Origin of the sequence: Tessaracoccus sp. OH4464_COT-324, assembly GCF_003932855.1 — a bacterium.
GTDB lineage: Bacteria > Actinomycetota > Actinomycetes > Propionibacteriales > Propionibacteriaceae > Arachnia.
In genome coordinates this window covers 1-57,671 of the sequence record NZ_RQYZ01000017.1, presented here as the reverse complement: position 1 = coordinate 57,671, position 57,671 = coordinate 1, and the positions used below count along the sequence as shown (strand labels likewise).

Below are 57,671 nucleotides of genomic sequence, written 5' to 3'. Positions count from 1 at the left end.
CGGCCTGAATCATCTCCATGTTGGCCAGGTAGACGGTGTCGCCCAGCGCCGCCGCAGATTCGGCGGCCACGCTCGCTCGCTCAAGAATCTCCTTCGCGGCCAGCGAGCGCCCCTCCAAATGGAGCAACGGGGTCAGCGCCCTGACGCGCCCGAAAGGGAGCCCATGCCGGTCGGACAGCGAGACCGCCTCCAGATACTTTTGCCTGGCATCCCCGCCGTTTCCCTCGGTGCGAAGCACGTCGCCCAAGCCGATGAGCGCCTCCACCTTGCGCATCGGGTGGGCGGACTCGTCATCGGCCAGGGACCGGAGCTCCTCGAACGAGGTCCGTGCCGCCAGCAAGTCGCCCGCGCGAATAGCGGACTCGCCGTTCTCCACCAGTTTTATCTCGTGCTGCCAGATTTCCCACGGCGTGCGGAACCACCTTTGCTCCTGTCCGTCGCTGGGGTGTCGGAGAATGTGATGCCGGGCGCGCAGCACCACCGGGCGCCCCGGATCCAGCGCCGGATTGCTCAACGGGACCGGGCGGTTGACGTCGAACTCCCGCCACGCCCGCCAAATGCGGCGAGAAAACTCGTCTGACGAACTCATGTACTGCGCCTCGATCCTTGTTGGCTCCGGCTCGGGCCTGTCCTCCGACCGTTCGGAGAGTAAGCCCCGCGCACAGAACCAATTGTTGCGTGTGGCCGAGTGGTGGCACTTCGGTTCTCAGCGCATTTGCTGCGAATGCGCAATTTCAATGATTGGCAGCGACACGAGTTTTTCCGATCTGCCGACAACGAAAGCGCGGCGGATGCGCTACAAAGTCGCGCCGGCCTCGCGAGGAAAGCAGCGGGTCGTCAGGGTGAGGCCAGCTCAGCGCCCAGCAGGGTTACCCGTCGGCGCCGAGCTGCGCGGCGTGGTGCAGCTCGTGGTAGCGGCCCCGCCTGGCGAGCAGGGCCTCGTGACTGCCCTGCTCGACGATGCGGCCGGCTTCCATGACGAGGATCAGGTCGGCGTCGCGGATGGTGGACAGGCGGTGCGCGATCACGAAGGATGTACGACCGTGACGCAGCCGACCCATCGCCTGCTGCAGCAGCAGCTCGGTGCGGGTGTCCACCGAACTCGTGGCCTCGTCGAGGATCAGCAGCGCCGGATCCTTGAGGAAAGCGCGCGCGATGGTGATCAGCTGCTTCTCACCCGACGAGACATTGGAGCCCTCCTCATCGATCACGGTGTCGTAGCCGTCGGGCAGGGAGTGCACGAATCGGTCGACGAACGTCGCGCGCGCCGCGGCAATGATCTCCTCCTCGCTTGCGCCCGGTCGGCTGTAGGCGATGTTGTCACGAATCGTGCCCCCGAACAGCCATGCGTCTTGCAGCACCATGCCCACCTGGGCGCGCACCGCGTCGCGGGGCACGCTCGCGATGTCCACGCCGTCTAGCGTGATCCGCCCCCCGTCAAGCTCGTAGAAGCGCATCAGGAGGTTGACCAGCGTCGTCTTCCCGGCACCCGTCGGCCCGACGATGGCCACCGTCTGCCCGGGATCCACGGCGAGCGAGAGATCCCGGATCAACTCCACCTCCGGCGAGTAGGAGAAGTTGACGTGCTCGAAGCGCACCGCCCCCGCCACCTGCTGCGGCAACTGGCCGTCGGGCTCCTCGGACAGCTCGTCGGCGTCCAAGACCTCGAACACTCGCTCGGCTGACGCCACCCCGGACTGCAACAGGTTGGCCATCGAGGCCACCTGGGTGAGTGGCTGCGTGAACTGACGCGAGTACTGGATGAATGCCTGCACGTCGCCGATGGACATCGTGCCGCTCGCCACCCGCAGCCCGCCGATAACCGCGATGACGACGTAGTTCAGGTTGCCCACGAAGAACATGATGGGCATGATCAATCCGGAGAGGAATTGCGCCCCGAATCCCGCCTTCATCAGGCTCTCATTGCGATTCGCAAACTCCTCGGCCACCTCCCGGCGACGGCCAAAAACCTTCACTAGGGAATGCCCCGTGAAAGCCTCTTCGATGTGGGCGTTCAGCTCGCCCGTGGCCGCCCAGTTGCGCTTGAACAGCCGCTGCGCCCGCTTGCCGATCAGCCCGACGACCAGCATTCCCAGCGGCACGCTGAGCAGCGACACCAGCGCCAGCACGGGCGAAATCCAGAACATCATGCTGAGCACGCCCACCAGGATTAGCACGGAGGTGAGCAGCTGGGTAAGGGTCTGCTGCAGCGTCTGCGACACGTTGTCGATGTCGTTCGTCACCCGGCTCAACAGTTCGCCGCGCGGCTGGCGGTCAAAGTACGAAAGCGGCAGCCGCCCGACCTTGGCCTCCACCTGTGAGCGCATCCGGTAGATCGTGCGCTGAATCGCCCCGTTCAGCAGCCAGCCCTGAGTCACCATCAGCACGCCGGAGACGACGTACAGCGCCAACACCACTAGCAGGATGGCACCGATGGCCGCGAAATCGATGCCCTGACCGGGCACGAAATCCAGGCTGCGCAGCATGTCGGCCAGCCGCGGGCTCTCCTGAGCGGCCTGCGCAATCACGTCCTCGCGTGTGGCCCCGGCGGGCATCCGGCCGCCGACGGCGCCGGCCAGCAGTTTGTCGGTGGCGGCACCCAACACCTTCGGACCAAGGACGTTCAACGTCACTCCCACAGCGCACAGCAGCACCGAAAGCGCCACGGTGAACCGCTCCGAGCGCATCTGGCGCAGCAACCTCCTCCCGCTGACCCGGAAGTTAGCGGCCTTCTCGCCCGTCCCACCCCCGATCGGGCGGAAACCCGGGCCACGGCCCATATGCTGGGCGTGCTTGGGGCGCTCGTTCGCGACCACCTTCTCGCTCATGCTGCCTCCTCCACGCTGCGCTGCGACTCGACGATTTCCTGATAGGTGGCGTTGGAGGCGAGCAGCTCGTCGTGCGTGCCGCAACCAACCACTCGCCCGTCGTCAAGAACGACGATCTGGTCCGCCTCGCGGATGGTGGCCACCCGCTGGGCCACGACAATGACCGTCGCCTCCTCAGTGACCGAACCGAGCGCCGCGCGCAGCCGGGCGTCGGTGGCCACATCGAGTGCGGAGAACGAATCGTCGAAGATGTAGATGCTGGGCCGCTTCACCAGGGCGCGGGCGATCGCCAGGCGCTGCCGCTGCCCGCCCGAGACGTTGGTGCCCGACTGCGAGATCTCGGCCTCAAGGCCACCGGGCTTGGCGGACACGAAGTCACGCGCCTGGGCGATGTCCAGCGCCGCCCACATTTCCTCGACGGTGGCGTCCGGCTTGCCGTAGCGCAGATTGCTCGCCACGGTGCCCGAGAACAGGTAGGGCTGCTGAGGCACGATACCGACAAGCCCCCAGAGGTCGTCGAGGGCGAGTTCGCGCACGTCCACGCCGTCGATGCTCAGCCGACCACCGGTGACGTCGTACAGGCGCGGGATGAGATTCACCAGAGTCGACTTTCCTGAGCCGGTGGAGCCGACGATCGCAGTGGTCTGGCCGGGCAGCGCTGTGAAAGAAACCCGGTCCAGCACCGGGGCCTCCGCCCCCGGGTAGGCGAACGTGACCTGGTCGAAGCGCACCACGCCCCCCGCCGCAGGCACGCGCCGGGGGGAGGGCGGCTCGTCGACGGTAGAGCGCGTGTTCAGCACCTCCATGATCCGGTCGGCACACACGGCGGCGCGTGGGGCCATCATCATCAGCATGGAGGCCATCATCACCGCGATCAGGATCTGCATCAGGTAAGAGATGAATGCGGTCAACTGACCGATCTGCAGGTGCCCCTCTTCCAGTCGATGTCCGCCGAACCACATGACGGCCACGGTGGAGATGTTCATCACGAAACCCACAAACGGGAACACGAACACCATCAGTCGCCCGACCTTCAGCGTCACGTCGGTCAGCTCGGCGTTGGTGTTGTCGAAACGCTTGGACTCGTGCTGCTCGCGGGCGAAGGCCCGCACCACCCGAACGCCCGTGATCTGTTCGCGCAGCACCCGGTTCAGGTTGTCTATACGGGCTTGCATCAGTTGAAACAGCGGCCCCATCCGAGTGATCAGCGCGACAAACCCCGCCCCGAGCAGCGTCACAGCGGCGAGCACCAGCCAGGTCAGGCCGAAGTCCTCGCTGATCGCCAGGAATACGCCGCCGGCCATCGTGATCGGTGCGGAGATCAGCATCACACAGGTCATGTGGACGAGGGTTTGCACCTGGGTGACGTCGTTGGTGTTTCGGGTCAGGAGGCTGGGCGCACCAAACTTGTTCAGCTCCTGCGACGAGAAAGTGAGCACCCGGTCGAACAGGGCGGCACGAACGTCGCGCCCGAACCGTGCGGAGGCGTTGGCGCCCGCCCACACCGCGCCGATCTGCGCGAGCACCTGGAGAGCGGACAGGCCGATCATCTGGGCTCCGGCGCCCCAGATGTAGCCGGTGTCGCCGGTGACCACGCCCTCGTCGATGATCCGGGCGTTCATCGTGGGCAGGTACAGGCTGGTGAGAGTGGCGATGGTCTGCAGCACCAGCACGACGAGCAAGTAGCCCCACTGGGGGCGGATGAAGCGGTTGATCAACCGCGCGAGGTGCCTGATCATTCTGCTCTCCCAGCTCCGTGGAGGATGGTGGCGACGGCCAACTGCCTGGGCAGCGGCTCGACGTCGAAGTTCGGGTAGCGACGCATACCCATCGCCAGGGTGGCGACCAGCTGCGCGAAGTGTGCGGGCGACGTGGCCAGCTGGTCGGCGTGCATCGAGAACCTGTCGGTGAGGGCGGCCAATAGTTCATGGTGTCGGTGGGCCAGCTGGTCCAGAGCGCAGCCTGCGCGCTCCCCGCTGTTCTGGGCATGACCCACGGCCGCCCCAGCGCTCACGCGGTCGTAGTACTCGACCACGAGGTCGAGGGCCAGCCCGACGTCGTCGGGGAGTCTCCCGGTGAAGGGGCGTTCCGCGAGAAAGTCTGAGAGCCGTCCGGGGGAGAGCACGTCGAGGGCTACCGCCTCGAGAACATCCTGCAGCGAGTCGAAGGCCCGGAAGATGGTTCCCTCGGCCACTCCGGCCGCCTCCGCGATCTGCCGTGTGGTTATCTGGGCGCCGTGGCGCTGGATGAGGGGAAAGACAGCCGCGACGATTGCCGCTCGGCGCTCGTCACGGGTCATTCGGGCTGCGCGTATCACGACGGAAATGATAGTGAGCACTCACTCATGAGCCAAAGGGCCACTGGCCAAGAGGCCCGATCCAGCCATCACCGGCGCGCCTGGCGTCGCAGGGCAGCACGAACGAGTTTCGCCAACTCCTCGACCCACAACACCGCCGAAGCCAGCGCAGCCGTCACCGCCCACTGCCCCGGGCTGAGCGAAGCCGTGCCGAACGCGGTCTGCAGCACCGGCAGGTGCACCACAGCCACCTGCAACACCACCGCGAGCAAGATGGATGCCCACAACCAGCGGTTGGCGAACATCCCCCGGAAGGCCGAGCGCTCGTCGGAGCGCGAGTTGAGCGCGTTGAACAGCTGAGCAAAAACGAGCGTCGTGAACCCCGCAGTGCGCGCCACCTCCAGCGAGGAATCGTTCAGCGTGAACAGCCCACCCGGCAGGAACAGGTCGATGCCCACCAGGGAAACCGCGCCCATCACAGCGCCGATGAACCCGATCCGATACCACATCCGACGATCGATGATCGCCTTTCTGGGGTCGCGCGGCGGCCGCGCCATCAGGTCACCGTCATCCGGATCAACCCCCATCGCCAGCGCCGGACCCGAATCCGTCACCAGATTGATCCACAGAATCTGGGTGGCCAGCAGCGGCACCGCCAGCGTCGCCCCAGTGGCGTCGGCCAGCCCCAGCACCCCTGCCAGCAGCACACCGAAGAAGACCGTGGTCACTTCGCCCATGTTCGACGACAATAGGAAACGCAGGAACTTCTTGATGTTGTCGAAGATGCCACGCCCCTGCCTGACCGCCGAAACGATCGTCGCGTAGTTATCGTCGGCCAGTATCATCTTCCCAGCCTCCTTCGTCACCTCCGTGCCGGTAATGCCCATGGCGATACCGATATCGGCCGACTTCAACGCCGGCGCATCGTTCACCCCGTCTCCCGTCATGGCGACGATGAGCCCGTCGTCTTGCAGCGCGTCAATAATGCTCAGCTTGTGCGCGGGCGAAACCCGGGCATAAATGCTCACCTCCCGCACCGCCAAACGAAACTCGTCCTCCGACAACGCATCCAGCTCCACCCCGGTCAGCGCCCGCCCGTCCGCCCCGACGATGCCCAGGTCCGCGCCAATCCGGGCCGCCGTGCGCGGGTGGTCGCCGGTGATCATCATCGTGCGGATCTCGGCCCGCTGCGCCTCCCGGATCGCCTCAGCCGCCTCCGCCCGAGGCGGATCAACAATCGCAACCACACCCAGGAAAGTGAGCCCCTCCTCAGCGTCCTCGGCCAGCTCCTCGGCCAACTGCGGCAACTCACGGCTAGCCACGCCCAACGTCCGATACCCCGAACCGGAAAGCCGCTCCACCCCGGCCAGAATCTCCTGTCGATCCCCGTCCGACAGGGCCCGCACCTCCGCGCCAACCTGGCGGGTAACGCAGTGAGCCAGCAACACGTCGGGAGCGCCCTTAGTGTACAGCCGCAGCCCCTGCCCGTCGCGGCCGCCAACGCTCATCAGCTTCCGCTCCGACGAGAACGGGACCTCGGCCGCGCGCTCAAACCCCTGCGCCAGTTCGGTCGCGCCCTCAAGTTTCCGCGCCGCCACCAGGAACGCGGCCTCCGTTGGGTCGCCCTCGACGCGCCACCCGCCATCGAACGACAACTGCGCATTATTCGCGATAGCCCCGCCACCGACGGCGAGCGCTGCCTCCGCAAGAGCCTCCGGAACCACCGGATCCGCCGGGCCACCCGCCGGGTCGTAACCCGATCCAGTCAAGCGCACCTCACCCGATGCCGTCAGTACCCGGCTGAGCATCATCTCGTTGCGGGTCAGGGTACCCGTCTTATCCGAAGCGATCACCGACGCTGAACCCAACGTCTCCACGGAGTGCAGATCCTTCATCACCGCGTTGCGCTTGGCCATCGCCTGCACTCCGATCGCCAGCACCAGCGACAGAATCGCGGGCAGCCCCTCAGGCACCGCCGCCACGGCGAGGCTCACCCCCAGCAGCAGAATCTCGACGGCGTCCTCGAACGAGCGCACGTCGCTCACCAGCCACAGCGTGGCCATCACCACCGCCGCAATCCCCAGCACCAGCAGCCCGAGCGCCTTCGACACGCCCGCAATCTCCCGTTCCAGCGGCGACGGTTCCGACTCCGAGGCGTCCAGCATGTCCGCGATCGCGCCCATCTGGGTGCCCATGCCCGTCGCGGTCACCACCGCACGACCCACCCCATGCACAACGGCGGTGCCGCGGAACACCATGTTGCTGCGGTCGCCCAACGCCACCAGACTCGTCAGCGGCTCAGTCTGCTTTGCGGTGGCCTCCGACTCGCCCGTCAGCGACGACTCCTGCACCTTCAAGCTAGTGGCGCTCAACAGACGCGCATCCGCGCCCACCGCGTCGCCCTCGCCCAGCACCAGCAGGTCGCCCGGGACCAGTTCGCTCGCCGAAACGGTGACCAGCGCGCCGTCGCGCACCACCGTCGACGTGGCCGCCGTGAGCTTCGCCAGCGCGGCGACGGCACCCTCCGCCTTGCGCTCCTGCGCCAACCCGAGCGCGGCATTGGCCACCACGATCAGCGCAATCACCACCACGTCGATCGGTACGCCCGACGTGCCCTCCGCGAGCCAGGCCGCGAGCGAAATGCCCATCGCGGCAAACAGCAGATACACCAGCGGGTCCTGGAACTGCGCCAACACCTTGCGCCACAGCGGAACCGGCGGCTTCTGCCGAAGCTCATTGGGGCCGTGCTCGCTGAGCCGACGCCGTGCCTCGTCGGCGCTGAGCCCCGTGCTCGGATCAAGACCGTGAGCCGCGCATACCTGCGCGGTACTCAGCAAACTCGGATCACGTTCAGCAGGTTTCATCGACCAGTCCTGTACTCCCGGCTGGATGCCGTGCAACCAGTATCCCGCCGCTCCCCAAGGTCCGGGCACTTTTGCAGATAACCGCGGCCCGCGGCGTGTCGCAAACGTGAGTCAGTTGTCGCGAGCCTGCGACAACCCGGCTGCAGTGACCCCGCAGTTCGGCAAGCTGAGGACAACGAAACGAAAGGAAACGCCATGAAGGCTGCAATCGCACGCATCGGAATCGTCGCCGCGTTGACCCTGGCCACCGTCGGGTGCTCCGCGGGAGTAACCGCGGGCCCCTCCGACGGTCAACCCACCGCGCAGGCACCCAAGACCATGAACGTGGCTCCCGCCGACGGCGAGCCGCCCCGCAACGGCGAGGGCAAACTTCCCGAGCCCCGCGTCATCAGCGGCGACGTTGAGGTGAGCGCCGAGGCCAACGGCCCCAACTCGAAAGCGGACGCCTCAGCGCCCAGCCAAGGGAACGATCCGGGCGTGCGAGTGACCGGCGGTGGCGTTGACGTGCGGGTTGGCGATGGTGGCCCAGCGGAGGAGTGCGGAACCCGCGAGGTGCAGACCGCGCTCAGCGAACTCAGGTTCACCGGGCACTGCGAACTGCTGGTGATCACCGGTGCTGCGTCCAACGTCACCTTTGAGACCGCCGACGAGGTGCGCGTCGAGGCAGCCATGGTGACGCTCAAGGGCCAGAGCATTGACAAACTCACTATTGCGGGGGCCAGCAACGAGGTCGAGGTCGACAAAATCGGAGATGTCACGATCATGGGCAGCATGAACACCATCAACGCGGAGGTCACCGGCGAAGTGCGCCAGGAAGGCGTGAATAATACTGTCGGGAAGCAGTAGCCCGGAAGCGAGGAAGCGATGCCCACCGTCCTGGTCGTCGACGACGACGAGATGATCCGCTCCCAGGTGGCCGTCGTGCTGCGTGCTGCGGGCTTCGGCGTCCAGACGGCCTGCGACGGTGTAGCCGCCCTCGAAGTGATCGCAACCCACGCGCCGGACCTGATAGTGCTCGACGTGCTGATGCCGCGCGCTGACGGGCGCAGCGTGCTCGCCACCCTCCGGGGACGCGGCGACTGGACGCCCGTAATCCTGCTCACCGGCGTCGGCGCGGCAGGGCAGCGCGCGGACGCACTCGACGGCGGGGCCGACGACTACCTGAACAAACCCTTCGACCAGGCCGAGCTGCTCGCCCGCATTCGTGCGGTGCTGCGCCGCGACGCGCGAGGCCGAACCCTCGCGCATGCCCACACCATCGTCGGGGGCGGGGTGGAGATGGACCGGCAGCAGCGCACCGCATCCGTTCACTCCCGCGCGCTGGCCCTCACACCGAAGGCATGGGCGCTCCTGGAGTTCCTGATGCTCAACCATGGCCAAACATTCACCCGGGAGGAGTTGCTCGCGCGGGTGTGGGGTATCGAGTTCGCGATCACTACGCGCGCCGTCGACCACCGGGTGGCGGAGATCCGCAAGGCCTTGGCGGCGCGTGGCGTTGACGACGTGATCGACACCGTTCAGGGAGTCGGCTACCGGTTTCACCCCAAGGTGGAGGCGCGATGAGATACCTGTGGGTGGTGGCCGTGCTCGCCGTCGGAGGCGCCATCGCTTGGTGGGCCTCCGGTGAGCGCCGTGCAGCCTATGTGGAACTCCAGCTCTGGGCGCTGCCGCTCGTCGCCGCCGGGCTGATGCTGGCCGTCGCCGCGGTGGTCCTCGGTCAGCGTCGCGCCCGGCGGCAGGCCGTCGAGCAGGCGAGGCGGAGTGCGGAGTCCGAATCCAGGCGGGCACATCGAACGTTCGTCGGGCGGCTCGACCACGAGCTGAAGAACCCCGTCACCGCGCTGAAGATGGCTCTTCCCAGCGTGTCCGACCCGGTGCTGGCGCGCCAACTCATGGGCCAGGTAGACCGGCTGCAAGGCCTGGTGGGGGAGCTGCGCAAGCTGAGCGAGATCGACGAGTACCCCGTGGCGCAGGAACCCGTCGACCTCGCGGAGGTGATCGACGATGTGCTGGCCGCGCTGGACCTGTCGGATCGCGACGTTGTGGTGTCGCTGCCCCGGGCACCACGCCCGCTGCCCGCGGTGTGGGGAGACCGCGACCTGGTGTTCCTGGCGCTGTACAACGTCGTGTCCAACGCGCACAAGTACTCCGGCCCCGGGGCCACCATCGAGATCCGAGCCTCCGAGGAGCGGCACATGGTGCGGGTCGAGGTCTCGGATACCGGGTGCGGCATCCCTGCGGGCGAGGTGGATCAGGTGTGGGGCGAACTGGCCCGAGGCTCCGGGGTGCGCCACATACCCGGACACGGCCTGGGGCTGTCGATGGTGGCGGCGGTCACACGGCGGCTCGGCGGTGGCTGCGAGCTGAGTTCCATCGAGGGTCAAGGCACCACGGTGGTGCTGCGGCTGCCGCTGGGCGCTCAGTAGGGCTGCACCGAGCGCGGATCGAGGGCCACCTCGATGCCGGCCCAGAACAGGAAACCCTTCAGAATGACCGTGCCGAAGCTGCCGTCGCCCTGTGCCTCCTTCTTGACCTCCGCGCCCGCCATGATCGCGATGGTTTTGTCAATCACCCGCACACCCGGCGGCACCCGCAACTGGAAGCCGCCCATGATCGCGGAGGCGTTGACCTCCACCACGACGCCCGGGCCGAGCGCGTCCGTCACAACGACCTCGTCACCGCCCCAGAACGCGAAACCGGAGTAGCGCGTGCACCCCGGGGGCAAGCGAACTTCCCGTCCGCTCATGACCGCGACCCTTGTGCCCAGGCTTTCCGGATACGCGAGTTGCCTCATGTGCGCGGCCTGGGCCTGCGGCACCGGCTGCGGACCCAGAGCCGCCCCTTCGGGCAGGTCAGCGGTGATCGGCACCAGTTCGTCCGCGTAGCGCGCGGCCAGGGTTTGCTCCTGGCGTTCGTTCAGCTCCTCCAGCGACAGCCGCCCCATGGCGTGCGCCTCCTGCAGGATGCACAGCACGGCTTCTCGCTCACTGTCTCCGGTGCGGAGGCGTGGGGACGGATAAGGTTCGGACATGCGGCCATTATAGTGCTCGGCGTTCCCGCAGCATCGATCCGTCGCTGCGAGGGTAGCGCGGTAGTGTCGTCGCTTGAGATCGGAGGGCTATGCGCGAGTGGGTTGACAATGGGTTGCTTGCGGGCGTCATCGGGGCAGCGGCGTTCGCCGCACTATTCCTGCCTGGCCTGGCCTGGCAGTATCGCCGCTTCGGCAGGCTCAGCTTCGCTCGCCTGCTCGGGCTCGCCGCAGTCTGCCTGTACGCCACCGCGCTCTTCACCTACACGCTGCTGCCGCTTCCGGATCGGGCAACCGTGTGTAGCGCCTACTCGGGCGGGGTTAACCTGCGGCCGTTCAGCTTCATCGAAGACTTTCGCCGGCTCGCCGTGGGCCGTACCTTCACCGAGTTCGTCACCACCTTCACGGTGCTCCAGGTGGCGTTCAACGTGGTGCTCTTCATCCCGTTCGGCGTGATCCTGCGGCGCTACTTCGCGCGCTCGATTCTCTTCGCCACGCTGCTCGGTTTCGTTACGAGTTGGCTGATCGAGCTGACTCAGCTGACCGGGTTTTGGTTCATCTACCCGTGCGCGTACCGCGCAGCGGACATCGACGATGTGCTCGCCAACACGCTGGGCGCGTTCGTTGGCGCGGTGCTGGCGCCACTGCTGCTGTGGTGGATGCCGCGAGCGCAGCAACTGCAAGAGGAACGCCTGGTTCCTCGCCCCGTGACCGTCTGGCGACGGTGGGTCGGGATGGCCATAGACGGAACCCTGGTGGTGCTCACCATGTGGGGAGCCGGCGTGGGTGCGCGCGTCGTGGCCGTGCTGCTGGGTGCGCGGGACCCGGAGTGGGTGGGCTGGGTGGACCAGGCGGGCATCGTCGGAGCCACACTGATCGTTTTCGTGTGGCCCGCCTGGAATCACCTCGCGGCCTCCGTGGGACAAACCGCGGTCTGGCTGACCCCGAGATGGCGCACCCCGGATGGGGGATGGCACGACGGCTCCCGCTGGCAGCGGGTGCTGCGTTCGCTGATCGTTTCCGGCCCGTGGACGCTAGCGTTTGTCGTCGGCCATGGTCCATGGCTGTGGTTGCTGCTGGTGGTGCCGGCCGCGATCGTGCTGGTGCCCTTCACGAAGACTCACCGCAGCCTGTCCGGTCTGCTGACCCGTGCGTACATCGTCGACATCCGGGAGGCCGATGCGACGCGCGCGCTGCCAGTGCACCCGCGACGCGGTGGCGCGGGCGGCGCAGAAGCTGCGGCGGGCTCCAGCGCGGCACCCGCCAGCCTCAGCTAGGGTAGGGACAGCGGGTCGGCCTCGAAGGGGCCGATGGGGAAGGGGAAGACGTGAGTCGGGGACTACTCATCACGATAGCTTTGGCTTTAGGCAATACGCTCTGGCAGGTCGCCGGGGTGATATTCCTTGATTGGCCGATGGGCAACGTGTTTCTGCTGCTGTGGTTCGAGAATCTGCTGCTGGTCATCCTGGCGGTGGTGCGGATGGGCAGCTACCGACGAAACAAGGAATTCAGCTGGGGGACCTTCGTCATGATCGCTTTCCAGCTGCTCTTCTTCACGCTCATCCATTCCGTGTTCAGCTTCACCCTCGCTACCTTTGCTGGTTTCCGAATGACCATGGCAGAACTCTTCCTGCCCGCGGTGCTCCTCGTCGTGCGTTACAGCATCGAAGGCTGGGATCAGCGGGAGCGAAAGCCCAACAATTTCAAGGAAACCTACGGTTTCGCGTCTGCGCGGGTCGTGATGCTGCACATCGCGATCCTCCTGTGCTGGTTCGTCTTCGTCTGGTCCTTTTCGCAGCTACACGGAGGAGGGGCCGGCCTGAGGATCGACCCCAAGCTGCTCGTTCTGCTGATACTGCTCGTGGCCAAGGCCACGGTGGAGGTCTACGGGCAGCTGAAACCGGTTCGCGCGGCGCGCACGAACGGTCAGACCCGGGCGCCGAAATAGCGCCGCGCTTACCGCCCCAGTTCGGGCAATGGGAGTTGCCTGCCTCTCGACCAGCGTGTGCAATGCGGTAGGCGGCTGCAGCGGACCCGACCTGCCCGGAGTTTCCCTCGTGGCGCGGCTCAGGCCTGCGGGCGCAGCAGCGGGTAGAGAATGGTCTCGCGGATGCCGACCCCGGTCAGCAGCATGATGAGCCGGTCAATGCCCACACCCAAACCACCCATCGGCGGCACGCCATACTCCAGGGACTCGATGAAGTCGACGTCCAACTGCATCGCCTCCGGGTCGCCGGCGGCTGCGCGCAAGGACTGGGCGGTGAGCACGTCGCGCTGAATCACCGGGTCGATCAGCTCGGTGAACCCAGTGCCGCGCTCCATCCCACCGATGATGAGATCCCACGCGAGCACCTGGCCGGGAACCTCGGAGTTGATCCGGGCCAGCGGCTGAGCGACGCACGGGTAGTCGCACACGAAGGTGGGCTGCACCAGGGTTGGTTCGATCAACTCCGCGAACAGTTCCATGGCCAGCTTGCCCGCGTCCCACTTCGGGTCGTACTCGACCTCGCGCGCGTCCGCGTGCCGCTGGAGGTCGGCGAGCGCCGTATCGGCGGTGATTTCCTCCCCAAGCTCCTCGGACAGCGCGGGGAAAACCGGCAGCCAACGCCACTCGCCGTCCAGGTCGACCGTGCCCTTCGGGGTTTCCAGCTGGCGGCTGCCGACGGCGTCGGCGGCGGCCAGGAAGATGTCCCTGGTGAGATTCGCGACGGTGAACTGATCACCCCACGCCTGGTAGGCCTCCAACATCGTGAACTCGGGGGAGTGCGACGAGTCGACACCCTCGTTGCGGAACACCCTGCCCATCTCGAACACCCGATCAGCGCCACCCACCATCGTACGCTTCAGGTGCAGCTCCAGCGCAATGCGCAGGCTCATGTCGATGCCGAATGCGTTCAGGTGCGTGCCGAAGGGTCGGGCAGCGGCACCGCCGTGCATCAGTTGGAGGATCGGGGTCTCCACCTCCAGGTAGTCGCGGGCGTACAGGGTGTCGCGCACTGCTCGGGTGATGGCGGAGCGCTTGCGCACCATCTCGCGCGCCTCGTCGCGGACGATCAGGTCGACGTAGCGGCGCCGCACTCGCGCTTCCTCGGAAAGCTCCTTGTGCAAAACCGGCAGCGGGCGCAGCGCCTTTGAAGCCATCCGCCAGGAAGCGGCCATCACCGAGAGTTCGCCTCTCTTCGAGACGATCACCCGGCCTTGCACCCAGACATGGTCGCCCAGATCGACATCGGACTTCCATGCGGCGAGCGCTTCCTCGCCCACCTCGGCCAGCGACAGCATCACCTGTAGCCGCTCGCCGTTGCTGGTGGGGCCGAACCCGTCCTGCAGCGTCGCGAATGCCAGCTTCCCGGTGTTGCGGATGAACACGACGCGGCCGCCGACGGCCACCACGTCGTCGGTTTCCTGACCGGTCTCAAGATGCTGCCAGCCCGCGCGCACCTCGGCGAGCGAATGGGTGCGCTTGAGGTCCGCGGGATAGGGTTCGACGCCGGCCGCCAGCAGGCGGGCGCGCTTTTCCTTGCGGACTGCGGTCTGTTCGGAATCATTGGGGAGCATCTCGGTCACGGCGGCATTCTAGCTTCCGGCCGCGATATTAGATAAAGCCCAGCCGCTGTCGAGGTGGGTGGCAGCGGCTCCTCCGCCACCCGACGGTGGCTCCGGACGCACGAAAAAGCGCACCCGGCCGCGGGGCCGGATGCGCTGATCGTGTCCTCGGCTACTTCCAGAGGGTCATCAGGAAAAGGCTGGCGACGATGAAACCCAAGGAGATCAGGAGGTTCCAGTTGCCGAGCGCGCTCAGAAAACCAATCGACTGGCCGGCCAGGTTCCACACGATCATCCACAGCACACCCAACAGCCCGACGGGCACGAAAACCCACGGCACCCAGTCACGTCCGCCGGACGCGAGGCGAGTGGTCTCCGCCTTCTCCTCAAGCGCTTGGCGGCGCTTCTTGGCGTACTTCTTCCGCGCGGCTTCCTTGCGTACTCGTGATTCCGGCACTGTTCCTCCTTGCAAATCCCGTCTTAGGTTAGTTGAGGATGGCCAGTAATGCCACGCGGCCCCCAGAAACGCTCAATTCGACCCGCGGCGTGCGTGGCCGAGCCCAAGCGTGCCGGTGAATCCCGGCATGTCCAGTTCGCCAACCTTCTCCATTGAGAATCCCAAACCGTAAGCGTTGACGTACTGCCGGAAGATCGTCACAGCCGAGGAACCATCCAGCGCTTTCGTGAGTTTAGCCGGGTCGCCGATCGCCTCGATCACATAAGGTGGCGCATACGGCACACCGTGGAGCACCACGGTGTTTCCCACGCATTTGATGCCCGTTGTGGCGATCACCCGCTCACCCTGAATGGTGATCGCCTCGGCTCCGCCGGACCAGAGCGCGTTCACCACCTCCTGGATGTCCTGCTGGTGTACCACGAGGGCGTCCTCGCTCACGCCGGCCGGCTTGACGTCCGGTGGGGCATCCGCCAGCTGTACCCGAACGCCCGGCCCGACGACGGGCGTCGTCGAGGCGGCCAGCGCAGCCGAGGCGATCCGCGGCTGCAGATCAGCCAGCAGCTCGTCATCCTCACCTGCTTCAGCGATCTTGGCCCGCAACTGCTCAATCTGTTCCTCCAGCTGGGCATTCCGTTGACCCTGCGCGATGATCAGCTCGCGCAAGCTCAGATTACGGTCGCTGCGCAGGTCGCTGCCGCGGGCCGCGAGCGCGGAGACGGTGATCAGCAGCCCAGCGGTGGCCAACACCAGGGCGCTCGTGGCGTGCCCGAGAGCGGTCCGGGAGCTGCGCTGCGCAGGCAGTCGCAAACCCCGGACCCAGCGAAATTTTCCCGACGTCACTGATCACCGGGCGTGGCCGACGGCGAGGAGCTCGGGGAGGTCGGCTCAGACTTGTTTCGGGCTACGGAGACCGTGATCTTCTCGCTTCGGGCGAGGGTGGTTCCCTCGCGCGGGTTTTGCTCGAAGACGACGCCCTCTAGCTCGGTGTTTGTCTCCACCACCCGCACCTCGATCTCGAAGCCAGCCTTCTTCGCCTCCTCGGTGGCCTTGCCCGGAGTCATGCTGGTCAAGGCAGGCACCCGGGATTCGCCAGTCGCGATGGTGAGGATGATCGTCGCATCCGGGCCAGCCTCGGTGGAGGGATCCAGCGAGACGACGGTGCCCGGCTTGGCGGTGATCGGTTCGGATGCGGGATCGGCTTTGACGGTTTTGATGTTGCCCTTGGCGAAGCCCAGCCCGATCAGTTCTTCGCGCGCCTGGGCTTCCGTCATGCCGACGATGGTGGCCGGAATGCGGATGGTCTCGGGCGCCTTGTAGACGCGCACGGTCACCACCGCGCCCTCCACCACCTCGGTGTCTGCGCGCGGGTCGGTGCCCTCCACTTTGCCCGCCTGGTCCTTTTTGCCCTCGACGTATTCCACCTTGGGCGCGAGGCCAAGTTTGCGCAGGCTCTCCACGGCATCCTGCTCCGCGAGCCCTTCCAGCTTCGGCACTTTCACCGGCTGCACCGTCGGCGACGGCGACTCGGTGGGGCTCAGGCTGGGGCTGGGCGACGGGCTGGGCGAGGCTGGCGCGGTCGGGCCGCCACTGAACAGTGTCACCAGCGCGACGACGATGCCGATCAACACCAGCCCGCCAAGCACCCCCAGCACGATCATCGGGGTTTTCTTGCGTGGCTCCTCCACAACCTCTTCCTCTGCCGGCCACTCCTCTGCCGGCTGCAGCGGCTGCTCGCTGTGCGGGGGCACCGTCGCGATCGGGGGAGCAGCCCGTCGGGCGGTGGCGGTGATCGGATCGGAGGCGATCACCTGGGTGGGTGCCTCCGTCTGCGGGGCCATGCGATGCGGCAGGGGCTGGTGGTTGAGCACCCGGATGATGTCTTCACGCATCTCCGACGCGTCCTGGTAGCGGTCACGCGGATCCTTCGCGAGCGCCCGCAACACGATGGCGTCCATGTCTGGTGTGATCTCCGGGTCGCGCTGCGACGGCGGCACCGGCATCTCGCGCACGTGCTGGAAGACCACCGAGACCGGCGAATCGCCCTTGAACGGGGGTTCGGAGACGAGCAGCTCGTAGAGCAGGCAGCCGACCGCGTAGATGTCCGATCGGTTGTCCACCTTGTGGCCTCGGGCCTGCTCGGGGGAAAGATACTGTGCGGTGCCGATGACGGCAGCGGTCTGGGTCATCGTCGCGGATGTATCGGCCACGGCGCGGGCGATGCCAAAGTCCATCACCTTGACGGTGCCGGGCGTCGTGAACATCACGTTGGCGGGCTTGATGTCGCGGTGGATGATGCCGGCCCGGTGCGAATAGGCGAGTGCGTCCAGCACTCCGGCGGCGAACTCCAGCGCCTTCTCCGGCACGATCTTACGGCCACCGCGCAGCACCTCGCGCAGCGTCACACCCTCGACGAGTTCCATGACGATGTAGGGCACCATCACATTCGACGCGGCGTCGAGCTGCTCGCCGGTGTCGTAGACAGCGACGATGTTCGGGTGGTTTAGCCCAGCGGCGGCCTTCGCCTCTCGCCGGAACCGCTCCTGGAAGGTGGGATCGGATGCGAGGTCCAAGCGCAGCCTCTTCACCGCAACATCGCGTTGCAACCTCATGTCGCGGGCGCGCCAAACCTCTGCCATCCCGCCACGGCCGATCACCTGATCCAGCTCGTAGCGTCCACTGAGGAGGTTGGTTTGCTCAGTCATCGCTCTTTCCTTTCAACCGTCCACCATTGTGGCAAACTGTGCGCTCGAATTGCATCATTCACCGCAAAGCCTGAATAACTGATCTGAAAATTGGGGCGGCCAAACCCCCGCCCGAGATGTCGTCGCGGGCCACGCCGGCGTCCTCAATGAACACGGCGATGGCCACCTTCGGATCATCCGCGTAGCCCACGAACCAGGCGTATGGCGGGCGGTTCGGCGCTGACTGGGCCGTTCCCGTCTTGCCGCCGACGACCATGCCGTCAACCCGGGCCGGTTTGCCGGTTCCTTCTCGCACGGCGGTGACCATCATCTGCTTCAGCTGCTTCGCCGTTGCCTCCGACAGCGGCTGGCCTAGTTCGGTGGGACGGGAACTTGCCAGCACCTGAAGGTCGCGCGTCCTGACGGTCTCAACGATGTACGGCTTCATCATCACCCCGTCGTTCGCGATGGTGCCCACCACCTGAGCCATCTGGAGGGGGGACGCGGCCACCTCGAACTGCCCGATCGCGCTGAGCGCAGTTTGTGCCTCGTCGGCGTCTTTCGGGTAGCGGGAGGTGGCGGCGTCGATGTCTATGCTCTGTTCCTGGTTGAAACCGAACCGCTCGGCCATGTCTCGCATCGTCTGAGCACCCAGCTGGATGCCGAGCGAGCCGAAGGCGGTGTTGCAGGAGGTGGTGAGAGCCTGCTGAAGCGTTGTTGTTGTACCGCCACAGTTGGTGGAGTTGCCCATCGAGTGCGACGACTTGGGTAGCCTCAGGGAAGTCGGCGACGGGATCTCGGTCTCCGGTCCAATGCCCTGCTCCAGCGCCGCAGCCGCGGTCAGCAGCTTGAAGGTGGAGCCGGGCGGGTAGACCTCGCGTGTCGCGCGGTTCTTGAGCGGCTCGTCGGGATGGTTGAGCAGCGCGGACCATTGATCGTTGGCCGCCTTGCTGTCGATCACAGCGAGCAGGTTCGGGTCGTACGAGGGGGTGGAGGCCAGCGCGAGCACCTTGCCCGTCGTGTAGTCGAGCGCGACGACCGCGCCCTTCGCGTCGCCCAGCGCCGACATCGCGGCCTCCTGGGCCTTGGGGTGCAGTGTGGTGGTGACATCGGCGCCCGACGGGGTGCGGCCGGCCAGGATGTCGAACAGCCGGTTCACGGCCTGCTGCGACGCGGTGCCCGCCAGGTCTAGCGTGTAGGCGCGTTCCAGCCCGGATGCGCCTATTGTTCGCGTGAACCAGCCCGTGACGGGGGCCCACGTCGGCCCCGCCGGGTAGGTGCGCAGGAAGGGCACGGCGGGGTCGCCGGAGGGCTCGCTCATCGCGATCGGTGTGTTGCCGACGAGGATTGCCCCCCGGTCCCGGGAGAACTCGGTGTCGCGCACCCGCCGGTTTGCGGGGTGGTTGAGGACGGATTCCTGCCGGAAGATTGACGTGTAGGTGACGTTAAGCAGCAGCAGCGCCAGCATCGCCGCGACGAAGACACTCACCTTGCGCAGGGGGCCGTTCATCGTCGGATCCATTCTGTGACGGATTCGCCCTGGGCCTGCACCGGTTGTGGGGTGGCGGTAGCTGCCTGCGGCATGCGGGCGCGATGCGAAATAATCATGAGGATAGCGATCAGCAGCCAGTTAGCCACCAGCGCTGACCCGCCCTGGCTCATGAACGGGGTTGTGAGCCCGGTCAGCGGCAGCAGACGCGTGACGCCACCAATAATGGCGAAGACCTGCAGCGCGAGAATAAAGCTGAGCCCGCCCGCGAGCAGCTTGCCGAAGCCGTCGGGGCACAGCAGGGCCGCCTTCAGGCCGCGGGACACGATGAGCCCGTAGACCAGGATGATCGCCATCAGGCCGACGATGCCGAGTTCCTCGCCCACGGCAGCGGCGATGAAGTCGCTCTTGGCCAGCGGCGTGAGCCCGGGACGCCCTTCGCCCCAGCCGCGGCCGAAGAGCCCACCCCAGGCGAACCCGAACTGGGCCTGCACGATCTGCCAGTTGCGGTCGAGGTCATCGAAGGGGCGCAGCCAGGAGTCGACCCGGCGGGGCACGTGCGAGGTGAACAGGTAGGCGCCAAGCGCGGCAGCCGCAAACAGCAGCCCGGACAGGATGGGCCAAAACTTGCGCTGTGTGGCGACGTAGATCATCACGGTGAAGAGGCCGAACACGAGCATCGCCATGCCGAGATCGTTTTGACCGACCATCACCATCAGGGCGATGAGCCACATGATGGCGATGGGAATAAAGTCGCGGGCGCGCGGGATGCTGATCCCCCAAACCCGTTTGCCCGCAAGCGCCAGGACGTCGCGTTTCTCGTAGAAGTAGGCGGCGAAAGCGATGGCCAGGGCGATCTTCGCCACCTCCGCGGGCTGGAAACTGTAGCCGTGGACGCTGATCCAGATGCGGGCGTTGTTCAGCTCGATGCCGAGCGGGGTCAACGGCAATAGCAACAGCACGAGACTCGTCAAGAACAGCAGGTAGGGGAAACGCTGCAGGCGTCGATGATCCGGCAGCAGGTTCACTGCGGCGATCAGCGCGCCCACGCCCAACACCGTCCACAGCAGCTGCATGGCGGCGTCGGTTTTGGGCACGTCTGGGATCTGGTCAATGCGAGCGATCATCGCGAGTCCGATGCCGTTGAGCAGGAAGACGCTCGGCAGGATCACCGGATCAGTGTAGGGGATTCGCCACCGCACGACGAGGTGAGCCACCAGGCCGAGGCCAAACCAGATGATCGCCGCGCGCAGCCAATCCTCGGGTAGTTTGTTGTACAGGTTGAGGTGGGTGAGCAGCCAACCGAAATACCCGAAAAGCTGCGCGAAGATGAGCAGCAGCAATTCGACGTTGCGCCGTCGCCGATAAACGATGACGTCGCCGGAGAGTTCGGGCTGGACGGCTACGCTCATCAGCAGCTCTCGGGGTCTGCTTCCGCTGTGGCGGTGGGCGTGATCGGGGCCAGGAGCGTGGGATAGCCGGGGTCAACGGGGCCGGGGCGCTGCTCCCCGGGGGCCATAGGCAGACCGGGCATCGTCGGCGAAGGAGACGAGGAAGCGTCGGGCACGGGGTCAACGGGCCGAAGGCGTTGCTGCCGCACCGCGCGGCAGCGTTCGGCTATGCCGGCCAGCTCAGTCGCCGTCGCGCGGCCCGCATCGAGATCCGTCACAGCAATGGTGTTGCGCACCGCCCGCTGGTGAAAGGTCGGCAAGTCAGCCAAGCGCACCTCCGTGTCTTCGGCAAGCTCGTTCAGCCGAAGACCCAGGATGGCCCCGGGCAGCCCGTTGTAGATTGCTACAGTCTCGCCATCCGGGGCGACGAAGTAGCGGCTGCGTGCGAAGGCTCCCACACCCCAAGCCCCCACCCCGACGAGCAGGGCGACGACCAGCAGCAGGATCAGGGCTCCGGGCAGCCGACGCCGATCCGCGCTGGGCGCGTAGCGGGCGGACTCCTCGGGTTCCTGGTCCGTCGATTCCTCGGCGACGGGTGTCGACGGCTGAGGAGGTTCCGGGTATCCGCTATCCTGGCCGGCCTTCTGAGCGAGCGCGCCGATCGTCGGGACCTCCACCTCGGTGGCTGAACCAGCGAGCACCGCGTCGGCTTGGTCGAGGGCCTCGTCGTGCTCGACCACCTCGGCGAGCACGATGGAGATGTTGTCGTATCCGCCGCTGGCGTTGGCGGCGGCGGCGAGTTCCTCGACAGCCTCGTCGATCGGGAAGGACAAAATCGTCTGACAGATCACGTCCTCCGCGACGAAGCCGGAGAGCCCGTCTGAACAGAAGAGAATGCGGTCGCCGACTTGCAGGTCGAGGACGAAGTAGTCGGGCTCGAACCCCTCCTGGCCGTTCAGGACCTTGAGGATCAGGGAGCGGTGTGGGTGGGTGGCGGCCTGTTCGGGGGTGATTTTACCGTCATCAATCAGGGACTGCACCCAGGAGTGGTCGTGGGTGAACTGCGTCATCTCCTCGTCGCGCACGAGGTAGCCGCGCGAGTCGCCGATGTGGGCGACGGCGAGCTGGGTTCCGGTGAACAGGCCACCGCAGAACGTGGTGCCCATGCCGTCGAAGGTTGGTTCCTCCTCGATGAGGGACCCGATCCTGTCGTTGGCGCGGTTGACCACCCCCGCGATCGCGGCGAGAGCGTCCTCCGGGTCGGTGAGCCTACGATCTGAGCGCTTCGCCTCGGTGGCGGCCACGGCTGAGGCCAGGTCACCGGCGGCGGCACCGCCCATGCCGTCGCAGATCAGCAGCATCGTAGGGGAACCGTAGGCGGCATCCTGGTTGTTCTTGCGGATTCGCCCCACCTCGGAGTGGACCGTGAACTGGTAGGAGAACACCTAGACCTCCAGCCTCATCAGGGTGCGGCCGATGCGGATCACGTCGCCGACGGTGGCCGGCACCGGCTCATCGCCGACCCGCTTGCCGTTAACGAAAGTACCGTTGGTGGAGCGCAGGTCGGAAACCAGCCACGTTTCCTCGTCTCTTTGCACCAGCTGGGCGTGGCGCGCGGAGGCGAACTCGTCTTCCAGGATCAGGGTAGAGCCGGCCGCGCGGCCCAGGTTGATCGTCGGCTCCACGGGCACGGCGATGCCTTGCTGGGAGCCGCTCGTGATCGCAAACCTGGTGGGCACATGCTGGAGCCGGTGGCTCTCCGGCCGGCCGCGGTCGGCGGGCACCGTCGCGAGGGTGGCGGCGGGCACGCGCTTGCCGAACAGGTCGGATCGGATCACGTTGGCGGTGACCAGGATGAACAGCCACAGCAGCGCAAGGAACGCGATCTTGAGCGTTACGACGATGAGTTCAGACACGCCAGGCTACATTTCCCCCGGGGCGTGGATCAGCATCCGGGTGTTGCCCAACTCGATGCGCGCGCCTTCGCGCAGCGCCGTTTTGGACACCTTCTGGCCGTTGACGATGACACCGTTGGTGGAGCCGAGATCCTCGATGGTGACGATGGGCCGATCCGGGGTGCCGGAGACGGCGATCAGCGCGTGCCGTCGGGAGACCCCGGGGTCGTTGAGGCGGAGGTCGGCGTCGGCTCCGCGCCCGATGACGATGCCTGGTGGCATCAGCGGGTGTCGGACGCCGTGCACTTCGATGACCAGGCGCCCGCCGGGAGTGTCGGAGCGGCCCTCGACAGCCTCGCTACGCAGCGTGAACTGTCCCACCGGGAGGTCTTTCTGCAACACGTACTCGATAGAGATCGGCCCGTTGAACACGTAGTGGTTGGTGGCGGCGTGCTCGCGGATGCTCGGGAGGATCTCCGCGTTGAGTTTGCGTGCGTAGGGGTACAGCCGCTCATAGTCGTGTTGGGAGAGTCCGACGGTGAAATGATTCGGCACTAGGTGCTTGCCCTTGTCGAGCAGGCGCTTCTCGGCATCCAGTTCCCGCTGGATGCCCCCGCCGATCTCGACGGGTTCGACGTCGCCCTTGAAAGCCTTGGCGAAGACCTTACCAACTACCGAGTCGATCTTGCGCTCTGCCTTGTCGAACACGCCCATCCGTCCTCCTCTCTCCTGAATAGGCACACTTGGCTGGAAAGTCTACCGGTTGCGTGCCCGTTCAAGAATTGGCCGGCTGCGTGCCCGTCGCCCAGGGAAACTCGGGCAGGCTCTGGGCGAAGGCGCCCAGGATCAGCTCGGCCCCCTCCACCGCGCTCAACTCCTCGCTGGCGAGCTGAGCCTCGACGTCGCGCGCAACCGCCTGCACCGTGGAGGACGTGCGCAGCGCCTGAGCTAGCTCGCCTTGCACCATGTTCCACAACCAGTCGCGCTGCTGGTTGAGGCGTCGGGTGGTCAGCACGCCCTGGGCCTCCAACTCCTCCCGGTGCCGTACAACGTTGTCCCACACCTCGTCTAGGCCGGCCCCGGTGTAGCTGGAGCAGGTGAGTACCGGGGCGCGTCGCTTGTCGGAGTCACCGGTGACGAGTTTCATGGCGATGCTGAGGTCGCGGGCGGCGACGCGGGCGTCGGCCTCGTTGTCGCCGTCGGCCTTGGTGATGGCGATCACGTCGGCGAGTTCGAGGATGCCGCGCTTGATGCCCTGGAGCTGGTCCCCGGTACCGGAGACCTGCAGCATCAGAAACGTATCCACCATGCCGGCCACCGCCACCTCGGACTGGCCCACGCCGACCGTCTCCACCAGCACCACGTCGTAGCCGGCAGCTTCAAGCACCAGCATGGACTCGCGGGTGGCGCGCGCGACGCCGCCCAGGTGGCCCGCCGTCGGGGAGGGGCGCACGAAGGCGTTTTCGAGGGCGGCAAAGTCTCCCATGCGGGTGCGGTCACCGAGGATAGACCCGCCGGTGCGCGACGAGCTGGGGTCGATGGCGAGAACGGCCACCTTGTGGTTGCGCTCCCGCACCAGTTTCATCCCCATCGCGTTGATGAAGGTGGACTTTCCCGCGCCGGGAACTCCGGACACACCAACCCGGAACGCCTTGCCGGTGTCGGAGGCGATGTTGCGCAGCAACTGGTGCGCCAGATGACGGTGCTCGGGTTTCGTTGATTCCACCAGGGTGATCGCCCGTGCGATGTGTCCCCGGGAGCCTTCGCGGATTTTGTCGGCAAGCTCAGCAACATTCAGATTTCGCACGTTCCCACCCTATCCCGCCCCAGGCGGCGGCCGCTGGAGGACGCGGTTAAACCGTTCCCGATGGTGTGTCTGCCTCGACGGGATGGTGCTTGGGGCTTTCGGGGCTTGTTTCGACGGTCATGCCGTGCCATGCGCCGGGCGGTCGAAAGGGACTCTCCGCATCCTGCCGGCCCAGCCAGTGCAGAGGGCAGCTGCAGGGAACCCAACCGCTGGGGTCCGCAGCACCTTCGACCCAGCGTTGTCGGATACCGCTTCGGTGGCGGCGCGATCGCGGGGAGAAGGCGAACCGGCCCGTCGGTAGCGCTGGGAGCGGCTACCGACGGGCCGGTCGGTTTCGGGCTCGCGTTGGTTCAGGAGCCGGGGCGGGTTACTTCTTACTTCTTGGGCAGCTTGCCCAGGCCCGGGAGCTCGGCGGGCATGTCGAGGTGGATCTTCACGTCCGACTCCGGCGCCAGCTTGTGCTGCTCGAAAGCCTTGCGCAGATACTCGGCGGCATCGATGTTCATGGGGCTTTCGGTCCACAGCGCGTAAGGCAGGTTGACGAAGCGTTCCTCCGCGACAGCAGGGAAGTCTTTGGAAACGGGGTGTTCCTTGAGAATCTGCACCTTATCCTCGTAGCTCTGACCGGGGTATTCGACGAAGGCGATGATGTCGGGCTTTGCGGTGGCCAGCTTCTCCCAGCTGACGGTGGTCCACGTGTCGTCCACGTCCGCGGCGGCGTTCACCCCGCCCGCAGCCTCGATGATGGCATTGGGGGCGCCGAAGGAGCCGCTGGTGAAGATGGTGTCCTTGGCGGAGTCGAACACGAACACCACTGGCTGTTTCTCAGGCTTGGCGGCCTTCTCAAGTGCGGACAGACGCTGGTCCATGTCCTCGATGACGCCCTTGGCGGTGTCAGCGTGGCCGGTGATGGCGCCGAGGTTGTTGATGTCGATCCGCACAGCCTCCCAGGGGTCGACGATGCCTCGCTTGTTGCTGCCCTCCTGGCGGCACGACTCGGTGAGCAGATAGGAGGGGATGCCCCGCTCCTTCAGGATATCGGGGGTGAGGTTCTTGCCCTCGGAGAAGCCGTAGTTCCAGCCGGCGACGACGAGATCGGGCGCGGCGGCGAGGATGGATTCGAGGGTGGGGTAGTCCTTGGACACCTCGTTTAGCCCGTCGACGACCTCCGCGCCGTACTTCTGCTTCAGCACCGGGATGTCGCGCCCGAGGCTGCTGACCGCCGTGATCTCCTTGTGGGCGCCCGCAGCGAGTGCGAGGGCGATGATGTTGCCGTCGTTGATGTACATCTTCTTGGCGGGGCCGGGCAGGCTGAGGGTCTTGCCGCAGTTGGTGACGCTGATCTCGCCACTGGCGTTGATGTCAGCGCTCTGAGTGGCGGACGCAGCGCTGCCCGCGGAGCTGGTGGCGTCCGTGGGCTGAGTGGCTGTGGAGGAGCATGCGCTGAGCGCGATGAGCGGCGCGCAGAGCAGCGCGGCCGTGCGGAGAACGAACTTCATTTTGCTTCCTTACTGGGTTAATTAGTGGTGAGGGGTGTCGGACAATCCGTCGATTACGAGGTGGCGGACACCATCGTCGACGGGCGGTATTTGCCGGGCAACTACTTTGAAAGCGTGGTCCAGGTTTTCGACGGACATGGTCTGTGGCGGAGCCCCCAGCGCGAGGGTTTTGCCGTCCGCGAGGATGATCACGCGATCAAACCAGCCCATGGCAAGGTCGAGGTCGTGAATGGTGGCGACGATGGTGCGGCCGGTGGCGCGCATCGTTTGAAGAAGATGGATCTGGTGGTGAACGTCTAGGTGGTTGGTTGGTTCGTCGAGGAGCAAGAGTTCGGTGCCCTGGGCCAGGCCTTTGGCGAGCATCGCGCGTCGGCGCTCACCGCCGGAGAGCTGGCTGCAGCGTCGGTTGGCGAGCTTGGTTAGGCCCACCAACTCCAGGCAGTCCGAGACGATCTTTCGTTCGCGGGCGCTGCCTACGGCCCACGGCATGAGGTGGGGGAGTCGGCCCAGCATGATCATTTCGGTGAGGGTGAGATCCTCGGGGGCGGCCTCTTCCTGAGCGACGAACGCGATGCTTCGGGCTCGCTCGCGGGGTGTCAGGGCGGTCAGATCCTTGCCGTCGACGAGCACCCTCCCGTTGGCCGGAGGGTTGATGCCAGCCAGCGCCCGCATCAGGGTGGACTTTCCCACGCCGTTGACGCCAATGATCGCGGTCATGGTCTTGGGCTCGACGCTCAGGCTGACGTCGCGCACGATCACGCGGTGGCCGATCTTGCAGGTCAGGTTCTCTGCGTCCAAGCGGGTCATGCGGCACCTCCGAATCCGTAGCTGCGGCGGCCCATGACGATGAGGAACACGGGGGCGCCGATCAGGCCGGTGACGACGCCTAGTGGAACCTCGGCTGGTGCGGCCACTACCCGGGAGAGCACATCCACCCAGAGCAGGAACAGGCCACCCACGGTTGCGGCGAGGGGGAGGAGCCGTCGATGCAGGGAACCGACCACCATGCGGCACAAGTGGGGGATGACCAGGCCGACGAAGCCGATGCCACCGGAAACCGCCACCAGTACGCCCACCAGCACCGCCAGGATAAGGAAGAGGCCCTGCCGAACCCGGTTGACCGGGACGCCCAGCGCCGCGGCGGAGTCCGGTCCCCAGGCGAGCGCATCCAGCCAATTGTGGCCGAGCAGCAGCAGGAGCAGGCAGACCGCGACGACGACCGCGGGCAGCGCTAGCTTGTTCCATTGCGCGCCGGATACGCTGCCCAGCAACCAGAAGAGCACGGACTGCGCGGCACGCGGATCGGGTCCCTTGAAAACGAGGAAGCTGGCTATCGCGGAGAAAGCCGAGGAGAGCACGACGCCGGACAGGACCAGCCGGATCGGGGTCAACCCGCCCTGCGCCATCGCTACCAGGTATACAGCCAGGGCTGCGGCGAGCGAGCCGAGAAGCGCGCCCACCGAGATGGACCACAGCCCGAAGCTAGAGAGGACGCCAAAGGTGATCACGGCTGTTGCGCCCACCGAAGCGCCCGCGGAGACGCCCAGCAGGTAGGGGTCGGCGAGTGGGTTGCGCACCAGGGTCTGCATCCCGCAGCCTGCAATACCCAGGCCGGCCCCGACGATGACGGCTAGGAGCGCGCGGGGTAGGCGCAACTCCCAGACGATGGTCTCGACGGTGGGATGGCCACTCATCTCGCCTGCAAGTTTGCTGCGGATAACGTCCCAGACAGCGGAACTGTCCAGGGACTCAGAACCGATGTTGACTGAGTAGACGACACTCACCGCTGTGATTGCGACGATCACGAGTGCCAGCAGCGGGCTGAGGCGTTTCAGCCAGCTGTGCACATTCTTCCAAATTGCCACCAAGTGACTCCACGATCCACGAGCCTTACCGCGAGGCCCTCATGCGAACTCTCCGCGAAGCTGTGGTCTTCGGGCTTCGGATCATCCTCGTCAACTGCCTTCCCGGGGGCTCCCAGTGGCCGTATTCGTCGACTCGTCACCGTTACCGCTGCGCGTCAGCCCCGGAGTCTCACCGGGTTCCCGTGCCTGTGGCACATACAGCTTCTGGGTGCAGCTTAACAGTGGTTGCCTCTGAGCCCATCATCCGGTGGGCGTCTGGGGCGGGGCCGATGGCTTCCAGCCGGTTCTCCTGTCCCTGAGCCGGATCTGCTGTTAGTCTTTCTTGCGGTCCGTCCCAGAACTTCGGGCGGATCTGAAGTTACTAACGGAAGGAAAGTCTGTGAAGAAAATACTCGCAGCTTTTGCGGCGGCGGTCGTCGCCACAAGTGCTTTTGTTGTCACCCCTGCCCATGCCCTGGAGGGCGAGGACTTGGCGAAGGCCTGCCCGCCCGGTGGTCCGATCTGCTCGGTCGGCTTCACCGCCGGGACGAGCGTGCTGCGTCCGGGCGAGATGACGCGGGTTGACGTCGGCCTGCCCAAGGACGAGGAGGCGTCGTTCGCCTTCTACCAGGTGACCCGCGCTCAACCCTCGTTCGACAAGGAGCACAACGGCCAGCCCAACCCCTTCACGGTGTTCAAGCAGGTCGGCACCCCCTTCAAGCTCGGCAGTGGCATCCACGAGGTGAAGGTGCCCGCCGACCTCGAGATCGGTTCGGGTATCACCGTGCTGCAGGCAGGGCTCACCCAGAAGCAGGTCGAAGACGGTGAGTTCTTCTCGCGGCTGGGTAAGAAGGGGATCTTCAATACGGTTGAGCTGCAGACTGCCAAGGCTCATCACTACGGTTCGGCTGCGCGCATCGGATTCGCCTCCTACGAGGTGACTATCGATAAGACCAAGCCCGGCATCTCCGCTTTTCCGACGCAGTACATCGTCGGTGCCAACCCTGAGCTGTCCGACTACCGCGTCGACCTGAAGATCGGGGATCAGTGGGTCGAGGTCACCAAGGAAGGCGCCACCCAGAGCCCTGTGGCCTGGGAGGTCCCGGACAGCCTGCAAAGCGGCACCTACCAGCTGCGGCTGCGCAACGCCAAGCCCGGCTACGAGTGGGTTTCTCCGCAGATGGTGACCCTGACCTACATCGCGGGTATCCCCCAGGTGACCAACCCGGGCAAGCCCGACGACAAGCCGACCAAGCCTGGCAAACCTGCACCGACCAAGCCTGGTAAGCCTGGCAAGCCTTCTCTGCCTAGCACTGGCGTCTGATCCTGTTGCAACCACTTTGGGGTGGCATGGGCTATCGCTCGTGCCACCCCAATTTTTTGGCTCGGTGGGTTGTGTACGCCTGTTGCGGAGCCTCACGTTGTCATGGCGAAGTCCTCGGCGGGAAGGAGTCCCAAGCTTCTGAGGAACACACAACTGGGTGGTTCCTCATTCCCCGTAGTCGGATCAGTTCCACGAGAGATTGTTCCGATGCCGTCTGGGGGAGGACACTCCGGCCGATACAAGAGAGGCGTCAACATTCGCCTTCTGCGCTGAACGCTTTTACCAAGGTACTGGGCTCTTACCGCCCGATCCGACGTGCGGCAGCCCGGCACGACCTTTGGAATAGGCCTCTAGGCGCGACTCCCATAACAACACCACCGACGAAAGCGCACAGAACCATCCCCACTTGCGTGGGGAGCACCGGGTGATGCGCTTGCGGGCGGCGAGCATCGCCGAACCATCCCCACTCGCGTGGGGAGCACGGTTGAGGATCAGTTCCCCTTCTATCCTATCGACGGATCATCCTCACTTGCGTGGGGAGCGCCCACCATCGGGGCGACCGTTATATCGTGCAGCGACAGATCCCACAGGCCAAGCTGCCCGCGGAGCTTCGGACCCGGGGGCAATTCCTTCATGTCGCTCAGTACCCAGTGCCACCGAGAATCGGGATCGCCCCAAACCGCGCAGGCCGCGCCACATTCCGTCCCGGGGGCATGGCAGCTGGCCACGGTTACCAGGGCAACCGCCTGTCCTAGCCGATCCTTTGGCGGCGCAGCCATATCCCCCGGGACGGGATCTGCCCCAACCCCAGCGTGGATGGCTATCTGAGCAGGCAGAGATGCGGGGCGCCAATTGCGGTTTTCGACAGTTTTCGCTCCAGCGGCGATAAATTGTGCCCAAGGATAGCGCACTGTGAGAGCCTTCATCTCGCCAGTCTATCGGACTCTGGAGCATCCCCACTCGTGTGGGGAGCACGACGCGGGCTGCGACGGTCCATCCTGAGTCCCAGGATCATCCCCACTCGCGTGGGGAGCACCTGCCCCCCAAGAACATCCCAGTCGTCAACAACGGATCATCCCCACTCGCGTGGGGAGCACCGGTTGTTGTTGCATCGCCTCGGCGGCTACCGCGGATCATCCCCACTCGCGTGGGGAGCACCTTCCACTTTCACTCTCCCATCATGTTAATAACGGATCATCCCCACTCGCGTGGGGAGCACTCGGCGGTTTGCTTGGCAACGGAGGCGGTGATCGGATCATCCCCACTCGCGTGGGGAGCACGGCTTCTCCGGCCTGCTGCTGCCCGAGGCCGACGGATCATCCGCGTGGGGAGCACGGCTTCTCCGGCCTGCTGCTGCCCGAGGCCGACGGATCATCCCCACTCGCGTGGGGAGCACCGCATCCCATTGGGGTCCAGCCTGCGGGAGTTCGGATCATCCCCACTCGCGTGGGGAGCACACCCGCGACTACATCACCGAAGCCGAGTCTCTGGGATCATCCCCACTCGCGTGGGGAGCACCGCACCGGCGCCGCCAACTGGTCATACGTGACCGGGATCATCCCCACTCGCGTGGGGAGCACCAGGACTACCGGCAAGGGCGCGGCACCTACGAGGGATCATCCCCACTCGCGTGGGGAGCACGTCCTCGTCGGAGTCCGCGTGGCAGGCCGCACAGGATCATCCCCACTCGCGTGGGGAGCACGTCGGCAGTTGCGCGCTGATGGATCGCAAGGGCGGATCATCCCCACTCGCGTGGGGAGCACCCCTAAGGCGTGCCGGGGAGGCGCCGCTTCCGGCGGATCATCCCCACTCGCGTGGGGAGCACATGGCATCGGCGCGGACCATCCTTGCCCCCTGGCGGATCATCCCCACTCGCGTGGGGAGCACGGGGACGCCTTTTGCACCTTGGCGGATAGATCAGGATCATCCCCACTCGCGTGGGGAGCACGGCTGCCGCTGTTTCCCTTTCCGTTTGAGCAGCGGATCATCCCCACTCGCGTGGGGAGCACCCCTCGGGGTGGCGAAATGGGGCACCCATCAGCGGATCATCCCCACTCGCGTGGGGAGCACTCGCCACCTGGCGCGAGGACCTGGGGCAGGTGGGGATCATCCCCACTCGCGTGGGGAGCACGTCGCAGCCGAGCAGCTTCGTCACGCCGAGCTGGGATCATCCCCACTCGCGTGGGGAGCACAGCTTGCGGAAGGGCTGCCAGAAAATGCGGAAAGGATCATCCCCACTCGCGTGGGGAGCACGTCCGGGGACTCGATGGGCAGCACAGGGGTGGCGGATCATCCCCACTCGCGTGGGGAGCACGTCGTTGTTGACTGCTGCGACCGGCCAGGGCGTGGATCATCCCCACTCGCGTGGGGAGCACCGACAGGCCGATCGCGGAAACGGTGAGCAGTGTGGATCATCCCCACTCGCGTGGGGAGCACCAGGTGGTCGGGGTGGATCAGCCCCTTCGCGGCGGATCATCCCCACTCGCGTGGGGAGCACTCCACGCTGGCACGCCACGCCGTGGGGATTCCCGGATCATCCCCACTCGCGTGGGGAGCACTGACCGGCCTGCTCGCCAAGCCGTCCGGGCGGCGGATCATCCCCACTCGCGTGGGGAGCACGCTACAGCGGCTCTGATCTCCGCTGCGATGGCCGGATCATCCCCACTCGCGTGGGGAGCACTCGTGGCTGGCGCAAAAGCCGCCGCCAAGGCGCGGATCATCCCCACTCGCGTGGGGAGCACGTTGGGAGGTGTGATCCGTGGCACAGCACGAGAGGATCATCCCCACTCGCGTGGGGAGCACGGGTTGGCGCAGCGCCAGGCATTGACGATGGGCGGATCATCCCCACTCGCGTGGGGAGCACACCTGCCCTGGGGTCGGGGCGTGTATGGTCACAGGATCATCCCCACTCGCGTGGGGAGCACGACCGCGTAAGCAATAGCTCCGCCAAGAGCCTAGGATCATCCCCACTCGCGTGGGGAGCACTTCCTTGGCCCGCCTACTCAGCGGCACGAATAGGGATCATCCCCACTCGCGTGGGGAGCACGTCGCGGATGGAGCCCACGGATCGGGCTAGCTCGGATCATCCCCACTCGCGTGGGGAGCACCGCCACCCCTGCCACGTCGGGACGAAGTACGCGGGATCATCCCCACTCGCGTGGGGAGCACAGGTTGGCGCGGGGCAGGTCGGCGTCCGTCAGGGGATCATCCCCACTCGCGTGGGGAGCACGACACCCTCGCGCCTCGCGCGTGGCTGCAAATCGGATCATCCCCACTCGCGTGGGGAGCACGTCCGGGCAGGTCTCTATCGTCACAGAGGCTGCGGATCATCCCCACTCGCGTGGGGAGCACGCCATCGGAGCTGCCCAGCCACTCGGAATAGTCGGATCATCCCCACTCGCGTGGGGAGCACCCACGACCGCCTAACCACCATCGAACGGAAAATGGATCATCCCCACTCGCGTGGGGAGCACTCCGGTCAGGCATGCGTAGCTTTCCCAGCGATCGATTCATCCCCACTCGCGTGGGGAGCACGCTTCTGCCGCTTCGGCGGACGGGGCGACCAAGGGATCATCCCCACTCGCGTGGGGAGCACGCGTTCAGCGCCGTGTGGGCACCGGGCTGCTTCGGATCATCCCCACTCGCGTGGGGAGCACACGGCCTTGGTTGTGCGGTTCCCGCTGATAGCCGGATCATCCCCACTCGCGTGGGGAGCACCCACCCCCTCTCCGGCGGGGATCTACCGCATGCGGATCATCCCCACTCGCGTGGGGAGCACCCACGGTTGATGTTGGCGTAGGGTGCGACGTGCGGATTATCCCCACTCGCGTGGGGAGCACATGCGGTCGTCTCCGTCGCGGATGGTTCTGTATGGATCATCCCCACTCGCGTGGGGAGCACGTACATGCGTCGGCCCTGCGGACTGAGTCGGTAGGATCATCCCCACTCGCGTGGGGAGCACATCAAGGACACCCGACGCCCGCCGAGGGCGGCGGGATCATCCCCACTCGCGTGGGGAGCACGACAGGCTGGCCACCAGAGAGGCCAGCCCGGTAGGATCATCCCCACTCGCGTGGGGAGCACGACAACCTGCCTGCCCTGCAGGAAGGCCTCGGAGGATCATCCCCACTCGCGTGGGGAGCACGGGTCAGTTGATGCCCCGTCGGGGGCGAGTCACGGATCATCCCCACTCGCGTGGGGAGCACCCACCCCCTCTCCGACGGGGATCTACCGCGAGCGGATCATCCCCGCGGATCATCCCCACTCGCGTGGGGAGCACATCCCAGCCTTTCGTGCCGCGACATGCCAATGCGGATCATCCCCACTCGCGTGGGGAGCACCCACGGGGTGGGTCCAGCTCACCCGGCGCGTGAGGATCATCCCCACTCGCGTGGGGAGCACTGCTCGGTCATTCGTCGGTAGCGACTACACAAAGGATCATCCCCACTCGCGTGGGGAGCACCCATCGGGGGGCCCACCCAGATTGCGCCGGTGAGGATCATCCCCACTCGCGTGGGGAGCACGGTCTCCCCAAACTTGAGGAAGCCGGGCCCCAAGGATCATCCCCACTCGCGTGGGGAGCACGTGCCGACCGTCTGGCGCGTAACGCCGAGGTAGGGATCATCCCCACTCGCGTGGGGAGCACGCTAGATTTGGATTTGCTCCGCGCCGCAAGTCGGGATCATCCCCACTCGCGTGGGGAGCACACTCTCTTCCACCGATGCGGAGCCAACTCAAGAGGATCATCCCCACTCGCGTGGGGAGCACAGACCTGCGTCCAAATCGGAGAGAAGTCCGTCCGGATCATCCCCACTCGCGTGGGGAGCACTTCGAAGAGACCGAGAAATCGACCGGCGTGCTGGGATCATCCCCACTCGCGTGGGGAGCACCACGACGTCCTCGACGACGGGGCCGATGCCGAGGGATCATCCCCACTCGCGTGGGGAGCACTCGCCCTCGACGCGGGCATCCCGGCGCGTGACAGGATCATCCCCACTCGCGTGGGGAGCACTCGAAGTTCATCACGGAGACCCCCGGCGGGAAGGGATCATCCCCACTCGCGTGGGGAGCACCCCGCCATCCCGGCCCTGAACGAGAAAGCGCCCGGATCATCCCCACTCGCGTGGGGAGCACTCGGCTGGGCGCCGCCAGTTGGGGCGAGTGGGGGGATCATCCCCACTCGCGTGGGGAGCACTTTCGGCTGAGGCCGCATATGTGCCGGGCGACGGGATCATCCCCACTCGCGTGGGGAGCACGGACCCCCCTAGCTCCGGGGTACGGAGGAGGGCGGATCATCCCCACTCGCGTGGGGAGCACGCTGGCTGAGCGCCTGCGGCACCATGTCGAGCCGGATCATCCCCACTCGCGTGGGGAGCACGGCAACCGAGCCCGACTTGATGATCAAGTGGCGGGATCATCCCCACTCGCGTGGGGAGCACTGTGTCCCATGTCCCGGGGCCGTCTGTCCCATGGGATCATCCCCACTCGCGTGGGGAGCACTGCCCGAGATTGACGCTGAGGAGTTCCTAGAAAGGATCATCCCCACTCGCGTGGGGAGCACTGGTCAGGAGTGGCCGCGACGAAGTGTCAGAGAGGATCATCCCCACTCGCGTGGGGAGCACAACCGGCAGCTGAGACGGGGCCTCGCTAACGCCGGATCATCCCCACTCGCGTGGGGAGCACCGATCGGCGCGGCCAGGCGGTGTTGATTTCGGTGGATCATCCCCACTCGCGTGGGGAGCACGCTGATCCCCATAAACTCGGATCTTCTCGACTGGGATCATCCCCACTCGCGTGGGGAGCACCGAGTCGGCAGGCTCATCTTCTGTTGTGATCAAGGATCATCCCCACTCGCGTGGGGAGCACTCTGGGTAGCGGACGGACGGCAACACTTGCGACGGATCATCCCCACTCGCGTGGGGAGCACGCGTCCGACAGGTTGGCGCCGCGCAGGGTAGCGGGATCATCCCCACTCGCGTGGGGAGCACTCCAGTCCGAAGCGACCACAGCAAGAGGGTCTGCGGATCATCCCCACTCGCGTGGGGAGCACTGGTGGCGCGCGACGACGGTCCGCCGGTCGAGAGGATCATCCCCACTCGCGTGGGGAGCACACCTCCACCTTCTCCTGGTGGATCTCGACGACGGGATCATCCCCACTCGCGTGGGGAGCACGGGGCGCCTACGCCACCCCAATGGGGGTATGGAGGATCATCCCCACTCGCGTGGGGAGCACTTCTCAATATGCCTGGCGTACTCGGCGGGCACAGGATCATCCCCACTCGCGTGGGGAGCACCCGACCTTGAAGCGGCCGACATCGACGTTAGCGGGATCATCCCCACTCGCGTGGGGAGCACGGTCAGGCGGGAAACAAGGATGGGGGCGGGGCGGGATCATCCCCACTCGCGTGGGGAGCACCGCCAACGCCCTGCGGAACCTCCACCACCAGCACGGATCATCCCCACTCGCGTGGGGAGCACTAGACGACCTAACGGCCCCAACCCTTATCCCAAGGATCATCCCCACTCGCGTGGGGAGCACTTACTGAACCCCCCAGCCGCCAGATCGGCGGCCGGATCATCCCCACTCGCGTGGGGAGCACAGGAGAACCGACCGTGACCCACCGCCACGACCTGGATCATCCCCACTCGCGTGGGGAGCACAGGGTAGCGCGGTGCAGGTTGGCGCGGTACAGGTTGGATCATCCCCACTCGCGTGGGGAGCACTTGATGGTGTCGCGCGCGTTGCTCAGGCCAGTGGGATCATCCCCACTCGCGTGGGGAGCACCGGCTTGCAGCAGGCCCCGGAGGCGGCTGGTGCGGATCATCCCCACTCGCGTGGGGAGCACGTTTCTGTACCGTCAAGGAGCTGGATCGTGACCGGATCATCCCCACTCGCGTGGGGAGCACCGTTGGCAGGTATGCCTGTCGGGACAGATGCAGGGATCATCCCCACTCGCGTGGGGAGCACTCAGCCGAGCTCACCCCGCTGACCAAGACCGACGGATCATCCCCACTCGCGTGGGGAGCACGGGCAGATCCGCGGAGTACACGCCGAGGCGCAGGGATCATCCCCACTCGCGTGGGGAGCACTCGAAGCTGTCGATGATGGTCATGGTCAGGTCCGGATCATCCCCACTCGCGTGGGGAGCACAATGAGAGCTCATCCCAGCCTATCCCAGCCCACGGATCATCCCCACTCGCGTGGGGAGCACCTGCCGGGCCTCTTTTGCTCTTATGAGTAAAACGGATCATCCCCACTCGCGTGGGGAGCACGTCAACGACGACTGCTGACCGCTTGCCGCGCTCGGATCATCCCCACTCGCGTGGGGAGCACCGCTCGGGAGATGAGTGATGGAGCTCGCGGACAGGATCATCCCCACTCGCGTGGGGAGCACGCAGGCTGCACGAGCTCGGACATGGGTGAGAGCGGATCATCCCCACTCGCGTGGGGAGCACACCCCTGTGGTGGTGAACGGGCTCTACGCGCTGGGATCATCCCCACTCGCGTGGGGAGCACACGCCAGCGTCGGAGTTCGGGTTGAATTTGTACGGATCATCCCCACTCGCGTGGGGAGCACGCTGCCTCCCCCGCCGAGGAAACGCGCTCCCAGGGATCATCCCCACTCGCGTGGGGAGCACTGCTCGCCGTCTTTCGAGAGGGTGACCAAAGACGGATCATCCCCACTCGCGTGGGGAGCACTCGGCGATGGCGAAGGCCTCGGCAGCCTGGAGCGGATCATCCCCACTCGCGTGGGGAGCACAGGGCCGCCAGCAGGGTGCATGCGCACGTCACGGGATCATCCCCACTCGCGTGGGGAGCACCCAGTGCTCCGTGTCGCTCACTACTCACCGCCTGGATCATCCCCACTCGCGTGGGGAGCACCGCCAGGCGTTTTGCCTAGTGGGGGCCGGTTTCGGATCATCCCCACTCGCGTGGGGAGCACCGCGCCGGTGCCGACGCGGATCGTGTCGGTCACGGATCATCCCCACTCGCGTGGGGAGCACGAGTGGCGCGGCGAGGGTGATCGGATATCGATAGGATCATCCCCACTCGCGTGGGGAGCACAGACTGCCGATTTCGCGGAGAAGTGGCAACTCGGGATCATCCCCACTCGCGTGGGGAGCACTGTCAGTCTCCCTTCTCGATTTGGAGTTGCTGAGGGATCATCCCCACTCGCGTGGGGAGCACGGTCTCTGATCTGCTGTTGGATGGCGAGGACAGGGATCATCCCCACTCGCGTGGGGAGCACTCAAGCGCACGCCCCGTGGCGTGCTCGGCAGACGGATCATCCCCACTCGCGTGGGGAGCACCCGAAAACCAGCCAGGCGATCCCGGCGCGCGCCGGATCATCCCCACTCGCGTGGGGAGCACAGTCAGGTACGGACTATCTTCCATAGGAAGATAGGATCATCCCCACTCGCGTGGGGAGCACCGCTCGCTCTGTGTCGCCGATCAGGTCGGCGGAGGATCATCCCCACTCGCGTGGGGAGCACGCCCTTGCTGCGATCGGGTCGACCTTCTCGTGGGGATCATCCCCACTCGCGTGGGGAGCACGACGATGAAGCCGACTACCCGCACGAGTTCATCGGATCATCCCCACTCGCGTGGGGAGCACAAGAATACTTGGACTTCGGAAGAAGACGAAGTGGGATCATCCCCACTCGCGTGGGGAGCACTGCTTCGGTGCGGCCTGGGAGCAGCTCGAAGAGGGATCATCCCCACTCGCGTGGGGAGCACACAAGTAGGGAGGGACCAAGATCCCTCTCCCAGGGATCATCCCCACTCGCGTGGGGAGCACTTGCGGACGTGGTTGGCGGACGTGACGCGGGTCGGATCATCCCCACTCGCGTGGGGAGCACCAGTTCGATACGGCGGTGCTCTTCGACGGCGGCCGGATCATCCCCACTCGCGTGGGGAGCACGCTTCAGCAACATCCTTACCGCAGAACATGATCGGATCATCCCCACTCGCGTGGGGAGCACCGCGCAGGTCGGCGTCCATCAGATCGGCGCCCGGGATCATCCCCACTCGCGTGGGGAGCACGGCCGTGTCGGCCATAAAGGCCGCCAAGCCACAGGATCATCCCCACTCGCGTGGGGAGCACGATTAGCCCGTCTCGCCCGCGCTGCTCCAGAAAGGATCATCCCCACTCGCGTGGGGAGCACGTAGGAGATAGACAGGGTGGCCGCGGCGAGGACGGATCATCCCCACTCGCGTGGGGAGCACTGTCGCCGTCGAGGCGGAGCGGGGACGGATATTGGATCATCCCCACTCGCGTGGGGAGCACGCACTCGGGAAAGCCGCCGCGACCCGAGTCGCAGGATCATCCCCACTCGCGTGGGGAGCACGACCCGCGAATCAGCGGTACCACCACAAGCGGGGGATCATCCCCACTCGCGTGGGGAGCACCGCTCAAGAATAGTCCCGGCCGTCGCCGCCAGCGGATCATCCCCACTCGCGTGGGGAGCACTGACTCGCTTGCAGGCACCCCCGCCGTCGGCTCGGATCATCCCCACTCGTGTGGGGAGCACGACCAAGAAGGCCCTTCGTCAGGCCGAGAAGGCGGATCATCCCCACTCGCGTGGGGAGCACGTCCATGTCCTGGATCACCGCTGTGATTGGCTCGGATCATCCCCACTCGCGTGGGGAGCACGCCCAAGTTGACATGGGCGAAATGGGTGGCGTCGGATCATCCCCACTCGCGTGGGGAGCACGTGCGATATCGAATTCGAGCGTCTGGGTCACTCGGATCATCCCCACTCGCGTGGGGAGCACTCGTATGTCGACACGATGCCGCCCGACGACCAAGGATCATCCCCACTCGCGTGGGGAGCACGGCTAGGCCCATGTTTACGGCGTGGATGAGGGCGGATCATCCCCACTCGCGTGGGGAGCACGACCGCACCGTCGAGATTGACGCCAAGATCATGGGATCATCCCCACTCGCGTGGGGAGCACCGGTCGATGTTGACGGCTCGGAGCAGTGTGGACGGATCATCCCCACTCGCGTGGGGAGCACCTGGAGCAGTCCATCGGAGCCCTTGACACCGTGGGATCATCCCCACTCGCGTGGGGAGCACAGGTTGGTGTCCGACAGGTTGGCGTGGGCCAGGGGATCATCCCCACTCGCGTGGGGAGCACGGCGGGGCTAGTGACGAAGCGAGGACTCATTTGGGATCATCCCCACTCGCGTGGGGAGCACGATCCGAGAATCAGCGGCACCACCAGCAGCGGCGGATCATCCCCACTCGCGTGGGGAGCACGCTCAATAGTCGCAGCTTTAACGGTGGGAATGGGGATCATCCCCACTCGCGTGGGGAGCACGCACCTCCGAGGGGGCGGTTAGGGTCCTGAGCCGGATCATCCCCACTCGCGTGGGGAGCACTTCTTGCCAGCCCAAGAAATTTTAGTGCCGGAGGGATCATCCCCACTCGCGTGGGGAGCACCACATGAGCGAGGCAGTCGGGGCCCGCTCGACAGGATCATCCCCACTCGCGTGGGGAGCACTCACTAAGGGCGGACTCCGTGATGCCCCGCTGCGGATCATCCCCACTCGCGTGGGGAGCACGATCGACTGGGCGCCAGTCTCGGGAGCCTCCCAGGATCATCCCCACTCGCGTGGGGAGCACCTGATGCAACCATGCTCGCTACCCCGCTCGCGGGGATCATCCCCACTCGCGTGGGGAGCACCCTCGCGGGTTTCCCATCTCGGGTCGGCGCTCGGGATCATCCCCACTCGCGTGGGGAGCACCAGGTCGGCGAGGGTGCCGGCCCAGCAGCCGACTGGATCATCCCCACTCGCGTGGGGAGCACATCTCGGCCTCCTTTTCTCTCCTGCCCCCGGCCGGATCATCCCCACTCGCGTGGGGAGCACAGTGTAGTTGCTGAGCTTGAGGGGGGCGGTTTGGGATCATCCCCACTCGCGTGGGGAGCACCTGACCGACCACGGCACGCGCACCATCTGGATGGGATCATCCCCACTCGCGTGGGGAGCACTCCGACGCTAGAGATGACGTTCATTTTTTAGCCGGATCATCCCCACTCGCGTGGGGAGCACGTCCAGGCGTTCCAGTTCGATACGGCGGTGCTCGGATCATCCCCACTCGCGTGGGGAGCACGCCTGGAGCTGCTTGGTGTCGGTCTTGGCGTTCGGATCATCCCCACTCGCGTGGGGAGCACGAGGAGGGCCCCCTGGACGCCCCATTTGCCTACGGATCATCCCCACTCGCGTGGGGAGCACGTGGCGGGGGACAGCTGGATGGCGCGCCACATAGGATCATCCCCACTCGCGTGGGGAGCACTCACCATCTCGGGGTATGACCCCCATCCTGCAAGGATCATCCCCACTCGCGTGGGGAGCACCTCGGCCTTGACCTCAGCTGCCCGCAAGCGCAGGGATCATCCCCACTCGCGTGGGGAGCACCTTGCAATGCAGTACAAATGTGGCTATGCAAGAGGATCATCCCCACTCGCGTGGGGAGCACGCTGAATCCGTCGGCGGACTCCTTGCCCTCCCGGGATCATCCCCACTCGCGTGGGGAGCACCTGACGCCGTAGAGGGCGTCGGCCGCTGGCTCCGGATCATCCCCACTCGCGTGGGGAGCACAGGTCGAGAGCGCCGTTCACTACTTCGAGTCGCGGATCATCCCCACTCGCGTGGGGAGCACCCGGAAGCTCAGAGCGGCTCCCTCTTCGGCGTGGGATCATCCCCACTCGCGTGGGGAGCACCGGCCACGAATACCCGTGCGCCACCCTGACACAGGATCATCCCCACTCGCGTGGGGAGCACGTTCGGACTCCCATACGGAGGCCGGGATTCCAGGGATCATCCCCACTCGCGTGGGGAGCACGAAGTCTTGGAACATCTCGCCACGGAGCACGCCGGATCATCCCCACTCGCGTGGGGAGCACGCACCGGTGAGGGAGGCTAGCGCTTCGAAGATAGGATCATCCCCACTCGCGTGGGGAGCACTGGGTCGGTCTTTTCTGGCATGGGGGCGTGCGGGGATCATCCCCACTCGCGTGGGGAGCACTGGAGGGCGCATGGTGTACAGGGGGCTCTTCTGGGATCATCCCCACTCGCGTGGGGAGCACGCCGCGCGCGGCCGTGATGTCGGCGGTGCACGGGGATCATCCCCACTCGCGTGGGGAGCACCCAGCAGGCGTCGATGACACGCCGTACGTCCTCGGGATCATCCCCACTCGCGTGGGGAGCACGTCCGTCCCGCCCTCACCGTTGCGGGCCGTGCCGGATCATCCCCACTCGCGTGGGGAGCACCCGCGACGATCATGCCACAAATCGTGTCCGCCAGGATCATCCCCACTCGCGTGGGGAGCACCCTCGACCTGCCGCAGCACTTCGGAGGCGCTCAGGATCATCCCCACTCGCGTGGGGAGCACAGGTTGGCGCCGCGCAGGTTGGCGCTGGTCAGGGGATCATCCCCACTCGCGTGGGGAGCACACGCCCGCGTCGACCAGCCCGTCAACCAAGGCCGGATCATCCCCACTCGCGTGGGGAGCACGCTAGGTCGTCCAGGCTTCGGCAGCGCTCAACCGGATCATCCCCACTCGCGTGGGGAGCACGATCCATATACAGTGCGCAACCCCCGAGGGGGGGGATCATCCCCACTCGCGTGGGGAGCACTGCCCTCAGAAGCCGCCTCGACCCCCGTGACTAGGATCATCCCCACTCGCGTGGGGAGCACTGGGCCTCGACGGCCCGGCCACATGGAATGACCGGATCATCCCCACTCGCGTGGGGAGCACGGCCCGAGCGTGCGCGGACCCTCGCCGGCAGAGGGATCATCCCCACTCGCGTGGGGAGCACGCCAAGCAGATGTGCCCCGTGGACACCGGCTGGGGATCATCCCCACTCGCGTGGGGAGCACGATACGAGGCCATGGCCCGCCGTGACGCGATCAGGATCATCCCCACTCGCGTGGGGAGCACGGCTCGTCTGCCGTTTTGCTGAGACGCCCCCCAGGATCATCCCCACTCGCGTGGGGAGCACCGCCGGCCTCGACGCCGACACCCAAACCCGAGTGGATCATCCCCACTCGCGTGGGGAGCACGAGTGGGGGTGGTTTCCGGTCAGGGCGCTCTGGGGATCATCCCCACTCGCGTGGGGAGCACCGGTTTGACAGGTCACCAGTCGATGCTTGGCGAGGATCATCCCCACTCGCGTGGGGAGCACGAACACACAGATTACGACCATGTTTGAACCCACGGATCATCCCCACTCGCGTGGGGAGCACTAGATCTTGAGCGCGGCCATCGGGTCTCGGGGGGGATCATCCCCACTCGCGTGGGGAGCACACCCCGGCCCCCGCACCGGCTGCGGCTGCGCCGGGATCATCCCCACTCGCGTGGGGAGCACGGCGGCGGGGAGTGCGGCTAGCACCTCTACTCCGGATCATCCCCACTCGCGTGGGGAGCACTGGTCGGCTTCACGGGGCTGCCAGGCGGATGTGGGATCATCCCCACTCGCGTGGGGAGCACACTGCAATAGGCTGACACAAAGTGGCTCTTTGCGGGATCATCCCCACTCGCGTGGGGAGCACTGGCCGGCAAAACCGCCATCCTAGCCGTGCGTAGGATCATCCCCACTCGCGTGGGGAGCACCTGGCATTAAGGCTTTCTTTCTATGAGATGGTGGGATCATCCCCACTCGCGTGGGGAGCACGGCCTGAACAGCGCACGCGACACCATCGACGGAGGATCATCCCCACTCGCGTGGGGAGCACCAGATCATCTTGCGGCTGGCAGCGGAGGCTGGCGGATCATCCCCACTCGCGTGGGGAGCACCGGCTAAACGGCGACGCAACGTAGGTCTGGGTAGGATCATCCCCACTCGCGTGGGGAGCACTCGTCCTTCACCTTCAAGCTGACCGACGTCACCGGATCATCCCCACTCGCGTGGGGAGCACGTCAGCGACCGTCACCTCGACCACGTGCACGTTGGATCATCCCCACTCGCGTGGGGAGCACGGCCTCGAGGACCTGCTTGGACACGGTCTCCAGGGATCATCCCCACTCGCGTGGGGAGCACAGTTATTGACTAGCCATGATGCTAGCGCATCTTGGCGTCTTCGTTCAGTTTGTTTCGCGGGTTTCGTGTTTTGGGTTTCGTTTGAGGCTCTGCGCGTGGAGCCAGCCGAGTCTCGCGGCTCTCGGCATGGGCAGTCTCTCTTCCGGGCGGCTGGTGTCGTTGGCGGCTGGTCTGCGGAGGACGACTAGCCCATCGAGGTCGATGGGTTGCCAGGCGTGTCCAGCGTTACGCACTGCGAAGCCTTGCTCGTTTCGTGCGCTGTAGACCAGAAGCGCGGTTCCTCCCTCCAAGCCGTCCTGAACTATGTCCCAGAGCTCGTCCCGAACCCGTGCAGGGAGCGATCCGACGAAAACGTTTGGGGCCGCCTCCATGAGCCACTTGGTCAGGTGTCCGCGTAACCCGCGAGGAACTTTGCTCAGTACGAGAGTGATCATTAGAAGTCGACCTCGGTGTAGTCGACCCCGCCGGAAACGGCCCCGACTTCCTCATCCCAGAGGTAGACCACGTTGAAGTCGTATGAGGGTTCTTCCTCGGGCAGAAGCAGGCGCTTCACATCCCGGACACACTGCTCTACGACTCGACCCTCACGCATGGAGTCCCTTACCGCACGTCGGGTGTCTGCTCCTACATCGGTCGTTCCAGAAGCCACTACGTCGAAGGCTATCGGTATTGTGAACTCCGCCTTGTAGAGGTCGGCGATGTCATACACAAAGGCTCGTGAATGGCCAGTGTGGATGAACCCGAGGCCAGGGGAGCAGCCCAACCCAACCACCGTCGCATGAACCACGCCGTACAGGCATGCATGGGCTGCTGACAGGGCCTGGTTGATTGCGTCAGAATCGTCGAAGTGCTCCGGATCATACGAGCGCTTACCCCAGGCTACGCCTGTTCGTGCTGATTCCGAGCGATAGATTGAGCGAACTCTTGCGCCCTCGCGGCCACGCAACTGTTGCATGGTCAGCCCCTCGACGACTTCATCCGGGAAGCGCTGCTCATACATTTTTCTGGCCACCGCGAGACGGGCGCGCGTGTTGCTCACCGCCTTGGCCTGCGCCTCAAGGAGGGCAGTTTTCTTGGCCAGCGGCTCTCCGTGTGCGTAGTATCGAACACCCTTCTCGCCCACCCACACTACAGTTACGCCGCACTGGGCGAGCAACATCATCGCATGGTGGGTTATCCGAGTTCCCGGCCCCAAGAGCACGGTACACAATGTTGCCGCGGGGATGTGAACTACACCATTTTTATCTGTTGCGGTGATCGCGTTGGAGTCGCGATTGACCAAGCACCGCTCAAGGTGGAGGAAGGTGGCCCTGTCCTCCACCCTGAGCAGTTGTTTTGACTTTGGCGGAGCAGCACCAGGAATCATGGTTTTGCCAAAGTCAAGAGGCCGCAACCGTAGCCCTTGGCACGCCCGATCCCTTCAAGCAGAGATGAGCGAAACTTTCCCGGGTCGCGAATCTCAAGAAGCCCATCGAAGAGCGCAGTCCCGAGCGTAACCTGCATCCCTCCCCGGCGGAATCGGATGGTCTCCCGCCGACTGAGCCGAAAACTCGGCTCGCTTTCCGAGCCCAAGGAAACCCCGAGAGCTTCTTGCCGTTCGAGCAGCCAGCGCATCTGATGCTGTGCGGTCTTGTGAGCAAGAATTTTCGACTTGCCATCCAGTTTCACCCGGTGGGTGGGGTTTACCTTTACGCGGAAAGCCCAGACCTGCCCAGGCTTCAGCGAGTCGAGTAGCGGAGAGTAGGGGAGAGAATCCGTCGTGGGCTGAGATGGCCATCCCGCCTGTTCCTCTATGTGCGTGAAGTCAGGCGACGTGGGGCTGAGCACGTACAGGGTTGGGCGCACCGGGTCGTCTAGGTCGACACGCCAGAGCGATCGCCCGGTGGTCGGAGAAGTGGGGAAACCGGCTTCCACCGCTGCGTGCATGGCTTGTGGGGACCCGAGCAGTTTCCTGGCTCCGGGGCGTCGAATATTCAGTAGCGTCCGGGTGAGAATCACTTTTGAACTCCGATCAAGGTTGCCAAGGGGTCATGCCCGACAGATTTCTGTGCGGCAGGGTCTTCATTACCTGTGGGCAGAGTGGCGTAGGTTTCGACGACAGGCCTGCTCCTGTATTGGCGATGTTTTCCATCCCAAGAGATGGGCACATCGTTCAACTCGCGATTGGCGATCAATTCCGGGTACACCACCGAATCCGCTTGGACTGGTAGCGAGACGGTACCGGACCAGCGGGCTCGACGTCGCCCGGAGTAACCGGGGCACCACGGGTAGCTGAGCGCCGTTTCGGCGACGTTCCCTTCGACGACATCCTGGACAATTCGACCCGTCGGGACGCACGATCGTCGGCCGAAGAACAGCGGGAAAGCAGGGTTCTCCAGGGCACCCGCAAGGGAATCGACCAGTACGTCATTTCCGCCGATGTAGGCAGTGAACACAGCGTCGCTCAAGTAGAAACGATCCGTCAGGGGCATCGCGGTCCCCTTGATCTGGTGATGAGCTGTGTGAAAATCACGCAGCAGCACGCCGCTTTGCTCGGTGCGCACCGCAAGCTGGAGGCCGAGCATGTCCTCGATGGGATCCGAACGCCGCCTCCCATCTGCCGCAGCGAGGAGCCCGAGGATGCCGCTTTTGGTGGGCATGTTCTCCGTCTCCCGCCGGGTGAAGCGGCTGGCGGCGCCCCAGCTCTGCAGGGGCGCGGCAAGCCTCAGCACGAGGACGCTCATGCTGACTCCGAGATCTCCGCCAGAACGGCGGACACAACGTCATCGAATGAGACGGTCTCGCCCACCGCAGCGAGCGGGCCCACCACCGAGGGGAGGCCGGAGACGAGCGCCCTCTTCGGGGTGCGCCAAACCCCGAACACCTCTTGCGCGTGCTGGGCGAGCTTGGACACGGCCGGCTCAAGGTGACCCTTCCGTGAGGCCACTGGTGCCTCGAAAGCTCCGACCAGGTTGGTGGGCTGGCCCTCGGCCACGGTGACCAGAACGGCTGCGGGGCGTGTGCCGTGTGCCATGGAGTTCTGCTTTCCGCTCGGAATGGCGGCGACGAAACTGCGCAGGAAAGCCTCGACAGCCTTCTGGACAGCAGCGTTGTTGCCGAGGTTCTCGGTGAGTTGATCCACGTTGACTGCCGCGTAGCGATAGAGCGTCGATGACGTGAAACCGATCGTGCCCATCATGCCTGCGCCTGCGTCCTCGGCATCCTCGTCGCGCTTGCGCGTGTCGTCAACAGCTGTGTAGAAGTCGTACTCCGGGGTGGCCTCATGGACGCTGAGCGCGTGCGCGACCTGGCAGGCCGCCTCGACGTTCAGGTCGGCGGAGTCGGCCACCATCCGGCCGAAGAGCGCGATATCGACGGAGTGGTCGGCGTCAACGAGGTCCTTCACCTTTGCGTTCTTCAAGGCCTGAAGTGGGTTCGGCTCGCTGCTGGCCTCCACGGCCGCTTCCGCGAGGGAATCGAGTTGGCGCTGGGACAAGAACACCAAGTACCCGGTCTCAGGGGTGCCCGCTTCTTCCTTCTTTTTGGCTTTGGGGACAGGTTTCTTGAACCCTGCTGCCTCCATCGCCGCGACCGCCAGCTCCTCCGCGCGCTCGCCCAGGTCGGGGTTGCGCTGCTCGATCAGTTTGGCGATCTCCGCGACGAGCAGCCGGCTGCGCGTACCGATGTCCTTGGGGTCGAGTGTGCGGTTAAAATCCTCTCGGATTGCCCGCTTCCACGACTGGCTGGAGACCCTGGAACGTACGACTCCCCCGTACACCGCGGTCTTTGGGGTGCCGGTGTCGTCCCGGTTGATGTTCGAGGGTGGAACAGTCTGTAGGGCATGGATTTCGATAAAGGTGGTCATTCTGAATCTCCTTCGGTGATGTTCTCGTTATCTGATTTAGTGACTCGGCTGAAGTCTCGACCCCAGCGTCGAATTACGGCGCGGGTCTTGTTAGCTTGCTGGAAATCAAGAAGATCCTGCGCAAACTGCGCATAGTCGAACGGAATCTTTTCGGATCTCAGCTGAGAGATGATGCCTCGGGCATGGGCGGCCAGGCCGGGGATGGAAGTAGACAGGCACATGGCGGTGAAACGCTTGTAGATGGGGGTTTCCATCATGCGTTCCTTGTCCATGCGGTAGGCAAGCTGACGGACTGCTTGTCCGAAGGGAATCCCCTCTTTGTGCATCGCTTCGCTTCGTGATTGTTGATGCATCGCAAATTGGGTGAGCACCATGTGGACGGCTCGCTCCACCCGCAGCCGGTAGCTTTCGCCCTCGAAGTCGGGCAACCCCTCCAGCGTTGCGGACCACACCGCGGGAACGGTGCCCGGCTCGGCGGAGATCGATTGCCTCAGTTGAGCGAGGAGCGCTCGGTTGGTGGGCGAGATGTTGCTTGGGTCGCTGCCGCCGAGACCTCTGATCTTGCTGTTGACGAAGCGTTTGATTGAGAAATCATTACTCATTCTTGTTTTCCTCCTCTCCCGTGGGGGGATAGGCTAGGGTCAGTTCTTTCCGTATTGCTGCCCAGAACCGGGCCTCGGCAATACCTGCAGAGACGTATCCTCGTTTGGTTTTCCTGCCGACGACGGATTGGGGTGGGCAGTTTTCCAGCAGCAGGGCGGCTTGTTCGGACAGGATTCGCCCGAGCTCTTTCTGCCATTCGCGCAGCGCGTCGACGATCACTGATTCCGCGTGGAGCCGGCTGAGCCATGCGCGGGCAGCAGGGTCGATGGCGGCCCACGCATTCAACGTGGCGCGGTCTCGTGCGCCGTCTAGGCCGTCGAAGTCGCCCGCGGCCTCAGCCAGCGAGCTGGCCAGCCGACCTAGCGCCCAGATGCAGTTGTCCGCCATGTCTGTGGCGTCCTGCACCGCAGCTCTAACGTGAACAGCCTGTTTACCAAGGAGCGACGCCCGCACGTCGAGCTCGTCGTGAACCAGCTCGGCGACGGTGGCCTCCTGCGGGCCGTAATCCATTCCGACCAGCTCAATGCCGACGCTGTACTCCAGGTCTTCGTCGCCGAAAGAGGAGATGTCGCCGATGCTGTCTACGATCCTGGGCCTCCGGGTCAGTTCCTTGCCGTCCTCGACCTTCGGAGTAGACAGGATTGCCGGGAGCCCTCGCCAACCAGAGCGGGCGGGGTCGTGCTTCAGCGGCATGTAGACGTCGATCCCGAACTTCTTGCTCTGCGGCTTGGAGTACCGCCAAGCGGTCATGTATTCCACGTCGTGGCGGTTCTGCGGGGTCATTTTGTCGCCCTGCGCCAGCACCAGCCCGGTGACTCCGTCGCGGTCGCCAACCAGGCGGATCCGTCGGGACTGCCAAGTGAGCAGGCTCACTGGGCCGGGAACTGTCGGCTCTATCTTGCGCTGCTCGGTCTGTGGATCAAGAACCCAGACTGGGCGGTCGCTCGGCTTTCCTTCGGTGGGAACTAGATTGAGCACCAAGGTCCGGGCGAGCGAGTCGCCGTGCAGCACCACGCCGCCAATCTGGCCGCACCAGCCGGGACCGATTGGGTAGCCCCTTCCGCCCTTCACCTCGGGGTCGCCGACTGCCCCAGAGCGGATGCCGCTTGGGTCGAAGGCGTGGCAATGCACCAGCCACTGCGCCGCCTCCGCTGCCGATATCCTCTCCACCGCCTCGCCGGATCGCACGGTAAGGAACTGCGTGCCGTTGGGCACGTCGCTGATAAGCTTCTCCAAGCCTGAATGCTCGTCTTTGGCGGTGCGCAGCGTCGCCACCTGGTAAAAGGGGGTCTGCGGGTCGAAGAGATCGAATCTGCCGCGGTGCTGCTCCAGATAATCGACGATGCGCTCGACATCCAGCCCATTTTCCAGGGCCTCGGCAATATCATCCTCATCGTGGAAGCCGACGGCATCGTGGCAGATGGCCAGCAGCAGCCGCAGGATCGCGAAGCTCTGCGTCGGCAGCTCCGCGCAAATCCGCCGCACCAGTGGGCTTTGCCGAAATACGTCCAGCAGGGATAGCTGGGCTGCGGCTCTATCCTTCAGTAGCACGGGAATCCACGCCTCGTCCAGCAAGTTGTAGCTCATGACTCGGTCACCTCCAATCCGTTGTCAGGGGAGTAACGAAGCCGGTAATGCTTCGTCCTCACGGTCAGTTCTGTTTGCAACGTGTTGCCTCCTTCCTGTAGCTGGGGCATGGGTAGGAACAGTTCTCCTCGCAGCAGGGGGTGCTGGCGGATTTTCCAGCGCCTGCTCAGCGGCAAGTCATTGATCGCGTTGATTGATTCTTCGAGACGACCTCGGGTGATCCTTGCCGGCAGCCGCACGGTCCAACCGGCGATCTCTCGGGCCAGGTCGTCGTCGGGCAGGGTGGAGACGTCGAGCACTTGGACTCTCCCGTCGGGGTAGGCCCAAGGCGGGAGGATGGCCGCGGACTGGTCGGGCAACAGCGGCACCACGATCACCTCCACTGTGGGCTCGGTATCTCGAACGCTGGCGGCCATCTGCGTCTCAGGAGAATCATTCGAAATGGGACACCACTTCTCAAGATGAGAGCGCTTATCGCGTTCTCTTTGCCACGGGGTGAGACACCACCCGCTGGCCTTATCGACCTGCTCGGACCGCTTTTTGTCGTGCTCGGCTTTCGCGGCGGCGGCGTGCTCCGCCCAGCCGGCAGGCAGCCGTTGGGCAGAGCCCAGCGCGGCGGAGACCAACGGAAGCACATCGTCGGGTAGCGCGATTTGATCACCATGAGCAAACAATGCCGCAGAGGTCTGACACAAATGGTGTTCGCCGTAGACAGCCTGGGAGCCACCGGTGGCTTTTGGTGGTTGATCTGCTCCGAGATCCGCGAGGATGTGCACGCGTGCCGTTTCCAGTCTCGTGGGTCGGGGGCGGTCATGGCGGTGCAGTCGGCCAATGCGTTGCAGCAGCAGATCCATAGGGGCCAAGTCGGTGAACAGCACATCGAAATCGACGTCTAGGCTCTGCTCAACAACCTGTGTTGCCACGACCACCGTTTTATGCGGCCTAAGCTTGCCATCCTTGCCGAAGCGAGCGACGAGATCGGCGTCGTTTCTGGCTCGGTCTACGGCCAGGAAGCCGGCGTGATTCAGCGTCACGGTGAGGCCTCGTCGACGCAATTCAACTGCGGTTTCCTGAGCGTCTGCGACGGTGTTGCGCACCACCAGCGCGCACCCCGCTTCCTCGATTGCTGCCTCGACGCTGTCGGCCAAGGAACGCAACTCCGTGGGATGCCAGCACCAGTCCACGACTTTCGATCGGGTAGTGGTCGGGACAACGTGTTGAGAGACGGCAGCCTCCCCCCGAGGAAGCACGGTCAAGATGGGATATGCTTTCGGATCCACCTTGAGCTGTCTGATCTCGGCTGCTCGGTGCGGCGCGTAGGCGGCCATCATCTCCCGCTTCCGGTTAGCGGTGAGCGTGGCAGACAGGACGATCACAGGAACCTCGTATGCGCCCAACCAACTGAGGGCAGCGTCAAGGTAGACGTTCATGTAGTCGTCGCTGGCGTGCGCTTCGTCGATGATCACGACTTTTCCGGAGAGAGCCAGGTGGGAAAGCGCCAGGTGTTTGCGCTTGAGAGCGGCCATCAGGATGTGGTCGATCGTGGCGACGTGAAAGTTTGCGAGCATGCGACGCTTGGCGCTCAGGAACCACTGGTGGACCGAGGCATTGCAAGCATCGTCGGGACTAGCGGAGTGCTCCGATTCCTCTTCGAAGATGCCGGTGCTGTTGCTCGACGAATGCCGAGCCGCTGCCGCCCGGGACTGGGCGTTCAGCTTGGCGTACTGTTCGTTGAGCATTGCTTTGCCGTGGCCAAGAGTAATCACCCAGTTCCAGAGGTCGTCCGGCGGTTTCGGCAAACGCTGAATCCACGGTGTCACCCGAGAAAACATCGCGTTGGTTGTGGCCTGGGTGGGCAGTGCCACCAAAAGGCCTTGCAGTTCGCGATGGGACGCAATCACTTCGGCAGCGGCAAGCGCAGCTTCGGTCTTCCCATCCCCCGTGGTGGTTTCGATGAATAGGATCCCGATATCTTCAGCGGACGCTAGTTCCAAGGCTTTGTTTTGAACGGGACGCGGCAGGCAATCCCCCGCCCAGCCGAAGCGGGACTGGTAAAATCCTGCGGGGTCTGAGATGTCGGGGCGTGGGGGAGCCCATGGTGGGGGAAATCCCAAGGCTTCCACGCCGGTCAGTGTGCGCGAAATCGGATCCTCCACGAGTTCGGGAGCCTCGGTTCGTGGTTTGAGGGGGAAGAGTTCCGAGTTCGAGGCCAGCCAGTCTGCGACCACGACGAACCCGGTCAGCTCGACGAGGACAGGCATGGGCGCGGCGCTCAGGCGGCCGTCGTGGAGCAGCTCGTCGAACCCGGTGAGGCCGGCCATCCAGTCAAGCAGCTCGTTGCGGACTTCGGCCCAGGCCTCGCCGCCTGCTCCGTTCACGTGCCTCTGTATATCGTGCCGTGCCCTGGGGGGTACGGGTTTCCCGTGATGCGCCCCGGAGACGGATGCAAGCCCCAAGGCCAGCCTCGCGGGCAAGCCGTGGCTAAGGAGCCACGCTATGATGGCGTGTTGGCTGACCTTCGAATGGGGAAGTTCTTTCCGATCGCTTCGCAGCTCCGCCATCGTCAGGCAGGGCAGTCCGGCGTCGCGGCTGAGTTGGGCCAAGGGCTCGCATTGGGCCACGAAGGCGGGGCATGCTTTTCCGACGTCGTGCGTCCCGGCGAGGAACGCGCAAACCGTGTGTAGCTCGTCCTCGCTCAGTCCGAGGGATTCCGCCCACCGCTGCTTGCTCGCCGGGGCCAGCCAGGTGTCGAACAGGAAGCTGGCTACGTGTGCGCTGTCCGTCATGTGTTGTATGAGAGGCAAGTAGAGCAGGGGCCCGCCCGTCTTTGCCCATACCGACTTCGCGCGTTGACTCAGCTCGACCGTCATCGTTGATCGGCTCTCTGGGGGCGGTCCATGCGTCTCACCTTCTTGTGATCTCGGCGCCTGTGTCGGCGTCGAAAGGTACATTAGTGGAGTTTTTCTCTAAACGCAACAAGCTTCATAAAGTTTGATGAATACCGAAGGTGGCGGGCGAGAATCCCCGCCGGGGCGGGGAGCAGGTGCAGCTAAACGCTACAAGCGGGTCATCCCAAGCGGTCGGTCGGCTCGGGCGGTCTCGCCCAGGGTCAGTCTACGGCTTCGCCAGGTTGGTGTGTCCCTTGAATGATGGTTACTCCGTAACTATAGTTACTCGATAACCGCATCTTGGAGGTCACGATGTCCGTGAAGCACGCCCTGCTGGCCCTGCTGGCGCGCGAGCAGATGAGCGCCTACCGGCTCAAGAAAGCATTCGACGCCTCGACCAACCAAACCTGGCCGCTCAACGTCGGCCAGGTTTCGACGACGTTGCGGCGTCTGGAGCGCGACGGACTCGTCGCCGAGGAGGGCGACGTGGAGCCCGTGCGCTGGGTGATCACGCCCGCGGGGCGGGAGGAGCTGCGCGCGTGGTGGGCAACGCCCGTCGTGCGCCTGCGGGAGAGTCGCGATGAGTTGGTCATCAAATTCGCGCTCGCGTCGGCGGACCCCGGGGTGGATTTCCGACGGCTCATCGCCCGCCAGCGCACGGCCACCCAAGGCACGCTGCACGACCTCACCCGCGCGCTGCGCACGGTTTCCGACGACGAACAAACCGCCCGCCTGGTGCTGCTCAACCACATCTTCAGCTGCGAAGCAGAGCTGCGCTGGCTGGCCGCCCTTGAGGCCAGCGGAGCGCGGAGCAAACGCAGCGCCGGGAGCCGTCGGGCCGACTCCCCGGCCGCACGCGAGGCGGAGTCGCAGCATGCCGGTGCTTGAGTTCGAGCGCGTTTCGCGCATCCACGGCGCAGGGGCCGCCGCAGTCGTCGCACTGGCCGAGGTCAGCCTCGCGGCCGACCCGGGAGAGTTCGTCGCGCTAATGGGGCAGTCCGGGTCGGGCAAGTCGACCCTGCTGCACCTCGCGGGCGGGCTCGACACGCCTACGTCGGGCGACGTGCGGGTGCTGGGCCAGAGCGTGCCGAGCCTGTCGCTCAAGAAGCGCGCAGCCCTGCGGCGCAGGAGCGTCGGATACGTGTTCCAGGACTACAACCTCGTACCGGGGCTGACCGCGGCGGAGAACGCGGCTCTGCCACTGGAACTCGACGGTTGGCCGCGCCGAAAAGCGCAGGCGGAGGCCTGCAAACTGTTGGAGCGCGTCGGGATTGCCGAGCTGGCCAACCGGCGGCCCCAAGACATGAGCGGTGGCCAAGCTCAGCGTGTGGCCATCGCCCGTGCACTTGTCGGGGAGCGCCGGCTCTTGCTGGCCGACGAGCCCACCGGCGCCTTGGACACGGTGTCTGGAGACGACATCCTGGAGATCCTTCGGGAGCGGGCCGACGAAGGGGCCACTGTATTGCTCGTGACACACGAGCCGCGGTTCGCGGCCTGGGCGGACCGCACCATCTTCCTTTCCGACGGCAGGATTGTCGACGAGGCGAGCGGCACCAGTTTCGAGCACGGGCCGGGAGAGTTGTCGTGAACGCCTTCCGGGCCGCGCTTCGGCTGGGGGTGCGCGACGCCTGGCGGCACAGGCTGCGCAGTTTGCTCACCTTGGCGCTGATCACGTTGGCGGTGGCCCCGCTCGCGGCCTATCACACGTTGACCAGCGCCAGGCCTCCCAGCAGAGAAGGTGCGCTCGCCAGTATCCCGGTGGGGGCTGAGGCGCGGATCGTCGCGACGGCGGTGCCGCCCGAGTTGGCGCCGTTCGAGCAGATCCCGGAGGGGGCTCCCGGGCCGTGGTTCGATGACCTGAGCCAGAAACCGGCCGACGCGTCCGAGCTGGCGCGTGCACTGGACCCCCGACTGCGCCTACTGCGTTACCACGTTTTCCCGGAGCTGATCGTCGCAGGGGATGTAGGTTTGCGCCCTGGTGATGCCCGTCCCGCTACGGCGGATGTGGTGCTGCCCCAGCGGGCGCAGCTGCGGGTGGCAACCTACACCGAGGGGAGCAACGAGGTCCTGGGCCTGCTGACGGGCAGGCCCGACGAGGTCCTCGCCCCCGACGAGGCCTGGGTGAGCGGCGCATTGGCTGAGCGGTTGGGCGTCGTCGCGGGCGCCACCGTAACGGTGGTGGCGCCACCGTTCACCGGCTGGTATAGCACGGAAGGGCGTGCGAAGGAGGCGGTGGAGAACCAGCAGAAGGCGTTTCGCGTGGCGGGCGTCGTCGCCCACGACGAGGAGCAGATCTGGGGACCGGAGGGCTGGGCGAGCAGCCGCGTCGAGCGCGACGATGTGGGCTTCGTGGCAAACTATCTCGCGGTAGGCGATGCGCCCGTGACCTGGGATCAGGCCAAGCAACTGAACCAGCTGATGGCCTTCGCAGTCAGCAGGCACGTCCTGAACAACTATCCGCAGCCGCACGAGCTTTACCCCGTGCGTACCACTTTGCGGAAGGCCGCGATCGCGCTGTTCAGCGGGCTGGTCTCAGCAGGTTTGGGCGGGGCCCTAGCCCTGATGCTGATCGCGCCGGCTTTCATGGTTGGGGCGGAACAATCGCGCCGATTCCTGGGAATGTTGTCCTCGTGCGGGGCCACTCCCGGTCAGCTCGGCCAGGTGTTCATCACTCAGGGATTGGCTCTCGGCTTGTTGGGTGGCGTTCTGGGCACCATGGTCGGTGTGATCGGTGCCTGGGCAGCCAGTGCATGGGTTTACTCCGATCCGATTAACTTTGCCTATCTTCCGTGGTGGGTTTTGTTTCTATCGGTGGCAGTTTCGGTACTTTTGGGCCTGTTGGCCACGGGGATTGCGGCCTGGCGGGTGGCTCGTTTGGATCCGATCGGCGCGCTCAAAGACATTCCCGTCGGTTCCCGGAGCGCAAGGCGCTGGGTGGTTTTTCGGGGCGGAGCTTCTGTGGCGCTGTTCGCGTTTTCTGTGGCGGCGGCGTTCGGGGTGGTCAACTGGCCGTTCGACCCGCTTCAGGACGTGGGGTCGGGAGTTGCGTCCGGCACCGTGCCTGAGCCGCTCCAGGGGGCTTTGGCTCTGCTGGTGCTGGCCTTTGCGTCGAGCATCGTGGGCGCGCTGCTTCTGGTCTCCACGCTCACCAGCTGGGCGGCCCGGGCAGCGAGCGGGGCTCCGCTGGTTCTTCGGCTGGCGCTGCGGGACGCCGACGAGCATCGCTCTCGCTTCGTGCCGGCCGCTGCCGCAGTGCTTGTTACGACGCTCCTGGCCAGTTACCTGGCCGTCATGTTCGGCGATGTCGCCCAGCGGGAGTGGGCGACAGGAACCGCCTTGACTGTTCGTCCGGCTTGGACGATCGGCCCGAACACGCCCGTTTCCGATTCGTTCGATCGGCTGATCCTCGACGACGCGGCCGCCACTTTGCGCTCCCACGGCTTCGATGAGATGCATGACGTGTTGGGTGTCGAGGCGGAGATCGTTCGCCCAGCCACGGCGAACTGCGGGGGCGACACCGCCGTCGATTACCTTTCGGCGCTGAACCCGGGAACTCCGCCAAAGTGTGTTCCCCAACAGATCGGTTTTGTTCCGGGGATCAGGTTTCCGAGCTGGCTGAACTACGAGGTGTTCGCGGTGGAGCCGGAGGCGATGCGGGTCAGCGGTTTCGCGGAGGCGCACGAGGCCGCTCGGATCTTGGAACTGGGCGGAATAGTGGTGGGGGATGCGACGATGATCCGCCCGGACGGCACCGTAGAGGTTGCGAGCGGCGCGAGGCGGATGAGCGTCCCCGCGATACACGTTCGGGGAGCATTGCCCACGGTTAGCAGCGTTACCGCTCGCCAACTGGACGCTCAGCCAAGACTGTTGGGCATGATGGTTTCGGGCCCCTATTTCCCGGATTGGCGCGGCGAGGAGATCCACGACCTCCTGCGGCGCGAGCACCCGCTGGTCTTCATGGGGATCGGGCATGAACGATATCCCTGGGGCGCGGATTCCACGCTGCTGGCGCTGTGCGTTTCGCTGTCCCTGGCGGTGGTTGCGGCTGGTGTGTCGCTCGCGCTGGCTCGGACGCAGACGGAGCGTGAATTGATCACCATGGTCGGGGTGGGGGCACCGCCGTCGCTCGCGCGCCGGTTCACTGTGGCTCAGGGCTTGGCGCTGGTGCTCCTGGGTGGGCCACTGGGCATGCTCCTGGGGCTCGGGTTGGGTGCGCTGCAGAGCCGGTGGTGGGCCCGCCTGAGCGGGGACCTGGGGGCTGTGCCCCTGCTGTTGCCCGTGCAGGCGGTCATCTTGCTGGCGTTGCTGGCTGCGGTCACGGCAGTGGCGCTGTGTGCCGGGCTGCGCCGGGTTCCGCTGGTGCGGCGTCGGCTGGAGTGAATCGAGGCTCCGATGGGCAGCTGTCGGCGGCGCACTAGCCGTGTCGACGTCGCCTCGGCCGGGCGGAGGACTGCGGAACTGTCGGGAGGGTTGGCTAGTCTGAGGACGCGGCCAACCGAGAAGAGGAGTGAACAACGATGTGGAGCGCTGTACGATTCGTCGGATTCGACACCGAGACCAGCGGCCCCAATCCCCAGACGGCGGAGATCGTCGCCGCGTGCGTCGGTGGTGAGGAATGGTTGCTGCGGCCCACCGCGCCGATTCCTGCGGGGGCGACGAAGGTGCACGGCATCACCACCGATTTCGCTACGTCGCAGGGCATTGATCACGCGCAGGGGCTGGCGGCGATCCGCGAGGCTATCTACCAGGCTTGGGCGGAGGGCAGGGCGCTGTGCGCGTTCAACGCCTCCTACGACTGCACCCTGCTGGATCGCGAATGCCGCAGGCACGGCCTCGGCGGCTTCGAAATCCGTGGCGTGATCGTTGACCCCTTCGTCCTCGACAAACAGTTCGACAGGTTCCGCAAGGGTAAGCGGACGTTGACGGACGTGGCGCTGCATTATGGCGTCGACCTGTCTGCCGACGATGCGCACGGCGCGTGTGCCGACGCAGCAGCGGCGGTCCAGCTCGCAGAGCTTCTCGTCCGCCACCTGCCTAACCCCGCAGAGGCAAACGACGCCCAGGCCAGGTACCACGATGAGCAGAAACGCTCCTACGCGCACTGGCTGGAGAGCCAGGGTGGGTCCGTCGAGGCGCAGAAGGTGTTGGCCGATCGCGGTTGGCCTCGACGCGACGACGCCCTGGCCTAGCTCGACTGGGGGCTCGTCGTGCAGCCGGCCGCGGGCGTGCATCCACGACGAAATGCTCGGCCCCGGGCGCTAGACGAGCCTGTAGTCCTGGGGCGGGCGCCAGTCGGCGGAGTCGTCTCCCGTTTCCACGAGGTGTTGGCACCACATGTGGACGAGGTGGACAATGAGCCTTTTATCGTCTTCCTTGACGCCTGGTTCCCAGGGCTGGTAGGAGAACTCTGCTCGCAGGTCGCTGTCCGCGGTTTGGAAGCGCAGGACGGACAGTCGCGGAACCTCATCGCCGATTTCGGCGTATTTCTGCGCCAGGTCGTTTAGGGCCATGAACATTTCGTGCTGGGCATCCGGGCTAGCGTCTACGCCGATCTGACCTAGCTCGTGCGGCAGCAGCTTCCTTCCGTCCACTTGGTAGGCGGGTACTGCGGATTTCGAACCGTCCTCCTCGTATCCGACCGCGACCCAGATGGCTTCGATGCGGTCATCGCGGTCGGTGAAGTCCCAGGCGGTTGCGATGAAGTGGGGTGCAAGCTCCTCGAACTTATCTTGAAAAGTCCCAGTCAAGAGGA

The 57,671-nt window shown here is 65.5% G+C and carries 38 protein-coding genes, 2 CRISPR repeat arrays and 1 riboswitch (1 of these 41 running past the window's edge); of the genes, 10 read left to right on the top strand and 28 right to left on the bottom strand.

The genetic code is table 11. The features are described 5' to 3' along the window. From EII42_RS09420 to EII42_RS09400, 5 genes are all read right to left on the bottom strand, one after another. Positions 1–589: the beginning of a CHAT domain-containing protein gene (locus EII42_RS09420; protein WP_125171872.1), read on the bottom strand. Its footprint begins 1,880 nt before the window's first position; the window shows 589 of its 2,469 coding nt (coding positions 1–589); the start codon lies at positions 587–589; its stop codon lies beyond the left edge, outside the window. Between the two features lie 280 nt (positions 590–869). Beyond that, complete coding sequence (locus EII42_RS09415; RefSeq protein ID WP_125171871.1) at positions 870–2,828, bottom strand: ABC transporter ATP-binding protein; 1,959 nt, start codon at positions 2,826–2,828, stop codon at positions 870–872. Further along, complete coding sequence (locus EII42_RS09410) at positions 2,825–4,567, bottom strand: ABC transporter ATP-binding protein (RefSeq protein WP_125171870.1); 1,743 nt, start codon at positions 4,565–4,567, stop codon at positions 2,825–2,827. The genes EII42_RS09415 and EII42_RS09410 overlap by 4 nt, the downstream gene beginning before the upstream one ends. After that, positions 4,564–5,145: a TetR/AcrR family transcriptional regulator gene (locus tag EII42_RS09405; protein WP_125171869.1), complete on the bottom strand. Its 582-nt coding sequence runs from the start codon at positions 5,143–5,145 to the stop codon at positions 4,564–4,566. The genes EII42_RS09410 and EII42_RS09405 overlap by 4 nt, the downstream gene beginning before the upstream one ends. Before the next feature lie 68 nt (positions 5,146–5,213). Next, positions 5,214–7,988 (bottom strand): cation-translocating P-type ATPase, encoded by a 2,775-nt coding sequence (locus EII42_RS09400; protein WP_125171868.1) that lies wholly within the window; start codon positions 7,986–7,988, stop codon positions 5,214–5,216. A 195-nt stretch (positions 7,989–8,183) separates the two neighbouring features. Between EII42_RS09400 and EII42_RS09395 the strand changes: the two genes are divergently transcribed. From EII42_RS09395 to EII42_RS09385, 3 genes are read left to right on the top strand one after another with little or no spacing between them, the layout of a single operon-like run. Further along, a complete protein-coding gene (locus tag EII42_RS09395; protein ID WP_125171867.1) occupies positions 8,184–8,834 on the top strand; it encodes a DUF3060 domain-containing protein in 651 nt (216 codons plus the stop codon). An 18-nt stretch (positions 8,835–8,852) separates the two neighbouring features. After that, positions 8,853–9,551, top strand: a complete 699-nt coding sequence (locus EII42_RS09390) for a response regulator transcription factor (RefSeq protein WP_125171866.1) — start codon at positions 8,853–8,855, stop codon at positions 9,549–9,551. Beyond that, positions 9,548–10,414, top strand: a complete 867-nt coding sequence (locus EII42_RS09385) for a sensor histidine kinase KdpD (RefSeq protein WP_125171865.1) — start codon at positions 9,548–9,550, stop codon at positions 10,412–10,414. Before EII42_RS09390 ends, EII42_RS09385 begins: the two co-directional genes overlap by 4 nt. On the opposite strand, the gene EII42_RS09380 is transcribed toward EII42_RS09385, so the two are convergent. Further along, entirely contained in the window at positions 10,408–11,019 is a 612-nt protein-coding gene (locus EII42_RS09380; RefSeq protein ID WP_125171864.1) for a DUF1707 domain-containing protein, read from the bottom strand. The two genes, EII42_RS09385 and EII42_RS09380, sit on opposite strands and share 7 nt — an antisense overlap. An 89-nt stretch (positions 11,020–11,108) precedes the next feature. On the opposite strand from EII42_RS09380, the gene EII42_RS09375 reads away from it, so the two are divergent. Together EII42_RS09375 and EII42_RS09370 are read left to right on the top strand one after the other, a co-directional pair. Then, positions 11,109–12,293, top strand: a complete 1,185-nt coding sequence (locus EII42_RS09375) for a VanZ family protein (RefSeq protein ID WP_125171863.1) — start codon at positions 11,109–11,111, stop codon at positions 12,291–12,293. Positions 12,294–12,343: 50 nt separating this feature from the next. Beyond that, positions 12,344–12,964 carry a DUF6498-containing protein gene (locus EII42_RS09370; RefSeq protein WP_148098043.1) on the top strand — a complete coding sequence of 207 codons (621 nt, stop codon included), beginning with the start codon at positions 12,344–12,346 and terminating at the stop codon, positions 12,962–12,964. Positions 12,965–13,083: 119 nt separating this feature from the next. Here the strand turns inward: EII42_RS09370 and EII42_RS09365 are convergent, their stop codons facing one another. The 13 genes from EII42_RS09365 to EII42_RS09305 all read right to left on the bottom strand — a co-directional run bounded on the left by EII42_RS09365 (position 13,084) and on the right by EII42_RS09305 (position 27,646). Then, on the bottom strand, positions 13,084–14,574 hold the full coding sequence (locus tag EII42_RS09365; RefSeq protein ID WP_125171891.1) for a lysine--tRNA ligase: 1,491 nt from the start codon (positions 14,572–14,574) through the stop codon (positions 13,084–13,086). 160 nt (positions 14,575–14,734) lie between these two features. Continuing rightward, positions 14,735–15,019 (bottom strand): cell division protein CrgA, encoded by a 285-nt coding sequence (locus EII42_RS09360; protein ID WP_125171861.1) that lies wholly within the window; start codon positions 15,017–15,019, stop codon positions 14,735–14,737. 72 nt (positions 15,020–15,091) lie between these two features. Continuing rightward, on the bottom strand, positions 15,092–15,826 hold the full coding sequence (locus EII42_RS09355) for a DUF881 domain-containing protein (RefSeq protein WP_233558340.1): 735 nt from the start codon (positions 15,824–15,826) through the stop codon (positions 15,092–15,094). 29 nt (positions 15,827–15,855) lie between these two features. Next, positions 15,856–17,721 carry a Stk1 family PASTA domain-containing Ser/Thr kinase gene (pknB, locus tag EII42_RS09350; RefSeq protein ID WP_125171860.1) on the bottom strand — a complete coding sequence of 622 codons (1,866 nt, stop codon included), beginning with the start codon at positions 17,719–17,721 and terminating at the stop codon, positions 15,856–15,858. Between the two features lie 58 nt (positions 17,722–17,779). Continuing rightward, positions 17,780–19,210: a penicillin-binding protein 2 gene (locus EII42_RS09345; RefSeq protein WP_125171859.1), complete on the bottom strand. Its 1,431-nt coding sequence runs from the start codon at positions 19,208–19,210 to the stop codon at positions 17,780–17,782. Continuing rightward, positions 19,207–20,601, bottom strand: a complete 1,395-nt coding sequence (locus tag EII42_RS09340) for an FtsW/RodA/SpoVE family cell cycle protein (protein WP_233558339.1) — start codon at positions 20,599–20,601, stop codon at positions 19,207–19,209. The genes EII42_RS09345 and EII42_RS09340 overlap by 4 nt, the downstream gene beginning before the upstream one ends. Beyond that, positions 20,601–22,025 (bottom strand): PP2C family serine/threonine-protein phosphatase, encoded by a 1,425-nt coding sequence (locus EII42_RS09335; RefSeq protein ID WP_125171857.1) that lies wholly within the window; start codon positions 22,023–22,025, stop codon positions 20,601–20,603. Before EII42_RS09335 ends, EII42_RS09340 begins: the two co-directional genes overlap by 1 nt. Beyond that, the gene (locus EII42_RS09330; protein WP_125171856.1) at positions 22,026–22,496 is read right to left on the bottom strand and encodes an FHA domain-containing protein; all 471 of its coding nucleotides are present in this window, start codon (positions 22,494–22,496) and stop codon (positions 22,026–22,028) included. A 6-nt stretch (positions 22,497–22,502) separates the two neighbouring features. Continuing rightward, a complete protein-coding gene (locus EII42_RS09325; protein ID WP_125171855.1) occupies positions 22,503–23,189 on the bottom strand; it encodes a DUF3662 and FHA domain-containing protein in 687 nt (228 codons plus the stop codon). 61 nt (positions 23,190–23,250) lie between these two features. Next, positions 23,251–24,282, bottom strand: coding sequence for a methylmalonyl Co-A mutase-associated GTPase MeaB (gene meaB, locus EII42_RS09320; protein ID WP_125171854.1), 1,032 nt, complete (start codon positions 24,280–24,282; stop codon positions 23,251–23,253). 374 nt (positions 24,283–24,656) lie between these two features. Continuing rightward, the gene (locus EII42_RS09315; protein WP_125171853.1) at positions 24,657–25,781 is read right to left on the bottom strand and encodes an ABC transporter substrate-binding protein; all 1,125 of its coding nucleotides are present in this window, start codon (positions 25,779–25,781) and stop codon (positions 24,657–24,659) included. A 21-nt stretch (positions 25,782–25,802) separates the two neighbouring features. Then, positions 25,803–26,588: an ABC transporter ATP-binding protein gene (locus tag EII42_RS09310; protein ID WP_125171852.1), complete on the bottom strand. Its 786-nt coding sequence runs from the start codon at positions 26,586–26,588 to the stop codon at positions 25,803–25,805. Continuing rightward, on the bottom strand, positions 26,585–27,646 hold the full coding sequence (locus tag EII42_RS09305) for a FecCD family ABC transporter permease (protein WP_370318113.1): 1,062 nt from the start codon (positions 27,644–27,646) through the stop codon (positions 26,585–26,587). The genes EII42_RS09310 and EII42_RS09305 overlap by 4 nt, the downstream gene beginning before the upstream one ends. Positions 27,647–27,689: 43 nt before the next feature. Continuing rightward, a riboswitch (cobalamin riboswitch) is annotated at positions 27,690–27,864 on the bottom strand. 161 nt (positions 27,865–28,025) lie between these two features. Between EII42_RS09305 and EII42_RS09300 the strand changes: the two genes are divergently transcribed. Next, complete coding sequence (locus EII42_RS09300) at positions 28,026–28,949, top strand: hypothetical protein (protein WP_125171851.1); 924 nt, start codon at positions 28,026–28,028, stop codon at positions 28,947–28,949. Positions 28,950–29,900: 951 nt separating this feature from the next. Further along, a CRISPR array of direct repeats spans positions 29,901–30,284; the repeat unit is 24 nt; unit sequence CATCCCCACTCGCGTGGGGAGCAC. A gap of 33 nt (positions 30,285–30,317) precedes the next feature. Next, positions 30,318–42,997: direct repeats of the CRISPR family, unit length 28 nt; unit sequence GGATCATCCCCACTCGCGTGGGGAGCAC. 44 nt (positions 42,998–43,041) lie between these two features. Here the strand turns inward: EII42_RS09300 and cas2e are convergent. Genes cas2e through cas3 form a run of 8 tightly spaced genes read right to left on the bottom strand, consistent with a single transcriptional unit; the run spans position 43,042 to position 51,901 of the window. Beyond that, entirely contained in the window at positions 43,042–43,431 is a 390-nt protein-coding gene (cas2e, locus tag EII42_RS13860; protein WP_125171850.1) for a type I-E CRISPR-associated endoribonuclease Cas2e, read from the bottom strand. Further along, positions 43,431–44,363: a type I-E CRISPR-associated endonuclease Cas1e gene (gene cas1e, locus EII42_RS09290; protein ID WP_125171849.1), complete on the bottom strand. Its 933-nt coding sequence runs from the start codon at positions 44,361–44,363 to the stop codon at positions 43,431–43,433. Before cas1e ends, cas2e begins: the two co-directional genes overlap by 1 nt. Next, a complete protein-coding gene (gene cas6e, locus EII42_RS09285; protein ID WP_125171848.1) occupies positions 44,360–44,995 on the bottom strand; it encodes a type I-E CRISPR-associated protein Cas6/Cse3/CasE in 636 nt (211 codons plus the stop codon). The genes cas1e and cas6e overlap by 4 nt, the downstream gene beginning before the upstream one ends. Further along, on the bottom strand, positions 44,992–45,720 hold the full coding sequence (gene cas5e, locus EII42_RS09280; RefSeq protein WP_125171847.1) for a type I-E CRISPR-associated protein Cas5/CasD: 729 nt from the start codon (positions 45,718–45,720) through the stop codon (positions 44,992–44,994). Before cas5e ends, cas6e begins: the two co-directional genes overlap by 4 nt. Next, positions 45,717–46,841, bottom strand: a complete 1,125-nt coding sequence (gene cas7e, locus EII42_RS09275; RefSeq protein ID WP_125171846.1) for a type I-E CRISPR-associated protein Cas7/Cse4/CasC — start codon at positions 46,839–46,841, stop codon at positions 45,717–45,719. The genes cas5e and cas7e overlap by 4 nt, the downstream gene beginning before the upstream one ends. Next, on the bottom strand, positions 46,838–47,443 hold the full coding sequence (casB, locus tag EII42_RS09270; RefSeq protein ID WP_125171845.1) for a type I-E CRISPR-associated protein Cse2/CasB: 606 nt from the start codon (positions 47,441–47,443) through the stop codon (positions 46,838–46,840). The genes cas7e and casB overlap by 4 nt, the downstream gene beginning before the upstream one ends. Beyond that, entirely contained in the window at positions 47,436–49,031 is a 1,596-nt protein-coding gene (gene casA, locus EII42_RS09265) for a type I-E CRISPR-associated protein Cse1/CasA (RefSeq protein ID WP_125171844.1), read from the bottom strand. The genes casB and casA overlap by 8 nt, the downstream gene beginning before the upstream one ends. Continuing rightward, positions 49,028–51,901: a CRISPR-associated helicase Cas3' gene (cas3, locus tag EII42_RS09260; RefSeq protein WP_158676469.1), complete on the bottom strand. Its 2,874-nt coding sequence runs from the start codon at positions 51,899–51,901 to the stop codon at positions 49,028–49,030. Before cas3 ends, casA begins: the two co-directional genes overlap by 4 nt. 330 nt (positions 51,902–52,231) lie before the next feature. Between cas3 and EII42_RS09255 the strand changes: the two genes are divergently transcribed. From EII42_RS09255 to EII42_RS09240, 4 genes are all read left to right on the top strand, one after another. Beyond that, positions 52,232–52,807: a PadR family transcriptional regulator gene (locus EII42_RS09255; RefSeq protein ID WP_125171842.1), complete on the top strand. Its 576-nt coding sequence runs from the start codon at positions 52,232–52,234 to the stop codon at positions 52,805–52,807. After that, positions 52,794–53,507 (top strand): ABC transporter ATP-binding protein, encoded by a 714-nt coding sequence (locus EII42_RS09250; RefSeq protein WP_125171841.1) that lies wholly within the window; start codon positions 52,794–52,796, stop codon positions 53,505–53,507. Before EII42_RS09255 ends, EII42_RS09250 begins: the two co-directional genes overlap by 14 nt. Continuing rightward, on the top strand, positions 53,504–56,299 hold the full coding sequence (locus EII42_RS09245) for an ABC transporter permease (RefSeq protein WP_125171840.1): 2,796 nt from the start codon (positions 53,504–53,506) through the stop codon (positions 56,297–56,299). Before EII42_RS09250 ends, EII42_RS09245 begins: the two co-directional genes overlap by 4 nt. Positions 56,300–56,436: 137 nt before the next feature. Beyond that, a complete protein-coding gene (locus tag EII42_RS09240; protein WP_125171839.1) occupies positions 56,437–57,108 on the top strand; it encodes an exonuclease domain-containing protein in 672 nt (223 codons plus the stop codon). A gap of 69 nt (positions 57,109–57,177) precedes the next feature. Here EII42_RS09240 and EII42_RS12960 read toward each other — a convergent pair. Further along, on the bottom strand, positions 57,178–57,671 hold a 494-nt coding region (locus tag EII42_RS12960), incomplete at its 5' end, for a hypothetical protein (protein ID WP_158676468.1).

Excerpts from the sequence above, each read along its gene's own strand:
- cas7e (WP_125171846.1), bottom strand. The coding sequence starts at position 46,841 with ATGACCACCTTTATCGAAATCCATGCCCTACAGACTGTTCCACCCTCG.
- EII42_RS09340 (WP_233558339.1), bottom strand. The coding sequence starts at position 20,601 with ATGAGCGTAGCCGTCCAGCCCGAACTCTCCGGCGACGTCATCGTTTAT.
- EII42_RS09240 (WP_125171839.1), top strand. The coding sequence starts at position 56,437 with ATGTGGAGCGCTGTACGATTCGTCGGATTCGACACCGAGACCAGCGGC.
- EII42_RS09365 (WP_125171891.1), bottom strand. The coding sequence starts at position 14,574 with ATGCTCCCCAATGATTCCGAACAGACCGCAGTCCGCAAGGAAAAGCGC.
- EII42_RS09250 (WP_125171841.1), top strand. The coding sequence starts at position 52,794 with ATGCCGGTGCTTGAGTTCGAGCGCGTTTCGCGCATCCACGGCGCAGGG.
- EII42_RS09255 (WP_125171842.1), top strand. The coding sequence starts at position 52,232 with ATGTCCGTGAAGCACGCCCTGCTGGCCCTGCTGGCGCGCGAGCAGATG.
- EII42_RS09380 (WP_125171864.1), bottom strand. The coding sequence starts at position 11,019 with ATGTCCGAACCTTATCCGTCCCCACGCCTCCGCACCGGAGACAGTGAG.
- cas2e (WP_125171850.1), bottom strand. The coding sequence starts at position 43,431 with ATGATCACTCTCGTACTGAGCAAAGTTCCTCGCGGGTTACGCGGACAC.
- EII42_RS09415 (WP_125171871.1), bottom strand. The coding sequence starts at position 2,828 with ATGAGCGAGAAGGTGGTCGCGAACGAGCGCCCCAAGCACGCCCAGCAT.
- EII42_RS09315 (WP_125171853.1), bottom strand. The coding sequence starts at position 25,781 with ATGAAGTTCGTTCTCCGCACGGCCGCGCTGCTCTGCGCGCCGCTCATC.
- casA (WP_125171844.1), bottom strand. The coding sequence starts at position 49,031 with ATGAGCTACAACTTGCTGGACGAGGCGTGGATTCCCGTGCTACTGAAG.
- EII42_RS09410 (WP_125171870.1), bottom strand. The coding sequence starts at position 4,567 with ATGATCAGGCACCTCGCGCGGTTGATCAACCGCTTCATCCGCCCCCAG.
- casB (WP_125171845.1), bottom strand. The coding sequence starts at position 47,443 with ATGAGTAATGATTTCTCAATCAAACGCTTCGTCAACAGCAAGATCAGA.
- EII42_RS09400 (WP_125171868.1), bottom strand. The coding sequence starts at position 7,988 with ATGAAACCTGCTGAACGTGATCCGAGTTTGCTGAGTACCGCGCAGGTA.
- cas1e (WP_125171849.1), bottom strand. The coding sequence starts at position 44,363 with ATGATTCCTGGTGCTGCTCCGCCAAAGTCAAAACAACTGCTCAGGGTG.
- EII42_RS09345 (WP_125171859.1), bottom strand. The coding sequence starts at position 19,210 with ATGAACGGCCCCCTGCGCAAGGTGAGTGTCTTCGTCGCGGCGATGCTG.
- EII42_RS09385 (WP_125171865.1), top strand. The coding sequence starts at position 9,548 with ATGAGATACCTGTGGGTGGTGGCCGTGCTCGCCGTCGGAGGCGCCATC.
- cas5e (WP_125171847.1), bottom strand. The coding sequence starts at position 45,720 with ATGAGCGTCCTCGTGCTGAGGCTTGCCGCGCCCCTGCAGAGCTGGGGC.
- cas3 (WP_158676469.1), bottom strand. The coding sequence starts at position 51,901 with ATGACGGTCGAGCTGAGTCAACGCGCGAAGTCGGTATGGGCAAAGACG.
- EII42_RS09325 (WP_125171855.1), bottom strand. The coding sequence starts at position 23,189 with ATGGGCGTGTTCGACAAGGCAGAGCGCAAGATCGACTCGGTAGTTGGT.
- EII42_RS09375 (WP_125171863.1), top strand. The coding sequence starts at position 11,109 with ATGCGCGAGTGGGTTGACAATGGGTTGCTTGCGGGCGTCATCGGGGCA.
- EII42_RS09395 (WP_125171867.1), top strand. The coding sequence starts at position 8,184 with ATGAAGGCTGCAATCGCACGCATCGGAATCGTCGCCGCGTTGACCCTG.
- EII42_RS09390 (WP_125171866.1), top strand. The coding sequence starts at position 8,853 with ATGCCCACCGTCCTGGTCGTCGACGACGACGAGATGATCCGCTCCCAG.
- pknB (WP_125171860.1), bottom strand. The coding sequence starts at position 17,721 with ATGACTGAGCAAACCAACCTCCTCAGTGGACGCTACGAGCTGGATCAG.
- EII42_RS09310 (WP_125171852.1), bottom strand. The coding sequence starts at position 26,588 with ATGACCCGCTTGGACGCAGAGAACCTGACCTGCAAGATCGGCCACCGC.